This is a genomic window from Paraburkholderia sp. MM5384-R2, from assembly GCF_014201025.1.
GTDB classification, from domain to species: domain Bacteria; phylum Pseudomonadota; class Gammaproteobacteria; order Burkholderiales; family Burkholderiaceae; genus Paraburkholderia; species Paraburkholderia tuberum.
In genome coordinates this window covers 1-56,639 of record NZ_JACHDI010000035.1, presented here as the reverse complement: position 1 = coordinate 56,639, position 56,639 = coordinate 1, and the positions used below count along the sequence as shown (strand labels likewise).

Annotated in this window: 54 protein-coding genes; 32 read left to right on the top strand and 22 right to left on the bottom strand. The window is 62.5% G+C overall.

From position 1 onward, the window contains the following. Window positions 1-24: 24 nt before the first annotated feature. The gene (locus HDG37_RS34240) at window positions 25-438 is read right to left on the bottom strand and encodes a type II secretion system protein N (protein ID WP_184055386.1); all 414 of its coding nucleotides are present in this window, start codon (window positions 436-438) and stop codon (window positions 25-27) included. A gap of 135 nt (window positions 439-573) precedes the next feature. Between HDG37_RS34240 and gspG the strand changes: the two genes are divergently transcribed. The 8 genes from gspG to HDG37_RS34200 all read left to right on the top strand — a co-directional run bounded on the left by gspG (window position 574) and on the right by HDG37_RS34200 (window position 6,715). Continuing rightward, window positions 574-1,038: a type II secretion system major pseudopilin GspG gene (gene gspG, locus HDG37_RS34235; RefSeq protein WP_184055384.1), complete on the top strand. Its 465-nt coding sequence runs from the start codon at window positions 574-576 to the stop codon at window positions 1,036-1,038. Window positions 1,039-1,254: 216 nt separating this feature from the next. Next, on the top strand, window positions 1,255-1,755 hold the full coding sequence (locus HDG37_RS34230) for a GspH/FimT family pseudopilin (protein WP_260335206.1): 501 nt from the start codon (window positions 1,255-1,257) through the stop codon (window positions 1,753-1,755). 1 nt (window position 1,756) lies between these two features. Further along, window positions 1,757-2,200 carry a type II secretion system minor pseudopilin GspI gene (gspI, locus tag HDG37_RS34225; RefSeq protein ID WP_221312240.1) on the top strand — a complete coding sequence of 148 codons (444 nt, stop codon included), beginning with the start codon at window positions 1,757-1,759 and terminating at the stop codon, window positions 2,198-2,200. Then, complete coding sequence (locus HDG37_RS34220; RefSeq protein ID WP_090802328.1) at window positions 2,178-2,852, top strand: type II secretion system protein J; 675 nt, start codon at window positions 2,178-2,180, stop codon at window positions 2,850-2,852. The genes gspI and HDG37_RS34220 overlap by 23 nt, the downstream gene beginning before the upstream one ends. Before the next feature lies 1 nt (window position 2,853). Continuing rightward, window positions 2,854-3,969 (top strand): type II secretion system minor pseudopilin GspK, encoded by a 1,116-nt coding sequence (gene gspK, locus HDG37_RS34215; RefSeq protein ID WP_184055380.1) that lies wholly within the window; start codon window positions 2,854-2,856, stop codon window positions 3,967-3,969. Window positions 3,970-3,997: 28 nt separating this feature from the next. Continuing rightward, complete coding sequence (gene gspL / locus HDG37_RS34210) at window positions 3,998-5,407, top strand: type II secretion system protein GspL (protein WP_184055378.1); 1,410 nt, start codon at window positions 3,998-4,000, stop codon at window positions 5,405-5,407. Next, entirely contained in the window at window positions 5,404-5,907 is a 504-nt protein-coding gene (locus tag HDG37_RS34205; protein WP_184055376.1) for a type II secretion system protein M, read from the top strand. The genes gspL and HDG37_RS34205 overlap by 4 nt, the downstream gene beginning before the upstream one ends. A gap of 28 nt (window positions 5,908-5,935) precedes the next feature. Continuing rightward, window positions 5,936-6,715 carry a type II secretion system protein N gene (locus HDG37_RS34200; RefSeq protein WP_184055374.1) on the top strand — a complete coding sequence of 260 codons (780 nt, stop codon included), beginning with the start codon at window positions 5,936-5,938 and terminating at the stop codon, window positions 6,713-6,715. 138 nt (window positions 6,716-6,853) lie between these two features. On the opposite strand, the gene HDG37_RS34195 is transcribed toward HDG37_RS34200, so the two are convergent. After that, on the bottom strand, window positions 6,854-8,458 hold the full coding sequence (locus HDG37_RS34195; protein ID WP_184055372.1) for an efflux transporter outer membrane subunit: 1,605 nt from the start codon (window positions 8,456-8,458) through the stop codon (window positions 6,854-6,856). A gap of 279 nt (window positions 8,459-8,737) precedes the next feature. Continuing rightward, entirely contained in the window at window positions 8,738-9,136 is a 399-nt protein-coding gene (locus HDG37_RS34190) for a hypothetical protein (protein ID WP_184055370.1), read from the bottom strand. A 258-nt stretch (window positions 9,137-9,394) separates the two neighbouring features. Between HDG37_RS34190 and HDG37_RS34185 the strand changes: the two genes are divergently transcribed. Further along, window positions 9,395-9,901: a MarR family winged helix-turn-helix transcriptional regulator gene (locus HDG37_RS34185; protein ID WP_184055368.1), complete on the top strand. Its 507-nt coding sequence runs from the start codon at window positions 9,395-9,397 to the stop codon at window positions 9,899-9,901. A 211-nt stretch (window positions 9,902-10,112) separates the two neighbouring features. Then, a complete protein-coding gene (locus HDG37_RS34180; protein ID WP_184055366.1) occupies window positions 10,113-11,675 on the top strand; it encodes a DHA2 family efflux MFS transporter permease subunit in 1,563 nt (520 codons plus the stop codon). Window positions 11,676-11,726: 51 nt separating this feature from the next. On the opposite strand, the gene HDG37_RS34175 is transcribed toward HDG37_RS34180, so the two are convergent. From HDG37_RS34175 to ada, 4 genes are all read right to left on the bottom strand, one after another. Further along, window positions 11,727-12,227, bottom strand: coding sequence for a hypothetical protein (locus HDG37_RS34175; protein ID WP_184055364.1), 501 nt, complete (start codon window positions 12,225-12,227; stop codon window positions 11,727-11,729). Between the two features lie 222 nt (window positions 12,228-12,449). Further along, window positions 12,450-14,066 (bottom strand): glutamate--cysteine ligase, encoded by a 1,617-nt coding sequence (gene gshA, locus HDG37_RS34170; RefSeq protein ID WP_184055363.1) that lies wholly within the window; start codon window positions 14,064-14,066, stop codon window positions 12,450-12,452. 212 nt (window positions 14,067-14,278) lie between these two features. Continuing rightward, on the bottom strand, window positions 14,279-15,199 hold the full coding sequence (locus HDG37_RS34165; RefSeq protein WP_184055361.1) for a DNA-3-methyladenine glycosylase: 921 nt from the start codon (window positions 15,197-15,199) through the stop codon (window positions 14,279-14,281). Beyond that, window positions 15,196-16,356 (bottom strand): bifunctional DNA-binding transcriptional regulator/O6-methylguanine-DNA methyltransferase Ada, encoded by a 1,161-nt coding sequence (gene ada / locus HDG37_RS34160; protein ID WP_184055401.1) that lies wholly within the window; start codon window positions 16,354-16,356, stop codon window positions 15,196-15,198. The genes HDG37_RS34165 and ada overlap by 4 nt, the downstream gene beginning before the upstream one ends. Window positions 16,357-16,848: 492 nt before the next feature. Between ada and HDG37_RS34155 the strand changes: the two genes are divergently transcribed. After that, window positions 16,849-17,274, top strand: a complete 426-nt coding sequence (locus HDG37_RS34155) for a VOC family protein (protein ID WP_184055359.1) — start codon at window positions 16,849-16,851, stop codon at window positions 17,272-17,274. Between the two features lie 44 nt (window positions 17,275-17,318). Here HDG37_RS34155 and HDG37_RS34150 read toward each other — a convergent pair whose 3' ends face one another. Next, window positions 17,319-17,873, bottom strand: coding sequence for a YaeQ family protein (locus HDG37_RS34150; RefSeq protein ID WP_184055399.1), 555 nt, complete (start codon window positions 17,871-17,873; stop codon window positions 17,319-17,321). Between the two features lie 142 nt (window positions 17,874-18,015). Continuing rightward, a complete protein-coding gene (locus HDG37_RS34145) occupies window positions 18,016-18,993 on the bottom strand; it encodes a LysR family transcriptional regulator (protein ID WP_018418915.1) in 978 nt (325 codons plus the stop codon). Between the two features lie 172 nt (window positions 18,994-19,165). Between HDG37_RS34145 and HDG37_RS34140 the strand changes: the two genes are divergently transcribed. From HDG37_RS34140 to araH, 4 genes are all read left to right on the top strand, one after another. Next, window positions 19,166-20,614, top strand: coding sequence for an aldehyde dehydrogenase family protein (locus HDG37_RS34140; protein WP_184055357.1), 1,449 nt, complete (start codon window positions 19,166-19,168; stop codon window positions 20,612-20,614). 160 nt (window positions 20,615-20,774) lie between these two features. Further along, the gene (locus HDG37_RS34135; RefSeq protein WP_184055355.1) at window positions 20,775-21,779 is read left to right on the top strand and encodes an arabinose ABC transporter substrate-binding protein; all 1,005 of its coding nucleotides are present in this window, start codon (window positions 20,775-20,777) and stop codon (window positions 21,777-21,779) included. 91 nt (window positions 21,780-21,870) lie between these two features. Beyond that, a complete protein-coding gene (gene araG / locus HDG37_RS34130; RefSeq protein ID WP_184055353.1) occupies window positions 21,871-23,430 on the top strand; it encodes an L-arabinose ABC transporter ATP-binding protein AraG in 1,560 nt (519 codons plus the stop codon). A 74-nt stretch (window positions 23,431-23,504) separates the two neighbouring features. Next, complete coding sequence (gene araH / locus HDG37_RS34125) at window positions 23,505-24,509, top strand: L-arabinose ABC transporter permease AraH (protein ID WP_184055351.1); 1,005 nt, start codon at window positions 23,505-23,507, stop codon at window positions 24,507-24,509. Between the two features lie 251 nt (window positions 24,510-24,760). Here the strand turns inward: araH and sap1 are convergent, their stop codons facing one another. Beyond that, complete coding sequence (gene sap1 / locus HDG37_RS34120; protein ID WP_018418921.1) at window positions 24,761-25,099, bottom strand: surface attachment protein Sap1; 339 nt, start codon at window positions 25,097-25,099, stop codon at window positions 24,761-24,763. Between the two features lie 620 nt (window positions 25,100-25,719). Between sap1 and HDG37_RS34115 the strand changes: the two genes are divergently transcribed. Further along, window positions 25,720-25,899 carry a hypothetical protein gene (locus tag HDG37_RS34115; protein ID WP_090805511.1) on the top strand — a complete coding sequence of 60 codons (180 nt, stop codon included), beginning with the start codon at window positions 25,720-25,722 and terminating at the stop codon, window positions 25,897-25,899. A 204-nt stretch (window positions 25,900-26,103) separates the two neighbouring features. Here the strand turns inward: HDG37_RS34115 and HDG37_RS34110 are convergent, their stop codons facing one another. After that, complete coding sequence (locus HDG37_RS34110) at window positions 26,104-26,529, bottom strand: HIT family protein (protein WP_184055349.1); 426 nt, start codon at window positions 26,527-26,529, stop codon at window positions 26,104-26,106. Between the two features lie 102 nt (window positions 26,530-26,631). Continuing rightward, a complete protein-coding gene (locus HDG37_RS34105; protein ID WP_184055347.1) occupies window positions 26,632-27,567 on the bottom strand; it encodes a GlxA family transcriptional regulator in 936 nt (311 codons plus the stop codon). A 175-nt stretch (window positions 27,568-27,742) separates the two neighbouring features. Between HDG37_RS34105 and HDG37_RS34100 the strand changes: the two genes are divergently transcribed. Then, a complete protein-coding gene (locus tag HDG37_RS34100; protein WP_184055345.1) occupies window positions 27,743-28,582 on the top strand; it encodes an SDR family oxidoreductase in 840 nt (279 codons plus the stop codon). A gap of 29 nt (window positions 28,583-28,611) precedes the next feature. On the opposite strand, the gene HDG37_RS34095 is transcribed toward HDG37_RS34100, so the two are convergent. Beyond that, window positions 28,612-29,727, bottom strand: a complete 1,116-nt coding sequence (locus HDG37_RS34095) for a diguanylate cyclase (RefSeq protein WP_184055343.1) — start codon at window positions 29,725-29,727, stop codon at window positions 28,612-28,614. A 285-nt stretch (window positions 29,728-30,012) separates the two neighbouring features. Here HDG37_RS34095 and HDG37_RS34090 point away from each other — a divergent pair, with 285 nt between their 5' ends. Further along, entirely contained in the window at window positions 30,013-30,342 is a 330-nt protein-coding gene (locus tag HDG37_RS34090) for an ecotin precursor (RefSeq protein WP_184055341.1), read from the top strand. Window positions 30,343-30,441: 99 nt separating this feature from the next. Here the strand turns inward: HDG37_RS34090 and HDG37_RS34085 are convergent, their stop codons facing one another. The 3 genes from HDG37_RS34085 to mnmE all read right to left on the bottom strand — a co-directional run bounded on the left by HDG37_RS34085 (window position 30,442) and on the right by mnmE (window position 33,618). After that, the gene (locus tag HDG37_RS34085; protein WP_184036753.1) at window positions 30,442-30,603 is read right to left on the bottom strand and encodes a hypothetical protein; all 162 of its coding nucleotides are present in this window, start codon (window positions 30,601-30,603) and stop codon (window positions 30,442-30,444) included. Window positions 30,604-30,849: 246 nt separating this feature from the next. After that, window positions 30,850-32,040: an integrase arm-type DNA-binding domain-containing protein gene (locus tag HDG37_RS34080; RefSeq protein WP_184055339.1), complete on the bottom strand. Its 1,191-nt coding sequence runs from the start codon at window positions 32,038-32,040 to the stop codon at window positions 30,850-30,852. 183 nt (window positions 32,041-32,223) lie between these two features. After that, window positions 32,224-33,618, bottom strand: coding sequence for a tRNA uridine-5-carboxymethylaminomethyl(34) synthesis GTPase MnmE (gene mnmE / locus HDG37_RS34075; protein ID WP_184055337.1), 1,395 nt, complete (start codon window positions 33,616-33,618; stop codon window positions 32,224-32,226). Between the two features lie 382 nt (window positions 33,619-34,000). Here mnmE and HDG37_RS34070 point away from each other — a divergent pair, with 382 nt between their 5' ends. After that, window positions 34,001-34,408 (top strand): helix-turn-helix transcriptional regulator, encoded by a 408-nt coding sequence (locus HDG37_RS34070; protein ID WP_018418931.1) that lies wholly within the window; start codon window positions 34,001-34,003, stop codon window positions 34,406-34,408. A 137-nt stretch (window positions 34,409-34,545) separates the two neighbouring features. Here HDG37_RS34070 and yidC read toward each other — a convergent pair whose 3' ends face one another. From yidC to rpmH, 4 genes are all read right to left on the bottom strand, one after another. Then, window positions 34,546-36,204, bottom strand: coding sequence for a membrane protein insertase YidC (yidC, locus tag HDG37_RS34065; RefSeq protein ID WP_184055335.1), 1,659 nt, complete (start codon window positions 36,202-36,204; stop codon window positions 34,546-34,548). Between the two features lie 30 nt (window positions 36,205-36,234). Continuing rightward, window positions 36,235-36,465: a membrane protein insertion efficiency factor YidD gene (yidD, locus tag HDG37_RS34060; protein WP_221312241.1), complete on the bottom strand. Its 231-nt coding sequence runs from the start codon at window positions 36,463-36,465 to the stop codon at window positions 36,235-36,237. Window positions 36,466-36,577: 112 nt separating this feature from the next. Beyond that, the gene (locus HDG37_RS34055) at window positions 36,578-37,057 is read right to left on the bottom strand and encodes a ribonuclease P protein component (RefSeq protein ID WP_409260265.1); all 480 of its coding nucleotides are present in this window, start codon (window positions 37,055-37,057) and stop codon (window positions 36,578-36,580) included. A 19-nt stretch (window positions 37,058-37,076) separates the two neighbouring features. Then, window positions 37,077-37,211 carry a 50S ribosomal protein L34 gene (gene rpmH, locus HDG37_RS34050; RefSeq protein ID WP_004198824.1) on the bottom strand — a complete coding sequence of 45 codons (135 nt, stop codon included), beginning with the start codon at window positions 37,209-37,211 and terminating at the stop codon, window positions 37,077-37,079. A gap of 383 nt (window positions 37,212-37,594) precedes the next feature. Here rpmH and dnaA point away from each other — a divergent pair, with 383 nt between their 5' ends. The 3 genes from dnaA to gyrB all read left to right on the top strand — a co-directional run bounded on the left by dnaA (window position 37,595) and on the right by gyrB (window position 43,413). Then, entirely contained in the window at window positions 37,595-39,193 is a 1,599-nt protein-coding gene (gene dnaA, locus HDG37_RS34045; RefSeq protein WP_221312238.1) for a chromosomal replication initiator protein DnaA, read from the top strand. Window positions 39,194-39,723: 530 nt separating this feature from the next. Further along, window positions 39,724-40,827: a DNA polymerase III subunit beta gene (dnaN, locus tag HDG37_RS34040; protein WP_184055327.1), complete on the top strand. Its 1,104-nt coding sequence runs from the start codon at window positions 39,724-39,726 to the stop codon at window positions 40,825-40,827. 114 nt (window positions 40,828-40,941) lie between these two features. Continuing rightward, window positions 40,942-43,413, top strand: a complete 2,472-nt coding sequence (gyrB, locus tag HDG37_RS34035) for a DNA topoisomerase (ATP-hydrolyzing) subunit B (RefSeq protein WP_184055325.1) — start codon at window positions 40,942-40,944, stop codon at window positions 43,411-43,413. A 181-nt stretch (window positions 43,414-43,594) separates the two neighbouring features. On the opposite strand, the gene HDG37_RS34030 is transcribed toward gyrB, so the two are convergent. Next, window positions 43,595-44,617: an IS30 family transposase gene (locus HDG37_RS34030; protein ID WP_184055323.1), complete on the bottom strand. Its 1,023-nt coding sequence runs from the start codon at window positions 44,615-44,617 to the stop codon at window positions 43,595-43,597. 489 nt (window positions 44,618-45,106) lie between these two features. Between HDG37_RS34030 and HDG37_RS34025 the strand changes: the two genes are divergently transcribed. From HDG37_RS34025 to HDG37_RS33980, 10 genes are all read left to right on the top strand, one after another. Next, the gene (locus HDG37_RS34025) at window positions 45,107-45,805 is read left to right on the top strand and encodes a TnsA endonuclease N-terminal domain-containing protein (RefSeq protein ID WP_184055321.1); all 699 of its coding nucleotides are present in this window, start codon (window positions 45,107-45,109) and stop codon (window positions 45,803-45,805) included. 541 nt (window positions 45,806-46,346) lie between these two features. Beyond that, entirely contained in the window at window positions 46,347-47,762 is a 1,416-nt protein-coding gene (locus HDG37_RS34020) for a Mu transposase C-terminal domain-containing protein (RefSeq protein WP_184055319.1), read from the top strand. A gap of 4 nt (window positions 47,763-47,766) precedes the next feature. Further along, entirely contained in the window at window positions 47,767-48,747 is a 981-nt protein-coding gene (locus HDG37_RS34015) for a TniB family NTP-binding protein (protein ID WP_184055317.1), read from the top strand. A 511-nt stretch (window positions 48,748-49,258) separates the two neighbouring features. Then, window positions 49,259-50,668 carry a hypothetical protein gene (locus tag HDG37_RS34010; protein ID WP_184055315.1) on the top strand — a complete coding sequence of 470 codons (1,410 nt, stop codon included), beginning with the start codon at window positions 49,259-49,261 and terminating at the stop codon, window positions 50,666-50,668. Beyond that, a complete protein-coding gene (locus HDG37_RS34005; protein ID WP_184055313.1) occupies window positions 50,665-51,135 on the top strand; it encodes a 3'-5' exoribonuclease in 471 nt (156 codons plus the stop codon). The genes HDG37_RS34010 and HDG37_RS34005 overlap by 4 nt, the downstream gene beginning before the upstream one ends. A gap of 495 nt (window positions 51,136-51,630) precedes the next feature. Then, window positions 51,631-52,344, top strand: coding sequence for an MEDS domain-containing protein (locus tag HDG37_RS34000; RefSeq protein WP_184055312.1), 714 nt, complete (start codon window positions 51,631-51,633; stop codon window positions 52,342-52,344). After that, window positions 52,293-52,604: a response regulator gene (locus HDG37_RS33995; RefSeq protein WP_184055310.1), complete on the top strand. Its 312-nt coding sequence runs from the start codon at window positions 52,293-52,295 to the stop codon at window positions 52,602-52,604. The genes HDG37_RS34000 and HDG37_RS33995 overlap by 52 nt, the downstream gene beginning before the upstream one ends. Before the next feature lie 117 nt (window positions 52,605-52,721). Then, window positions 52,722-52,919, top strand: coding sequence for a hypothetical protein (locus tag HDG37_RS33990; protein WP_184055308.1), 198 nt, complete (start codon window positions 52,722-52,724; stop codon window positions 52,917-52,919). Window positions 52,920-53,155: 236 nt separating this feature from the next. Beyond that, a complete protein-coding gene (locus HDG37_RS33985; protein WP_184055306.1) occupies window positions 53,156-54,118 on the top strand; it encodes a hypothetical protein in 963 nt (320 codons plus the stop codon). A 130-nt stretch (window positions 54,119-54,248) separates the two neighbouring features. Then, window positions 54,249-54,821 (top strand): hypothetical protein, encoded by a 573-nt coding sequence (locus HDG37_RS33980; RefSeq protein ID WP_184055304.1) that lies wholly within the window; start codon window positions 54,249-54,251, stop codon window positions 54,819-54,821. 670 nt (window positions 54,822-55,491) lie between these two features. Here the strand turns inward: HDG37_RS33980 and HDG37_RS33975 are convergent. Beyond that, window positions 55,492-56,082, bottom strand: a complete 591-nt coding sequence (locus tag HDG37_RS33975) for a hypothetical protein (protein WP_184055302.1) — start codon at window positions 56,080-56,082, stop codon at window positions 55,492-55,494. Window positions 56,083-56,639 lie beyond the last annotated feature (557 nt).

Genomic DNA, 56,639 nt, shown 5'->3' with positions numbered 1-56,639 from the left:
TCAGCCGCGCAACCGCTTCGGCTTTCAGCGCACGTAAATGGTGGGACCGCTGGAGTAGGCGGGGAGGAAGATTTCCGAGTGGGCGCCATTGCGGTCGATGATGATCGAGCGGGCGCGGACTTCGGAGAGCCTGGTGCCTTGCATCAGCGTGCTGCCGAGCGACACCGCGCGCGGCGGCTCGCCACCGACGCTGACGATCGCCGCGGCGCCTTCGCTCAACGCGAGGATGCCGAAAAGATGGATGTCCTGATTGACGTTGCGCGTGAGCTGTCCGCCGAACAGCGTCGCGGCCTGATCGGTCGAGACCTGAGCATGCACTGCCGCAGCCCGCAACGGTGCGCCGGACATCGTGATGAGCGTGATGACCCAGTAGGTCAGCGTCGCGCAGAAAGCGGCGAACAGCGCGAGCGACAGGAGGCGGATTTGGATGGCGTTCATGCGCACATTGTACGGACTATTGTGAAAATTGCGGTGGGTTGAAACCCTTCAACTGCATGACATTAAAATGACGGCCCGGCGTGTTCAATCTGATAAGCCGGGCCGAAAATTTCACCTGAAAAGAGGTAGCAACCTATGCAACTGTCGACCATTCGCCGCGCTGACAACGCGGGTTCGCGCGGCCGTCGTCAACGCGGTTTCACGCTGATCGAAATCATGGTCGTGATCGCCATTCTCGGCATTCTCGCCGCGCTGATCGTGCCGAAGATCATGAGCCGTCCGGACGAAGCGCGGCGCGTTGCCGCGAAGCAGGACATCGGCACCGTGATGCAGGCGTTGAAGCTCTATCGCCTCGACAACGGCCGCTATCCGACCCAGGAGCAAGGCCTGCACGCACTGATCGAAAAGCCGTCCACCGACCCGGTGCCGAGCAACTGGAAGGAAGGCGGCTATCTCGAGCGTCTGCCGAACGATCCGTGGGGCAATGCGTACCAGTACCTGAATCCGGGCGTGCACGGCGAGATCGATGTGTTCAGCTACGGCGCCGATGGCAAACCGGGCGGCGAAGGCAACGACTCCGACGTCGGGTCCTGGCAATGAACAGGCTGAACCTGGCATCCCGGCAGACTCGATGATGTTCATGCACGCGCCCTCCTTGCCACCGGTTCGGCCGCTTGTTTCGCCAGGCGCCCTGCCCGCCACGGCGTTATGTTCGCGGCGCGTGCAAGCGCGCGTGCTTCACCGATGCATTGCTGTATGAATTTCCGTTGATCGTCGATGGCCGGCACTATGCGCACGTCCGCTTGCAAGTCCCGTATGGACACTCCGTGTACGGCTTCGCGGCCGCGCTCCCGCCTGCGCCGCCGCCGCGCGGCAGGTTTCACGCTGCTCGAAATGATGGTCGTGCTCGTGATCGCGGGCCTGCTCGTGTCGCTGACCGCGGTCACGATGACCCGCAATCCGCGCACCGATCTGAACGAGGAAGCGCAGCGTCTCGCGCTGCTGTTCGAATCGGCTGGCGATGAAGCGCAGGTGCGCGCACGGCCGATCGCGTGGCAGCCGTTCGAGGGCGGCTTCCGTTTCGATCAGCGCACCCAGGACGGCTGGCGTCCGCTGCGCGACGATCTGCTCGGACCGCGTCAGTGGGAAGGCGGCGTGACCAGTGTCGCGATCAGTTACCCGGGCTCGGATTCGCACGCCGATCGCATCGTGTTCGGTACCGAGGCAATCGACGTGCCGGTGCAGGTCACGCTGTTTTCGGCGGCCGGCCAGGCGACGATCGTCGGCACCGGCAATGGCCGCTACGAGGTGCGCTGAGATGCGGATGCTTCGCTATGGCAGGTCGGTCCGTGCCCCTTCCCTCTTTACGGTGCGCGATGTCGGGTGCCGCGAGGAGCGTGGCTTCACGATGATCGAGGTGCTGGTCGCGCTCGCCATCATCGCGGTCGCGCTTGCCGCGTCGCTGCGCGCGGTCGGCAGTCTCGCGAGCGGCGAAGCCGAGCTGCACCGGCGTCTGCTCGCCGGCTGGAGCGCGGACAACGCGCTCGCGGACCTTCATCTGAAGCATGCATGGCCCAACATCGGCTCAACGAGCTTCGATTGCTCGCAAGGCAATCTGCAACTGCGCTGTACCGAGCATGTGACGGCGACGCCGAATCCGGTGTTTCGCCGTGTCGAAGTGATGGTGACGATGCCTGGGCAGTCCGGCAATCTCGCGCAGATGGTCACGGTGGTCGCGAATGAAAACAACCGCTCGCTGTGAGCGCCGCCGCCGTTATGGCGCGCGCGGCTTCACGCTGATCGAACTGCTGGTCGCGATCGCGATCCTCGCGGTGATCGCCGTGCTGTCATGGCGCGGGCTCGATCAGATCATCCGCGGCCGCACGACGATCACGAACGCGATGGAAGACGAACGCGTGTTCGCGCAGCTGTTCGACCAGATGCGCATCGACGCACGCCAGGCCGCCAGCGACGACGAATCAGGCCAGGCCGCGGTCTCGGTGTCCGGCAACGCGCTGCAGATCGTGCGGCACATGGTGCTGCCGGCCACCGCGCCGCGTCTGCAGGTGGTGCGCTATCAGATCTCGAACGGCCGCGTGGTGCGCTACGCGTCGCCGCCGCTCGGCAACGTCGGCGAATTGAGGCGCGCGTTGCACGGCAGCGACGAAGGCTGGAGCGCGGTGCCGCTGATGGGTGGCGTCGGCTCGATCTCGGCGCGCATGTACGTGCCGAAGCTCGGCTGGACCATACGGATGAACGACGTACAGACCGCGATGACCGAGGCCGTCAACAACCTGAAGGTGCCGCAGCTCGGCAACGCGCCGATGCCACGCTCGGTGACGGGGCTCGAGGTCAGCATCGGCGCAACATCGCTCGCGCGGCCGGTCACGCGCGTTTTTCTGGTCGGAGAATGACATGACGTTCTCCTCGTCGTCGTCGAAAAAGCCGGCATCCGGTTCGCGCGTGGCCGGCGCGCGCGAGCGCGGTGTGGCCATCATCAGCGCGCTGCTCGTCGTCGCGCTGTCGGCGATCCTCGTGTCCGGCATGTTGTGGCGCCAGCAGGTGCAAATCCGGCGCATCGAGAATCAGCGGCTGTTGTCGCAGGCGCAATGGGTCGCGCGCGGCGCGCTCGACTGGACCCGGCTGATTCTGCGCTCCGAAGGCGATACGTCGGCTGGCATCACGTATCTGGGCGGCGTGTGGGGCGTGCCGATCGCGAAAACCCGGCTGTCGGATTTTCTCGGCCAGATTGGCGAGGTACGCGCTGAGCAAGGCGCGGCCACCTACCTGTCGGGCTCGATCGAGGACGCGCAGTCCCGATTCAATCTGCGCAATCTGGTCGCAAGTCCGGCGCCCGGCGTGACGCAAACCAGCGCCGAGCAGATGGCCGCGTATCAGCGCCTGCTGGTGTCGCTCGGCCTGAGCGGGCAGCTCGCCAAAGCGACCGCGCTGCACGTGCGCGCGGGGCTGTCGCAATCGGCGACGCGCTTTCAGACCGGTACGTCGATCGGCAGCACGCCGCAGGTGGGTGGCGGCGGCGGTATGGCGGGCGGCAACTTCACGAACCAGCCCGGCATCGAGGACGGCGAGGACAACGCGGCGGTCGCGCCGCTGCTGATGACGAGCGTCGATTCGCTGCTCGACATTCCGGGCTACACGCCGGAGATCGTCGCGAAGCTGCGGCCGTTCGTCACAGTGCTGCCTACGACCACCGCGATCAACATGAACACCGCGTCGGCCGAAGTGATCGCGGCGGTGGTGCCGGGCATGACCGTGTCGCAGGCGCAAGCACTCGTCGCGCGGCGCCAGAGCGTGTTTTTCCGCAACGCCGGCGACGTGCAGCTCGCGCTGACCGCAGCCGGCGTGCAATCGGTGTCGATCGATCCGAATCAGTTCGACGTCAATTCGAGCTACTTTTTAGTCCACGGCAGTGTGCAGCACGAGCGCGCCGAAGTGGATCGCACGACGCTCGTCTATCGCGATCCGCTAACTCACACCACGCGTATCGTGCGGGTACAAGACCAACTGTGAACAACGCAATCCATAGAGAGAGTGGCCTTTGAGCACGCTGATCGTCCTATTGCCGCCGCGTGATCCGGCGGTGCCCTCGCAGGAATGGCAACTGCCCGAGCTGCCGTTCGTGCTGCTCGACAAGACGGGGCGCACGCAGCGCGCCGGCCGCTCGGCGCTCGCGCTGCTGCCGCGCGCCGGCACGACGGTGCTGATGCTCGCCGCGCGCGACCTGCTGCTGATGCCCGCGGCGCTGCCGCCGCTGCGTGGCCCGAAGCTGCGCCAGGCGCTGCCCAATATCGTCGAGGATCAACTGATCCAGGACGCGCAGACCTGCCATATCGCGGTCGATCCGCAGGCGCTTGGTGAAGGTCGGCACCTGCTCGCGATCATTGATCGCGGCTGGTTCCGTTTCATCTGTGAGGCGTTCACGGCGGCCGGTCATCGCAGTCTGCGCGCGGTGCCGGTCACGCGTTGCCTGCCGCTGGCGCCGGTGACCGAAGTTGCCGCGAACGTCGATGAAACAGCCGAAGTGCGCGAGCCGGCGATCGCCGGCGCGGCGAGCGTCGCGACGTCGCTACCGGGCATCGCGCCGGTGGTCGCGCCCGAAGCGCCGTCCATCGTGCCGATGGTGGCCGCGGTGCTCGGTGCGGTCGTGCAGACCGCACCCGCGCTGCTCGTCGAAGGCGCGCTCGACAGCGGCGTGCCGCGCGTCGAACTGGCGATTGCACGCGGTGTCCAGGGCGAGGGTTTCGCGGCGCCGGCCGATGCGGTGAACGCGACGCTGTCCGCGCTAGCGGGTGCGGCGCCGGTGTCGCTGTACATGCTGACCGAGGTGCCCGGCAACGAGCCGAACCAATCCACGACGAGTCCCGCGCGGCTCGCCTCGCATATTCACGGCGCGAGTCCGCTGCCGTTCGAGCAGCTCGCGCGACGCGCGCTCGAATGCCGCTTCGACCTGTGCCAGTTCGAATTCGCGTCGCAGCCGTGGCGCCTCGATCGCGCGACGCTGCGGCGTCTGCGTCTGCCGATCGTGCTCGCGCTCGCCGCGCTCGTCGTCGCGATCATCGGCGCGAACGTGCAGTGGCTGATGCTTGCGCGTCAGCGTGACGCGATCAACACGCAGATGACGGAGCTGCTGCTCAATACGTTCCCGAAGACGACCGTCGTACTCGACGCGCCCGATCAGATGGCGCGTCAGGTGCAACAGCTGCGCGTGGCGGCGGGCGAGCTGTCGCCGGAGGATTTCCTGTCGCTCGCCGACGGCCTCGCGCGCTCGCTGTCGCCGCTGCCGGTCAACGGCATTGCCGCGCTCGACTATCACGAGCACCGCCTCGACGTGACCTTCAAACCCGCGGTCAAGGTCGACCCCGACTTCGCCAAGCGCCTTGCGCGCAACGGCCTTACCGGCGCGATCGACAGCAGTACCGGCAAGTGGACCATCAGGAACGGACAATGAAAGCTGAACTCGCTCAAACATGGGCTGGCTTCTGGGACCAGCGCACCGATCGTGAAAAGGCGCTGCTGACGTGGGGCGGCGCCGCGCTCGCCGTGGCGATTGCGTGGTCGGTGCTGTGGGCGCCCGCGCAGGAAGGCCGCGCGCACCTGCGTGAATCGCTGCCCAGCCTGCAGCGGCAGCTTGCGCAAATGACCGCGCAGTCGAACGAGGCGCGCTCGCTGTCGGCGGCCGCGCAAGGTGTCGCGCCGACCGGCGCGGCGCTGAAGGACGCGCTTTCCGCATCGCTCGGCGAACATGGCCTCGCCGCGACGCAGGTGCAGTTCGTCGGCAACGCGGTGCAGGTGCAAATGAAAAACGTGGCGTTTCCGGCCTGGACCGTGTGGGTCGATGACGTGCGCAAGCAGTTCAAGGTGCAGGTCTCCGAGGCGCACATCAGCGCGTTGAAAGACGACGGCCAGGTCGATCTGACGGTCGCGCTGCAACCGTCGACCGCGAAATAACAACGCGCCGCTCGCTACAGGATCTCGCATGAATTACTGGATGTGGCGCCTGCGTGCGGCGCTGCCGTGGCTGGTGGTCGCCGTTTTGTCGGTGGCGGCCGTGACGCTCGCGTTACTGCCGGCCACCTGGATTACGCCGCAGTTCGCGCGGCAAACGCACGGGCACGTCAATCTCGTCGACGCCGAGGGCTCGCTGTGGCACGGCTCGGCGACCCTGATGCTGGCCGCCGGCGCCGATATGAGCGCGGCGACGCTGCTGCCTGGTCGGATCGAATGGCGCACGGCGTTCTGGCCGCTTTTCACCGGACGCGTGCGCATGGTCATGCGCCATAGCGAGGCGATGCCCGACCCGGTCACGGTCGAAGCGACGCCGCGCGGCGCAACCGTCACGCCGGGCGTGCTCGCGGTGCCGGCGTCGCTGCTCGCGGGGCTTGGCGCGCCATTCAACACGCTCGATCTGCAGGGCAACGTGCAGCTGTCGTGGTCCGAGTGGCGCAGTTTCAACGGCGAAGCGTTCGGCCAGCTGACGATGATGCTCGACGACGTCAGCTCCCGGGTGTCGCTCGTGAAGCCGCTCGGGTCGTACCGGGTCAGGTTTCAGGCGCAGGGCACGTCGTCGGCGCTCGATCTGAGCACGATCAAAGGTCCGTTGACGCTGACCGGCAGCGGCACGGTGTCGGCCGCATCGACGTCGTTTCATGGCACGGCGAGCGCCGCGCCGGAACAGCACGATAACCTCGCCGGCCTGCTGAATCTGCTTGGCCGGCCTAGCGGGCCGGATACGGTGGCGCTGACGTTCGTGCGCTGAGTTGGGGCTGACGTGCGCTGATGTGTGCCGAGGCGCGTGTTTCGCGCGCGTGGCGCGATGAAAAAACAGGCATGGCCGCGAGTTGCGACCATGCCTCTTCTGTTTTGTGGCGTTGCTGCGCGGCGAGCGCAGCGCACATTATTTGCTCTGCACCCGCGCTTGCGGCGCGTCTGTGCCCGACGCGGTGCTCTGTGCGATGGACGGCGCGCCGACTGACGTGGCCGCAGCACTCGGCGCCGATGCCGGCAGCGGTGCGGGCGCCGCGACATCGCCGGTCTCGCGATTCATCTGCGACGCGTCCCAGCCGCCGCCGAGCGCCTTCACGAGCCCCACCGACGACACCATCCGCTGCCCGGCGATATTCTCGAGCTTCTGTTCGGCCGTGAAAGCCGTGGTCTGCGCGGTCAGCACATTGACGAAGCCGACCGTACCCGCCTTGTACTCGTTCGTCACGATGGCGAGCGCCTGGCGCGCCGAGTTGACCGCCTGCCGCTGCACCACGATTTCCTGTTCGAGGATGCGCAGCGCCGCGAGGTTGTCCTCGACGTCCTGGAACGCGGCGAGCACCGTCTGCCTATAGGTCGCGACATCCGCGTCATAGGTGGCACGCGCGGCCTCGGTTTGCGCTTTGCGCAGGCCGGCGTCGAAGATCGTCCCGGCCAGTTGCGGGCCGAGCGTCCAGAAGCGCGACGGCAACGTCAACAATTGCGAGAACACCGAGTTCTCGAAGCCGCCGGTCGCCGACAGCGTCAGCGACGGGAAGAAGGCGGCGATCGCCACGCCGATCTGCTCGTTCGCCGCCGCGGCCTTGCGTTCCGCCGATGCGATATCCGGCCTGCGTTCGAGCAGCGCGGAGGGCATCTGCGCAGGGACGGCGGGCGGTGTCGCGGTGAGCGGCATCGGCGGCAGGGAGAACATCGACGCGGGCACGCCGACCAGCACCGCGATCGCGTGCTCGTCCTGCGCGCGCTGGATGCCGTTGTCGATCGCGGCGGCCTGCGCCGATTGCAGCTGCGTTTGCGCCTGGATCACGTCCGAGCGCGCGGCGACGCCGGCCGCGTACTGATTCTGCGTGAGTTGCAGCGAGCGCTGATAGGCGATCACGGTGTCGTCGAGCAGCTTCTGCGTGGAGTCGAGCGCGCGCAGCAGGAAGTAGGTCTGCGCGAGCGTGGCCTGGGCGGACAGGCGCGCGTTCGCGAGGTCGGCGGCCGCGCCCTGCTGGCCGGCTTTCTGCGCGTTGACCGAGCGCGTGACCGAGCCCCACAGGTCGGGCTCCCAGCTCGCCGTCATCTGCACGTTGAAGCTGTTGGTGATGCCCTCGCGACTGGTCGCCGTAGTCGCATTGCCACTGGTTTGCGTGCCGTTGCCCGAGCGCGTCGCGCCCGCCGACGCACCGATCGTCGGGAAGTACGCTGCCCGCGCTTCGCCGACGAGCGCGCGCGCCTGCCGGTAGCTCGCGGCGAATTGCGCGATGGTCTGGTTCGCGGTGTTGAGCTTGGCTTCGAGTTCGTTGAGTTTCGGGTCTTCGTAGATCGCCCACCAGTCGCCGCGGTCGTGTTGATCGGCGGGTTCGGCGACTTTCCAGCCGGGCGCGGCTTCCTTGAACGACGCGGGGATCTCGGTGGCCGGCCGCTGATAGTTCGGACCGACCGCGCAGGCGGCCAGAAGCGTCGCGCAGGCCGCGCTCACGGCAAGGGACAGGACGCGCGGCGCAAGCGCCCGCGACATTCGATCAGACTGCATGCAATGAATTCCTTCTGGACGCCGCAATGCGGCCGGGAATGGCGCCACCGGCCGGGCGAGATCGTGGTCTGCCGGAATGTTAGCGTATGAGCCCGCGCGAGCGCGGGAAACTGAAAGCCGAAAGGTTAATGCGAGGCGGTGCGCAGGTGTGTTACTTGCGGTGACGCGCTGGTTACGCGTTGTTACCGGCGGCGCGAGGGGCTGCGGGTCCGCGGTGGTTCAGATGGCTAGACGAAGCGAAACTGTGTGCCGAAAAGCGCGCTGCGAATCGGTGCACCTTCAGAGCCGCGATTCCGTGGATTGGGTCTGCTGGCGTTGACGCTGACACGCGAGCTTGCCAGCGGAGGCCCGGCACGACGCACCGCCAGGCGCGAGGCAAACGTTACCGCTGTTGGCCGTCGCGGGGACGACGTTTCCCGCCTTTATCACGAAGCTTTCCTTCGGCAGCGCGATCTCGCTGGATTCCGCGCCCACAACGCTGCCTTTCCTCGCCCGCTTCGTCCCCCTTCGATGCTCGGCCCACGCGAGCAACGCGACACCCACCGACCCACCCGGCAGCACGAACAGTCCCGCAAACAGCGCGAGCTTCCACCAGCGGTGCCGGCCCTGGAAGGTATGGAGTGCGGAATCGGTCAGTGAGCGGCTGAGGCCGCCAAGCGTGTTTTTGAGGTACAGCATCGGGGAAATCCTTTGGCGCGCGTCGCGAGGCGGGCGGCGTGCGGTCGATCGGTCAGAACATGGTCTCGAATGGCGCAGGGTGCGCGAAACTCATTGCTTGTCATAATATTGACTATGCAATCAAATTTCAAGATACTGTGCGGCGCAATTGATTCGACTGTTGTATTTCGGTTGGCCTCGTTGCGCACCGCAAAATGCGATTTGACTTGTCTGCTTAGGCAGCTAAACTTCGTGTTGCTTGGATGTTGCGGATACCCCATGACTGATGGCCCCTACAAAGCGGACGAGGTCGAGCTCACGAGCAGTCTCGGCTACTACCTGACGAAAGCGCGCAACGTGCTGGTCGAGCGCACGGACCGTGCGGTCAAGCCGCTCGGGCTTACCGCGCAGCAGATCGGCGTGATTCTGATGCTGTCGTCGCGGCGCGCGAGCACGCCATTCGAGCTGTCGCGCGCGATGTCGTACGACAGCGGCTCGATGACGCGTCTGCTCGACCGGCTGGAAAAGAAGGGCTTCGTCGTGCGCACCCGCAGCAGCGACGACCGACGCATGGTGAAACTTGAGCTGACGCAGCAGGGCCACGAGGCCGCGCGCCAGTTGCCGAACCTCGGCGCAACTGTGCTGAACGACCAGTTGCGCGGCTTTACCGCCGAGGAGCACGCGACGCTGATTCACCTGCTCGCCCGTTTCATCGCAAACGGTCCCGAGGGAGACGCCGGCGTGGGTTGCGGACCGGCGCCACCGCCGGACGAGCCGCCGGGATGAGCCGAAGCATGCGTCAAACAACGGTCGTCGTCGGATGGCGGCGGCGCGTCATCACGAAGTACTAGCAGGACAATCGCGAGGCGCTTTTCCAAGGCGTCATTGTCATCAGATATCTGTCTGGGCAGAGGGTGATGTGGCATGCAAGCATCGTATCTGGAACACCCGATAAGGCTGCCGCGACAAGCTTTCGCCGCCTGAGGAGCACAAACCTATGGATGCCACGGCTTCCAACGCCACGCTGCCCGCAGCAGAACTGGCCCCGCTCCAGGGCGGCACGCTCGCGCTGCTGACCGTCGGCCTTGCGCTCGGCACCTTCATGGAGGTGCTCGACACCTCGATCGCGAACGTCGCGGTGCCGACCATTTCCGGCAGCCTCGGCGTCGCCGCAAGCCAGGGCACCTGGGTGATCTCGTCGTACTCGGTCGCCTCGGCGATCGCCGTGCCGCTGACCGGCTGGCTCGCGCGACGCGTCGGCGAGGTACGACTTTTCACGCTGTCCGTGCTGCTGTTCACGATCGCGTCGGCGGCCTGCGGTTTCGCGCACAACTTCGAATCGCTGATCGCATTCCGGCTCGTGCAAGGGCTCGTGTCCGGGCCGATGGTGCCGCTGTCGCAGACGATCCTGATGCGCTCCTACCCGCCCGCCAAACGTGGACTCGCGCTCGGCTTATGGGCGATGACCGTGATCTGCGCGCCGATCTTCGGCCCGGTGATGGGCGGCTACATCACCGATAACTTCACGTGGCCGTGGATCTTCTACATCAACGTGCCGATCGGCCTGTTCTCGGCGTTCTGTGCGTATCTGCTGCTGCGTGGCCGCGAGACGCAGACGACGCGCCAGCGCATCGACGCGGTGGGCCTCGTGCTGCTCGTGACCGGCGTGTCGTGTCTGCAGATGATGCTCGACCTCGGCAAGGACCGCGACTGGTTCAACTCGGCGTTCATCGTGGCGCTCGCCGTGATCGCGCTCGTGTCGATCGCGTTCCTGCTCGTGTGGGAGTTGACCGAGAAGGAGCCGATCGTCGACCTGTCGCTGTTCAAGGATCGCAACTTCGCGCTCGGCGTCGTGATCGTCTCGTTCGGCTTCATGGCGTTCTTCGGCTCGGTGGTGATCTTCCCGCTATGGCTGCAAACGGTGATGGGCTATACGGCCGGCCTCGCGGGTCTCGCCACGGCACCGGTCGGCTTGCTCGCGCTGTTTCTGTCGCCGATGATCGGCAAGAACATGCATCGGCTCAATCTGCGCATGGTCGCGAGCTTCGCGTTCATCGTGTTCGCGATCGTATCGTTCTGGAACTCGACGTTCACGCTCGACGTGCCGTTCGGCCAGGTGATCCTGCCGCGGCTCGTGCAGGGGATCGGCGTCGCCTGCTTCTTCGTGCCGATGACGACGATCACGCTGTCGAGCGTGTCCGACGAGCGTCTTGCAAGCGCGTCGGGTCTGTCGAACTTTTTCCGCACGTTGTCGGGCGCGATCGGCACCGCGATCAGCACGACGTTCTGGGAAAACGACACGATCTATCACCACGCGATGCTTGCAGATACGGTCAACACGTATTCGGCGAACACCAACGCCTATACGAATGCGCTGGCGGGCGTCGGGCTCTCCGGCGACAGCCTGACCGCGCAGCTGAACCAGGTGGTGACGAGTCAGGCGTACATGATGGCCACCAACGACTTCTTCCGCATCTCGGGCGCGGCGTTTATCGTGCTGGCGGTGCTCGTGTGGATCACGAAGCCGCGCAAAGGCACCGGGCCGTCATTAGGACACTGAAGCAAACGCGCCGCAGCGGCGAACGCATCGCCGCTGCGGCCACCGTTCGATCTATTGCGACATCGCCTCGCCATTCGGCAGCCTGGTCGTGTTACGGGGCGTCGTCTCCGGATGCGTCGCATCGGGCGCGTTCTGCGATGGCGTCGCGCTGGCGGCTGTGCCCGTGGTGTCTCTCACATACTGCTTGAAATCCGCACCGGCTTCCCACGGATTCGGCTTGCAGCCGAGCGAGCTGTCGCAATGCGCCGAAAAGCCGATCGTGGTGGTGCCATCGGGACCTGCGGCGCGCGTGATCTGAAACGCGAGCGCGCGCTTGCCGCCGTCCGGGCCGGCGGTCTGGATCAGCGAGTCGTTAGCGGTCTCGATCTTGTACTTCGAATGGCTCGCGACCCACGTTTGCGCCCGTTGCCACCAGAGGTCGCATTCGGCCTTGTTCGAACACGTCAACGGCCTGGTCGCGATCTGCATGACATCGGGATCGACCTGACCCTGGGTCGAGCATGCCGTCGTCGCCAAGAGACACAGCGCGGCCAACAGAGCTTTGTTCTTCACGTCGATACCTCCCCTGTGGAGCATGTCATAAGATTTTGGACTACCCCAGCGAAGCGGTGTTTCACCGAGATCAGAGAATCGCGACGTCGCGCGGAGTATTTGCCGATTCCACGGACGCCTGAAGAGCGCAATCCGTAGAGGTTACCTGCGCGTTACTCGGGGCAAAGAAAAAGCGGCCACGTGGGCCGCTCGAAGCACTTCCGGGATGCTGTGGTCGAACGCTCAGACGCTGAAGCGATTGAGCGTATAGGCCCGATACGCAGCGACGAACGCATCGAACGAACCAACCTCGTCGCGTTCGAGCTTCGCCTGTTCGTCGAGCGATCGCACCGCGAGGTCGGCAAACGCCTTGGACTGCGCGGCATCGAGCGGACGCGCACGGAAGTACGCGGCGTGCGCTTCGCTTTGCGCGAGGCCGAACGCGAGGAAGCTTTGCTGCTGGTCGCGCATCGTTTGCAGCACGCGCGCCGATGGCGTCAGCGACACGTCCGCGAGCTTCGCGCGTTGCGCGGCGACCGCGCGCGCGTGTTCGTCGCCGCCCTTCAGGCTGTCGAGCACGGCCGCCGCGGCGTCGATTTTCACGAGCAGTTCGTCGGCCCAGTCGATCATCGCGACCGGCTTGCCGTCGCGAACCAGTTCGAGGCCTGGCTTGCGGCCTTCCATCGTCACGCGGCCGAAGTTCTGGTTCGCTTCGGTGTACGCGGGCGGAGGCAGGGGCACGCTGTCGTCGAGCGCGCACACGAGCAGGTACGCGTCGAGAAAGCGCGACGTTTCGAGCGAAATGCCGGCCGGCTCGAACGGATCGATGTCCATGCAACGCACTTCGACGTATTGCACGCCGCGCGCGGCGAGCGCATGCAACGGCCGCTCACCCGGATACGTGACGCGCTTCGGACGAATCGTCGAATAGAACTCGTTTTCGATCTGCAGCACGTTGGTGTTGATCTGCACCCACTCGCCGTCGCGTTGCGTGCCGATCTGCTCGTAGGCGGGATACGGCTGGCTCACGGCTTTCGCGAGCGCGTCGAGATAGCCGGGCAGCGTGTCGTAGTCAACGTGCAGCGCGGCTTGCGCGGCCGTGTTCGAATAGCCGAGGTCGCTCATGCGCAGGCTGGTCGCGTACGGGCGGTACAGCGTGTCGGCGTCGAACGTGTCGAGCGTGTGTTTGCGATCGCGGAGAAAGCGCCGATCGAGCGCCGGCGACGCGCCGAACAGATACATCAGCAGCCAGTTCGTGCGGCGGAAATTGCGGATCAGCGCGAGGTAGCGGTCGGACTGGAAGTCGACGGCGTTCGCGGTGGATTGCTGATCGGCGTGCAGCAGGCGCCACACGTCTTCGCTCAGCGAATAGTTGTAGTGGATGCCCGCGATGCACTGCATCGTGCGGCCATAGCGCAGCGCGAGGCCGACGCGGTACACGTACTTCAGCTTGCCGATGTTCGACGTGCCGTAGTGCGCGATCGGAATGCCATCGTCGGTGGCGGGCAACAGTCCCGGCATCGAGTTGTTCCACAGGATCTCGTCGCCGAGCTCCGCGTAGACGAAACGATGCAGCACGTCGAGTTGCGCGAGGGTTTCGGCGGCGTCCTGCTCAGCCGGCGTGATCAGCTCGAGCAGCGCCTCGGAGTAGTCGGTCGTCAGCGACGGGTGCGTGAGCGCCGAGCCGAGCCCGCGCGGATGCGGCGTCATCGCGAGCTGGCCGTTGCGCGTCACGCGCAGGCTTTCCCTTTCGATGCCGCGCAGGCCGCGTATCAGCACATCGCGCTGCGGGCTCGAGTCGAGCACGGACAGGCGGTGCGAAAGCGCGTCGGTCGTGCAGGAAGGTGTGGTGTTTGGCATTGATGCAAGTCGGGCGTTGCCGGTCGCCGTGTATCGCCAGACGATTCACAGACGGTATAGCGGCTGACAACGTTCGGCGGAATTTTCGTAGCGGGCACTTTAACATCTCGCCAGAACCGCTGCTTGCGGCCGCCTCGGCGGAGTTTCAGCGGGCACGTCGAGGTCGCGCTGAACTACGCCATCGGCATCGGCACGTCGCGACGACGCTCAGCTCATCCCCCGCGAGCAGCGCCCGCCCGATCCGCCACCTCGTTCCACAGATGCATCGCGGCATACGCGCGATACGGCCGCCACGCGTCGGTGCGGCTGCGCTGCTGCGCGGGCCGTACGAGCGAAGGATCGCGCGCACAGATCGATTGCATCAGCACGAGATCCGCCTCGGGCCATGCATCGGGATCGCGCCATGCACGCATCGCGACGTATTCGACGGTCCATGGGCCGATGCCCGCGAGCGCGAGCAATGCGGCGCGCAGGCTCGCGGCGTCGACGGTGTCGCTGCTGTCGAGCGGCACGTCGCCGCTCGCGACCGCACGCGCCAAGCCCTGCAACGCGGCGACGCGTTTGCCCGGCATGCCGATCTGCGCGAGATCGACTTCGGCGAGCGCGGCCGGCGTCGGAAAACGCCACGCGGTGTTTTCGTGCGGATGCCCGTCGATGCGTTCGCCTGCTCGCTGCACGAGCCGTCCGATGATGGTCGTCGCGGCCTTCACGCTGACCTGCTGACCGACGATCGCGCGCACCACCAGTTCGAAGCCGGACCACGCGCCCGGCACGCGCAGGCCGGGCACCGTGGCGACGAGCGGCGCGAGCCACGGGTCCGCCGCGAGTCCGGCGGCGATCTTCTTTGGATCGGCGCACAGGTCGAACATTCTTGCGATTGGCGCGGCCAGTTCATCGGCGTGGCGGCTCGCCGGCCCTTCGATGCTCGCGACGATGCAGCGCTTGCGCGGATGCAGCCGCACGCTGAGTGTGCCGCCGTCGCCGTTCCAGTCGATCGCGCGACGATACGCGCCGTCCTCGACGGCTTCGACGCCAGGCGTCGCGCGGCCGCTGAAAAAGCGCAGCAGCCGCGGCCAGTCGAACGGTGCCTTGAACGGCAATTCGAGAGTTGCAACCTCGTTCAGCGTGCTCAAGCGGCGTGATCCAGTTGGGAGTTGTGGGAGTCGGCATCTGTGCGGCTTGCGTCGCGGCGGGGCGCGTCGCTGGCTGAAACGCCGCCTGCGTGCTGCGCCTCATTGTCGAGCAACGCGGCCTTGCGTGGCAGCCCCCAGCGATAGCCGGCGAGCGCCCCGCCCTTCTGCACGACGCGATGGCAAGGAATCGCGAGCGCGACCGGGTTGGTCGCGCATGCGCTCGCGACGGCGCGCACCGCCCGCGGCGAGCCGACCGCCTCGGCGATCTGCGAATAGCTGCGTGTCTCGCCGTACGGGATTCGCCGCAGCGCATCCCACACGCGCTGCTTGAATGCGGTCGACGCGATATCGAGCGGCAACTCGAAGTCCTGGCGCGTGCCGCGCAGATACGCGTCGATCTGCGCGATGAACGGCGCGAGCCGGCCGGCGTCTTCGCGCAGCTCGGCATTCGCGAACTCGCCGCGCAATTCGTCGATCAGCAGCGCGGCGTCGTCGCCGAAACCGATCTTGCAGATGCCCTTGTCGGTCGCGGCGACCAGCACGAAGCCGAGCGAGGTCGGCGCGCTCGCATAGCGCACCGTCAGGCCCGCGCCCTTGCGGCGATACGCGGACGGCGCCATGCCGAGCTCGGCCGGCGCGCTGTCGTACATTCGCGACGGCGAGCCGAAACCGGCGTCGAGCGTCGCGCGCGTGACGTCGGCGCCGCCCTGCAGCGCATCGCGCAACGCGGCGCCGCGCTGCGCGGCCTGGTATTGACGCGGCGAGACGCCGACCACGCGCTTGAACAGGCGCTGCAAATGGAACGGGCTCACGTGCACGGCATCGCTCAGTTGCGCGAGCGTGAGGCGCTGCTGCGGATCGGCGTCGAGCGCGGCGCACGCCCTGGCGACGATGTCGAGCTCGCGCGGCAGACCACCGGGCTGGCAGCGCTTGCAATCGCGAAAGCCCGCGGCGCGCGCGGCGGCGGCATCGGTGAAGAAAGCAACGTTTTCGCGGCGCGGCTGGCGCGACGCGCACGACGGCCGACAGAACACGCCGGTCGTCCTGACCGCGTAGAAGAATGCGCCGTCGGCATCGCGGTCGCGGTGGGTGACGGCGTCCCAGCGTTCGTCGTCGGTGCGCCACTGGGTGGTGTCGACGTCGGCGGCGGCGCGCATGGGGGCGGAATGGCGAGTGGCGGCGTTCATGATGTCCTGGGGCCCGGATGGGCAGGCAGTGTCGATGCTCATCAATCTAGGCCCGAACGCTACACAGTACGCGCCGGATCTTGCTCTGTCATTCGGACGCGCTTGTCCGTACCCGTAGTGGGGTCAAACCGGCAAATCACAATCCGAAGCGCCTTGGAATGCCCTGCGGCCGGACGTTTTGCCTCAAAGTGCGGCAATTTCGCACGATATCGGGTTTTCCCTTAAAAAGTTATTGCGTCGCACCAAGCCGATGTGTATATTAGTACCTGTCTCCTCCATGTCTCCTCCTGATATGGATTCAGCCCGCTCCACTTGAGCGGGCTTTTTTTTGCCTGCGTTTTCTGTCCGCCCCTGGTCCGCATTTGGTCCGGTTCGCCCACGACTTCCCGCCGATCCACCCCGCCCTTTCCTTTCTCCTACACTTCCTAATCGGTTCTCCGAACTAGCGAAAGGGCGTTCGACATGAAAATCCACATTCGCGAGATCGACCACGTCGTGATCCGGGCGATGCACGTCGAAACCCTCGCGCGCTTTTACTGCGACGTACTCGGTTGCAGCGTTGAAAAGGAGCAGCGCGAACTCGGCCTCACGCAACTGCGCGCGGGCCGATCGCTGATCGATCTGCTGCAGGTCGGCGCGAAGCTCGATCGCGCGGAAAACGGCGCGGCGGGCACGGGGCGCAACATGGACCACCTGTGTCTGCGCGTCGAGTCGTTCGACGCCGACGCGTTGAAGGCGCATCTGAGCGCGCATGGCGCGCGGCTCGGCGAACAGGGAGTGCGTTATGGCGCGGACGGATTCGGGCCGTCGCTGTATCTGTTCGACCCGGAGGGCAATATGGTCGAGCTGAAGGGGCCGCCGGAAGCGGCGCGGCTCACGTCGCTCTGAATGCGAGAACGAAGCGGCGCAAAAACTGGTTCAGACCTGAGCCGTCACGCGTCGGCGGGCGCCTTCAGTACGGTCCAGTCGATCTTTACCGCATCGGCTTCGGCGCTGCCGAGCCATGCTTCGCCGTCCTGCACCGTGCATTGCAGCCGCATCGTGCGTTCGGCAAGCGAGCCGAGCGATGCCGCGACGTCTTCGCCGAGCGTCCAGACCGTCACGTTGCGCAGGCGCTCGACCTTGTTGCGCACGCCCTGCCACCAGATCGCCGAAGTGCGCCCGCCATACGCGATCACGACCACGTGATTCGCCCGCCCGCTCGCCTTGGCGATGCGGCGCTCATCGGGCTGGCCGACCTCGATCCACGTGTCGATCGCGCCGGTCAGATCCTTCGCCCAGAGATCCGGTTCGTCGACATCCGACAAACCTTTGCAGAACTCCAGCCGTTCCTGCGCGAACAGCGCGAACGCGGCGACGCGGACCATCATCCGTTCGTCGGTTTCGGAGGGGTGACGGGCGATCGTCAGCGAATGGTCGGCGTAATAGTGCCGGTCCATGTCAGCGATCTGCAGTTCCGCCTTGTATATCGTCGATTTGAGAGCCATGCCGTTGCTAAACCAGGCGCTCGCTCCACCGGAGCGCAGCGAAAATGAATCGTCGACGGCGCGTTGCCGTTTCTTGTGTTTGCTGTACATCGTATGTTCCTCCCGCGCCGTCAGCCGGTGCCTATGACACAGAAGGAAGCATTTACCGGGCCACCGCGGGTTCCGTGGCCGTGCCGTACACGTCGCGAGCCGCATCTCGCAGCGCGTCGAGCACGACGGCGGCCGCCGGCGACAACAGATGCGACTGGCGCGTGATGATACCGAATGTATCCATCCTGCAAGGCAAATCGATCGGTACGCGCTTCAATACCCCGTACTGTTGGTACTGACGCGCCACTTCATCAGGCAATACCGCCAACATGTCGCTTTGCAGCAGCAGGCTCGAAATCGCGAGAAAGTTGTTGGTATTGACGACGTTCTGCGGCGGATTCAGGCCGATCTGCGAAAACATCAGATCGAAGCGATGGCGCAGCACGCTGCCCGGCGGATGCAGCACCCACGCCGCGTTGACGATACCGCGCAGCGTCAATCCCGTTTCATTTTCGAGCGGATGGCCGGGACGCGCGACCACGCACAGCGGTTCGTCGGCGAGCGGTTCGTAGCGCACGTCGGTCTTGAACTGGTTCTGCCGTTCGAGCACGCGGCCGATCATGATGTCGAGATCGCCTTCGGCGAGCCGAGGCAGCATCACGTCGGAGGTCTCGACCTCGGTCCAGATCTGCAACTGCGGATAACGCTCCTTCACGCTCGCGATCGCGCGCGGCACCATCGTCGCGGCCGCCGCGGCGATCACGCCGATACGCACCTGACCCGCGAGCCCCGAGCGCAGCGCCGAGATTTCGTCGTGCGCCTGGCTCAGGTTCGACAGCACCATGCGCGCGTGGCGGATCATCACCTCGCCGTACAGCGTCGCGTGCATACCGTGCGGCGTGCGGTCGAACAGGCTCACGCCGAGCATGTCCTCGAGCTCTTTCAACAGGCGCGACGCGGCCGGCTGCGTCATGCCGAGCACGTCGGCCGCGCGGCGCACGTTGCCCTCCTCCTCCATCGCGGCAAGCAGCAGCAACTGGCGCGTCTTTAGCCGCGCGCGCACGAACCAGTTTGAATAGCTACGCGTCATCGCAGGGTCTCCTGGGTTTTTACGAGCGATTTTTGTACGTTCTTCCTCTGAAGCTCCATGATGCCATACCGAAACTGATATCGGAGAAGCCTAAAAAGGGATTGGAAAGTTATTGGGCCGGCTCATACCATTCGTGGACTTTTGTGAACTTACGGTGTGCCTTTTTTCGCCGATGAACCGCGATCCGCTCGTCCCCCTCGTTGCCGGCCCGTTTCGCCATTACATCAATGGCGGATGGGAGACTGGCGCGACCACGGGCGTGTCGTTCAATCCGTCGGATCTCGACGAGCCCGTCGGCGAATACGTGCGCGCGGACGTGCGGCAGACCGACAGCGCGATCGAGGCTGCGCACGCGGCGTTTCGCGACTGGTCGCTCGCCTCCGCACAGCGCCGCGCCGACGCGCTCGACGCGATCGGCAGCGAAATGCTCGCGCGCCGCGAGGAGCTGGCCCGGCTGCTCGCGCGTGAAGTCGGCAAGGTGCTGCCCGAGGCGCTCGCCGAAGCGACGCGCGCAGGCCAACTGTTCAAGCTGTTCGCGGCCGAGGCGCTGCGCGCGTTCGTCGAGCCGCTCGCGTCGGCGCGTGCCGGCGTCGAAATCGACGTGACGCGCGAGCCGCTCGGGGTGGTCGGCATCATCGCGCCTTGGAGCGCGCCGCTCGCGATCGCCGCCGCGAAGATCGGCGCCGCGCTCGCGCACGGCAACTGCGTCGTCTACAAGCCGGCCGAATCGGCACCGGCCTGCGCGGCGGCGCTCGCGTCGATCGTCAGTCGCGCGGGCTTGCCGGCCGGCGTGTTCAACCTCGTGATGGGCAGCGGGCGCAAGGTCGGCGCGCGCATCGTCGCGCATCCGCTCGTCGCGGCGATCAGCTTCACCGGTTCGTCCGACACCGGCACGCGCGTGCTGCAGGCCGCCGCGACGCGCCAGGCGCGCGTGCAGCTCGAGATGGGCGGCAAGAATCCGTTCGTCGTGCTGGCCGACGCCGATCTCGACGGCGCGGTCGACGCGACGCTCACCGGTGCCTTCAGCGCGACCGGCCAGCGCAGCACGGCGGCCGCGCGGCTGATCCTCGAACGCGCGGTGTTCGCGCCGTTCGTCGACGCGTTGCAGGCAAAGCTCGCGAAACTCACCGTCGATCACGCGTTGAAGCACGGCACCGATATCGGCCCGGTGGCGAACGCCGCGCAGCTCGAACGCAATCTCGACTACGTGCGCGTCGGCGAGCAGGAAGGCGCGCAGTTGCTGCGCGGCGGGCGGCGACTGGAGCGCGCGACGCGCGGCTATTTTTTCGAGCCGGCGCTGTTTATCGGCGAATCGGAGCATCGCATCGCGCGTGAAGAGATTTTCGGGCCGCTCGCGGTCGTGCTGTGCGCGGACGATTACGAACACGCGCTACATCTCGCGAACGACACCGCCTACGGACTGTGCGCCGGCATCTGTACGCGCTCGCTCGAACGCGCGCGGCATTTTCGCCGCCACGTGCAGAGCGGTCTCGTCACGATCAATCTGCCGACCACGGCCGTCGAGCATCATGGACCCGGCGGCGGGCGCAAGGCGTCGGCCTATGGCGCGAGCGATGCCGCGTTCTGGACCGCCGTGAAAACGGCGTATCTGGCGAGCTAGAAGCAATGAGCCGCGCCACCGTTTTCACCGCGACTTGCACGAACCGCCCGGCGTGCCGCGCGCAGATCCGCCCCGATTCGCGCGACGGCTGAGGCCGCCCGCGTTACCCCGCTGCAACTACACGACATCAATGCAGCTTTTCACCCTCAGGAGACAGTAGATGACCAGCAAGCTTCGCCGTTTGACCCTGACCGCGATGGCCGCCGCCGCCCTCGCCGCCCCGTTCGCCGCACAACTGTCCGCCCACGCGGATGAGCCGCTCAAAGTCGGCTTCCTCGTGAAGATGCCCGAACAGGCGTGGTTCATCAACGAACAGAAAGCCGCGACCGCGCTCGGCAAGAAGGACGGCTTCTCGGTCGTCAACATCGGCACGCCCGACGGCGAAAAGGTGCTGGCCGCGATCGACAACCTCGGCGCGCAAGGCGCGAAGGGCTTCGTGATCTGCGCGCCCGACGTGCGTCTCGGACCGGCGATTCAGGCGCGAGCGAAGCGCTACAACATGAAGTTCGTGACCGTCGACGACCAACTGGTCGATTCGACCGGCAAGCCGCTGGCGAACGTGCCGCACCTCGGGATGTCGGCCTTCAAGATCGGCAACCAGGTGGGCCAGGCGATCGCCGAGGAAATGAAGCGCCGCGGCTGGAAGCCTGAGGAAGTCGGCGCGCTGCGTATCACGGACTATGAGCTGCCGACCGCGAAGCTGCGCACCGACGGCGCGACGCAGTCGCTGCTCGCCGGCGGCTTCAAGAAGGAAAACGTCTTCGACGCGCCGCAGAAAACCACCGACGACGAAGGCGGCTTCAACGCGGTGTCGCCGGTGCTCGCGCAGCATCCGAACATCAAGAAGTGGGTGATCTTCGCGCTCAACGAGGAAAGCGTGCTCGGCGGCGTGCGCGCGACCGAGCAACTGCATATTCCGGCCGCGGACGTGATCGGCGTCGGCATCAACGGCGCGGGCGAGGCGTTCGCCGAGTTCCAGAAAAAGGAACCGACGGGCTTCTACGGCACGATCGCGGTCAGCTCGACGAACCACGGCAAGGAAAGCACCGAGAACCTTATCGAGTGGATCAAGGACGGCAAGCAGCCGCCCGCCGACACGCAGACCACCGGCAAGCTGATGGTGCGCAGCAACTGGCTGGACGTGCGCAAGGAACTGGGTATTTAAGCGAGGTTCTCGCAGCAGACGGCGGGCCGCCTCGTGCCTCGCGTTTAGCGCGAGCGCGGCCCGCTCAGGTTCATCCGTTCGAGGTTTTTCGATGACGTCCTTATTCACCGGGTCTCATGCCAGCGAGGCGGCGCTCGCGCCCGCGCCTGCAACGACGCCCGCATCCGACGCCCCCTATCTCCGGCTCGACGGCATCACCGTGCGCTTTCCGGGCGTGCTCGCGCTCGACCAGGTCTCGCTAGAAGTGCGCCGCGGCGAGGTGCACGGCCTGATGGGCGAAAACGGCGCCGGCAAATCGACGCTGCTGAAGGTGCTGTCCGGCGTCAATCATCCTGTCTCGGGCGCGTTGTCGCTCGACGGCATCGAGCAGCAGTTCGCGACGACCAAGGCGGCGATCGCCGCGGGCATCGCGATCATCTATCAGGAACTGCATCTGGTGCCGGAGCTGACGGTCGCCGAGAATCTGATGCTCGGCGCCCTGCCGAATCGCTTCGGCGTACTGGACGAAAAGGCTTTGGTCGCGCGTGCGATGCGCGAGCTCGAACGGCTCGGCGAAAAGCTCGATCCGTCGCAGCAGGTCAAGCATCTGTCGATCGGTCAGCGGCAGATGATCGAAATCGGCAAGGCGCTGATGCGCGACGCGCGCGTGATCGCGTTCGACGAACCGACCAGCTCGCTGTCGTCGCGCGAAACCACGCAACTGTTCCGCATCATCCGCGCGCTGAAGGCCGAAGGCCGCGCGATCATCTACGTCACGCACCGGATGGATGAAGTCTACGAACTGTGCGATCGCGTCACGGTGTTTCGCGACGGCCGCCGCATCGACACCTTCGAGGCCGGCGCGGGACTCGACCGCGATCGGCTGATCCGCTGCATGGTGGGGCGCTCGATCACCGATGTGTACGGCTATCGCGCGCGCGAGCAAGGCGACGTGCAGCTTCAGGTCGACGGCCTGATGGGACCGGGCCTGCGCGAACCGGCATCGTTTTCGGCGCGCAAGGGTGAGATCGTCGGCTTCTTCGGGCTCGTCGGCGCGGGCCGCTCCGAGCTGATGAAGCTGATCTACGGCGCGGTCAAGCCGAGCGCCGGCGAGGTCGCGCTGAAGGGCAAGCGCGTGCAGTTCGCCACGCCGCGCGACGCGGTGCGCGCCGGTGTCGCGCTGTGTCCCGAGGATCGCAAGCAGGAAGGCATCGTGTCGATCGCGTCGGTGTCGGACAACCTGAACATCAGCTGCCGCCGCCACTTCAGCCGCTTCAGCGTGCTCAACGGCCGCAAGGAAGCGCAGACCACGCGTGAATTCATCGGCAAGCTCGCGATCAAGACGCGCAACGGCGACACGCCGATCGGCACGCTGTCCGGCGGCAATCAGCAGAAGGTGATCCTGTCGCGCTGGCTCGCCGAAGAGATCGACGTGTTCCTGATGGACGAGCCGACGCGCGGCATCGACGTCGGGGCGCGCAGCGAGATCTATGGGCTGCTGTATGGGCTCGCCGAGGCGGGCCGCACGGTCATCGTCGTGTCGAGCGATCTCGCCGAGGTGATCGGCGTGACCGATCGCGTGATCGTGATGAAGGAAGGCCGCATCGTCGGCGATCTGCCGAAGGCGCAGGCCACGCCGGATGCGCTGATCAAGCTGGCATTGCCGCGCTGATCGCCCAACGGATCGCGCCACCAGACCTCTTACCGAATACCGCAACGAAAACGGCATTGAATGGAACAGACATCATGAATACACCTTCCACCGATTCCTCGACCCCCGCCGTCGCCTCCGTGGGCTTGACCGCGCGCGCCGCGCGCACCTGGGACCTGATCAACAAATCCGGCATCGTGATGGTGTTCATCGCCCTGTTCGCGGTGCTGTCGTTCACGGTCCCAGACTTTCTGAGCACGCGCAATATCCAGGGCCTGCTGCTGTCGGTCACGCTGATCGGCTCGATCTCCGTCACGATGATGTTCGTGCTCGCGCTCGGCGAGGTGGACCTGTCGGTAGCGTCGATCGTCGCGTTTTCGGGCGTGGTGGCTTCCGTGCTGATCACCGCGACGCACAGCGTGTTAGTCGGCATCACGGCCGGCGTGCTCGCGGGCGGCGCGGTCGGGCTCGTCAACGGCACGCTGGTCGCGCGCTACAAGATCAACTCGCTGATCGTCACGCTCGCGATGATGGAGGTCGTGCGCGGCCTCGCGTACATCACCTCGAACGGCGACGCGGTGATGATCTCCGAGGAGCGCTTCTTCGACCTCGGCGGCGGCTCGTTCCTCGGCATTTCTTATCCGATCTGGAGCAACATCGTCGGCTTTGTTCTGTTCGGCTTCCTGCTGAAAAAGACCGTGTTCGGCAAGAACGTGCTGGCCGTCGGCGGCAATAGCGAAGCGGCTGTGCTCGCGGGGCTGCCCGTCACGCGGATCAAGATCACCGTGTTCGTGCTGCAAGGCCTCGTGACCGGCTTCGCGGGCGTGATGCTCGCGTCGCGCATGAGCCTCGGCGATCCGAAGACGTCGGTCGGGCTCGAGCTCGGCGTGATTTCCGCGTGCGTGCTCGGAGGTGTGTCGCTGACCGGCGGTGTCGCGACGATCTCCGGCGTGCTGGTCGGCGTGCTGATCATGGGTTCCGTGCAGGACGCCATGAGCCTGCTGAACGTACCGACGTTCTATCAGTATCTGATTCGCGGCGGCATCCTGCTGCTCGCGGTTCTGTTCGACCAGTTCCGCCGCAGCAAGCGCGTGCACTGACGCGCCGTTGCTCGCGGCCGGTTTCCTGCGCTTTGCGAGAAGGCGTACTGCCGATGCGGGTCGATAAAACCCGCATCGGCTTTTTTATTGCAGGTGAAGCCTGGCAAGTATCAAAAGCAATAAAAACGGCTTGGCATCGGAATGCCCAAGCCGTCTCTTTTAGCTCACGCGCTCACGCCTGCGACTTTTAAAGCCGCAGCGGATACGCATGCGACCGTATTCCGGCTTTTGCCGGAATACCGGTGTTGTACTTATTGCTTGATGAATCGGTCGTTCGCCCAGAGTCCCTCGGTATCGCTATTGGCTGAATTCACGAACTCGACGTCGTGGCCGACCACGCGCACCACGCGGAAACTCGAGTCGGTCGGAGTCGACACGCATTGATATCCGGAGAAGAATTCCTGCATCTGCTGCTGTTCACCGGCTTGCGCGTGGTGATCGGCGGCATCGAGCTTGTCCTTCGATACGCAGCCATAGGCATTGGCCTTGAACTGGATCGTTTGCTGCGGCTTGATCACGACGTCTTGCGCCTGAACGCTAGCGGCAGCCAAACCCGCGATGGCGAAAACAACGGCAATTCGAGTTTTCATTCGTTCCTCCGGGGCGGGCCGAAAAATCTCGGTTAGCTATGTATTTAACTTTAACGGTGGACCCGCATCTCGCACTCTAGGAGAACCGAGGAGAACGACAAGCACATCTTGTGTGCGATCGCAACAGTGGCGAATTGTCGCAGCTGCTGTCGAAGCTGATTAAAGCTTGAGCACGCGCCTGACCAAATGGCAATGAAATGAATAACTAAAAATCCACTCTCGCCCACGCCTTAGCTGGTAAAGCTTTGCGCGCGCATTCACGTAAACGCGTAGCGTCAATTAAGCGATTTAATACAATTTAATCAATGGGTTTGTGCGTCGCACACAAAGTCATTCCACAGGCAAAAGCTGCGATGCGCAATAACGAGGCAAGTGCAGAAAACAAACAGTGCCAGCCGTCTTTCACGGGCCTTGGTGAAACGCTTGCAACGCGCCATTGCCGAAAACGCATGAAAAAAAGCCGCGCGGCGCAAAGCCGCGTGGACAGGCGAGGGGGGCGCGACCGCAGTGCGATGTACCCTTCGCGGCGGCCTGAATCCAGGTGGATCTTCGTCGAGCCGGTATGCGGGTACAGGCGGTGCTCTACAATGAAAACGAATCTCCTGCACCCGGAGGCTATCGTGAACGAGCACGTAATACTCGGGATTTTTCTGGTCGTTCCGCTGCTGATCGTCATGTTTCTTTTTTCCGACGAACTGTGGCAGGAGCATCGAGACCTGCACGACGGACGGCCGTTGCGAGCGCGTCGCCGACGCATCGACTGGCGGCATCCGCTACGCCGTTCGCGCGAGCGGCTCTGAGATTGCGAAGCGGGTCCCCAAAGAAAAAAAGCCTGCCGCAGGGGCAGGCTGAAAAAAGAGATCCACACTCAATGCCTTGAACACAAGGCAATAGCAGTCTAGTCGCGACACGCTAATCGGTGGTTTCAACGGCTTTTACAGTTGTTACCGGGCGTGACCGTAATGCGGGGCGCGACGTTGCATCGGCAGGCCTCGCGTCGCGCTTCAGTGGGCGCGCCAGTGCGCGCGAATCCGTTTGGCGAGCGCTTCGAGCGTGTCCGGATCGGCGACCTCGCGCGCATGCAGCTTCAGCGGTTGGCCTTCCCAGCGCGGAATCACGTGGAAATGGACGTGCGGCACTGTCTGTCCCGCCGCCGCGCCGTTGAACTGGCCGATGAACACGCCGTCAGGACGCAGTGCCGCGCGCACCGCGATCGCGAGCTTTTGCGCCATGCGCGCCGACGCGACGAGCGCCGCATCCGACAGATCGAAAATTTCCGCGACCGCTTCCTTCGGCACGACGAGCAGATGGCCGTCGGCCTGCGGCATCAAGTCCATGAAAGCCAGCGCCTGGTCGTTTTCGGCCACCTTGATGCACGGTAGTTCGCCGCGCAAGATTTTGGCGAACGGGTTGCTGTCGTTGTAGCTCATCGCGTTTCCTTTCATTTGGGCTGGGTTCGATTCACGGGTCGAGCGGGATACTGTTTTTTGCGTAGCTTCGCACCGCGGGTTTCCTATTCTCTACCCGAACGCTTACGCCACGCGTGCGGCACGCCGGATCGCTTGAGGTGGCTGGCCGAACGCGCGCAAAAACGCGCGCCGCATCCGCTCGGGGTCGATGAAGCCCGTGTCGGCTGCAACGGTTTCGATCGAATGACGGCCGGTTTCGAGCATCGTGCGAGCCGCTTCGACACGCAGCGCCTCGATCGCGCGGGCCGGCGACTGGCGCGTCTCGTCGCGAAACGCGCGGCTGAACTGGCGCGGGCTCAGATGCGCGACGTCGGCGAGCTGCTCGACGGTCAGCGGCTCGCGCAGATGGCTCTTCGCATACGACAGCGCGTTCTGGATCCGATCGGATTTCGGTTCGAGATCGAGCATCGCGGAGTACTGCGATTGCCCGCCGGTGCGCCGGTGATAGACCACGAGCTTCTTCGCGATCGCGCGCGAAACCGCGACGCCGAGGTCGTTCTCGACGAGCGCGAGGCACAGATCGATACACGCGGTCATGCCGGCCGACGTCCACACCGAGCCGTCGACGATGAAGATGCGGTCCTCGTCGACCCGCGCGCGCGGAAAGCGCCGTTGCAAATCGCGCGCATGCGCCCAGTGCGTAGTCGCGTGGCGGCCGTCGAGGATGCCCGCTTCGGCGAGCACGAACGCGCCGGTGCAGATGCTCGCGGTGCGGCGTGAGGCGGCGAGGGCGTCGTTCAGAAACGCGAGCAGCCCCGGCGACGACGGCGCGATCTCCATCGCGCCGGTGACGATCACCGTGTCGTAGGCGGGATCGCCGAACGGGCGCGTCGCGACCTCGACGCCCGCCGAGCTGCGCACCATGCCGCCGTGCTCGGAGATCACCGCTACGTCGTACGCGGGCTCGCCGGTGTCCTGATTAGCGAGTTCGAAAATCGATACCGCGACCATGTCGAGGATCTGAAAGCCCGGAAAGACCACCACGCCGATGCGTTTCATTTGCGATGTCCGGAAACGAGGGAAATACGACATTTGAGACAAAACAGTACGCGCCTAAACTCAGCTCGTCAACCCCGCCGTATCAGCGCAAAAGCCGCCAGGCGGCGAGTTCACGGATGTTCCCATTTACCGGACAGGGCGGCCGCATCATGCGCGGCCCGCAAGGAGAGCTTCAATGGCAACGCAGGCAGACAAGGGCGTACAAGGCAATTCGAACGAAGGCAAGGGTACGGCGGTGGTCACGGGCGCATCGTCGGGTATCGGGGCGGTCTACGCGGACCGGCTCGCGCGACGCGGCTACGACCTGCTGCTGATCGCGCGCGACGGCGCACGCCTCAGCAGCCTCGCCGACCGGCTGACGAAGGAAACCGGCCGCCGCGTGAGCACCGTCAGCGCCGATCTGACCAACAAGGCCGACGTGCGCCGCATCGAGAACCAGTTGCGCGCCGAGCCAGGCATCACGATGCTGATCAACAACGCGGGCGTCGGCGCGACCAAGACGCTGGTCGACTCCGACATCGATGAACTCGAGCAGATGATCGAGCTGAACGTGACCTCGCTCACGCGCCTGACGGCGGCGGTGTTGCCGGGCTTCATCGCGCGCGGCGCCGGTACGGTGATCAATATTTCGTCGATCGTCGCGCTGGCGCCGGAATTGTTGAACGGCACCTATAGCGGCACCAAGGCCTACGTGTTGAACCTCACGCAGTCGCTGCATCACGAGGTGGGCGGCAAGGGCGTGCGGCTGCAAGCGGTGCTGCCGGGCGCGACGAGCACCGCGTTCTGGGATCGCGCGGGTCTCGCGGTCGAGAACCTGCCTTCGCAGATCGTGATGAGCGCCGAGGACATGGTCGACGCGGCGCTTGCCGGTCTCGACCAGGGCGAACTGGTGACGATCCCGTCGTTGCCCGATGCCGCCGACTGGGAGCGTCTGAACATCGCGCGTTTGCATCTGCAGCCGAATCTGTCGCGCAGCGCGCCGGCCGAGCGCTATACGCGCGCCGTAGCCGCGTAAGCCGAAGGTTGAGGAGGGCGGCGCCAGACTCAGCCGCTCACGGCCACCTGATTCTTGCCGTCGTGTTTCGCGCGATACAGGCCGACGCCGGCGGCCTCGATCAGCGTCGTGACTGGTTCGGCGGCCGAGGGCACCACCATCGCCGCGCCGATGCTGATCGTGACGACGCCCTCTGCCGAGCCCGCATGGGTGATCGCGCGGTCTTCGACTGCGATGCGGATTTTCTCCGCGAGCAGGCGCAAGCCGCCCGCCGACGCGTCCGGCACGACCACCGCGAACTCCTCGCCGCCGAAGCGCGCGGCGAGATCCAGTGAATGGCCGAGGCACGCTTCGATCGTATGCGCGACGCTCTTCAGCACTTCGTCGCCGGCGACGTGCCCATAGGTGTCGTTGTAGGCCTTGAAGTGATCGACGTCGATCATCAGGAGGCCGAGGCCGGTCTTGTCGCGGGTGCCGCGGTGCCATTCTGCCGCCAGATACTGGTCGAGGTAGCGGCGGTTCGACAGGCCGGTCAGACCGTCCGAATGCGTGAGCCGCTGCAACTCCAGATTCGTCGCCAGCAGTTGCCGCTGAGATTGCCGCAGCGCGCGGTACGCCTCGTCGCGTTGCAGCAGGTGTAGATACGAGCGCGAGTGATAGCGGATGCGCGCTATCAGCTCGATGCGGTCGGGCAGCTTCACGAGGTAGTCGCTCGAACCGGCCGCGAACGCCGCGCTTTTGACTAGCGGCTCTTCGTTGGTCGACAGCACGACGATCGGGATGTCGCGAGTGGCGGCATTCAGCCGGTATTGCCGCACCAGCGTCAGACCGTCGGTGCCCGGCATCACGAGATCTTGCAGGATCACCGTCGCGCGCGTTTCCTCGGCGCAGCGCACCGCGACTTCCCATGACGCGCAGTAGCGAAAGTCGATGCCCGGCTCGTCGGCGAGCGCCTCGCGCACCCCCTCGGCGATGACCGCCTGGTCGCCGACCAGCAGCACCATGATCGGGCACTCGGCCGCCGGCGGGTCGGCGAAGATGCGCGCGAGCGCGTCGTCGCTGGCGAGACTGGGCGCATCCTCAGCGACGAGCGCGTGCGCCTGCGCGTTCGCGTCGTCTGCGGGATGCAGCGTTGCGGCGTTCTGGGGCGGTTTAGAAGTGTCCATGTGGTTCGGCCAGGATGAAGTTCAGGGAGGGCACGTCAGCTTGCGGGGAGGCGAGGCGCTCGCTGACCACTGCCCTTGGTCAGATAATAGTCGGCGCCCGCATCGAGGCCAGCGCGGCGATCTTCCCCCCGATGCCTGGATGAAAAGCAGCGCAATGCCTCGCGTGGGTTAACGCGTCCAACGTTATGCACCTGTTACAGAGTTAATCTCCGGTTACCAACTGCAGCATCTATTTCCGCGCGCGCCGGCGACAATTCGTCCATGCCTGAACGGCGGGAGCTCAATATGAAAAAGATCGCAGTGGCGTTGGTGATGGCGGGTAGTTTGACGGTGGCGGGCCAGGCGTCCGCGCACGGACACGGCGGTGATGTGGTGGGTGCGCTGATTGGCGGCGCGGTGCTGGGCGCGGTGGTCACCTCGGCGTTGACGCCGGCGCCGGTGGTCGCGTATCCGCAGCCGGTCTATGCCGAGCCCGCGTACCAGCCCGCGCCGGCTTACGGGGCACCGCCGCCCGGATATTGCTACGACCAGTATCAGCGCGCCTATGTCGCGTGCGGCGCACCGCCGCCCGGACAGTACGGCTATGCGCAACCGCAACCCGAGCCGCAGTGGTGAGCGCGGCAAGGCTCTGATGCGCGGATGATTTAGCCGAACAACGCGCAGACAAAAAGGCCGTCGCCCAATGCGACGGCCTTTTTCCATTTGAGGCACGGCTTAATGCTTGTGATGCAGCCACTCCGCGTAATGCGTGTCGAGCCAGCGCTCGAGCCTGGGCGGCCTGGACGGGTCGCGGTGACGCGACATCATCCAGATGGCAAGGCCGACCACCAGCATGACGGCGGGCCCCATCAGATAAGCGAGCATTGATTCAGGCATCGGAACCTCCGTATCGGCTTGCATCCATCTCTCAGTGTAGGCGAAGGAAGCGGGGAAAGAACGACGATGTCAAACGGTCCAGAGAAGCGAAAAAAGGCGCATTTGCGCCCGGTTTGGAAACCTGTTTTTTTGATGATTTTTCCTTTATTTGCTTAGCGTCTGGGCGAGGTCGCATTAGCCTGTGTACCATCCTGTTACCGGCCTGACGGCAAGCGTCACATGGCGCCAAAACCCATGACAATGCCGTCAAGCCGTCCTGTTCGCCGTCTGCCGCGCGACTTCCATCTGGCTATCGACAAAGTCCGCCCAACTCTGAAGCATGCGACCCTGCGACGCCGCTTCGTCGGTTGCTGCACGCTTCGCGATGTCGCCCGCCGCAGCTGTTTGCTGTTCCATGTCGCGCAGATGCGACGCCGCGGTGCGACGAAAGTCATGCAGCACGAAATGCTCCACGTCGAGCCCCAATGCCTTGACTGCCTGGTTCAGCGTGCTTTTCGCGATCGGCCGATCGTCGCCCCTGATGCTCGGGAACACGAACGTCTCGCTGTTGCGCCCGCGCTGCAGCTCGCGCAGCAGCGCAACCGCCTGACGCGGCAGACGGACGACGCGGTCCTCGCGCGCGTTCAGGCGCGCGGCGGCGATCGTCCACAGCGCGTCGTCGAGATCGAACTCGGCCCATGTCGATTCGACGAGGTCCGCTTTGCGTGCCATCGTCAGCACCAGCAGATGCAGCGCGAGCTTCAGCGGACGGCGGATATTGGATGTGTCGATCGTGCGCAGCATGACACCGATCTCGGCGCCGGACAGCACGCGGGTGCGGCTGTCGAAGGTCGCGATCGAGCGCGCCGGTACGACTTCCGCGGGATTGCTGGTCGCGAGCTGGCGCGCGATCAGATATGCGTACAGGCGCTTCACGACGTTGCGCGTGTGCAGCGCCATTTTCGGCGAGCCGCGGCTTTTGATGCGCTCGCAGATCGCGACGACGTCGTCAGCGGTGACCGCGCCGATCGGCTTGTTGCCGATCGCGGGCAGCACGTCCTTGTCGAGCGCGCGCTGCGTGGTGCGGCGATATTCATCCGACTTGCCGGCCAGCGCCGTCGCGAGATAAAGCTCGGCCGCTTCGCGCAGCACGTCGGCCTTGCTCTCGGCACCGCGATCGCGCCGCGCGGTGGCGACCGGCGAAATGCCCTGCGCGACGAGCGCCGCATACCTCTGCGCCTTCGCGCGCGCGACGCGCAGCGAAATCATCCGGTAATCGCCGATGGTCGCGAGCGGCTGACGCTTGCCGTTCAACGTATAGCGGAAGCGCCAGACCTTGGTGCCGGTCGTCATGACCTCGATCACGAGGCCGTTGCCGTCGGCGACGCAGTAGCGAGTCGCGCGCGGTTCGAGCGCGCGGATCTCGGATTCGGTGAGCGGGGTGGCGAGGCGGGGCATGCTTTGGGGACGCTGTACGTTTAGGCTCGGACAGCTGGATTCTAAACCTTTGCCCGCTTGTGTACCAAAAATTCGATGGGTTTTTGGTCGACGGAGTGCGATTTTCGCGTGTGCGGCAGCGGCGCCGATTCGGCAGCGAGAGCTTATATGACGGCTGGATTGCGGCGACGCACAAGTTCGGCGTTACTTGCCGATACAGAATCGGCTGAAAATCACGCCGAGCAGATCGTCCGAACTGAACTCACCGGTGATCGAGTTCAGTTGATCCTGCGCGAGCCGCAATTCCTCGGCGAACAGATCGAGCGCCTGCGCGTTCTGCTCCGCATGCACGGCGGCGGTCGCCAGATGCTCGTCGGCCGCGCGCAACGCGATCAGGTGCCGCTCGCGCGCGAGATAGACGCTCTCCGCGCCCGCCTGCCAGCCGGCAATCCGCAGCAGTTCGTCGCGCAGCAGCGCGACGCCGTCACCCTGCTTCGCCGACAGCCGCACCTCGCTAAGTTCGAGGTCGGCGTCGAGCGCCTGCGTCGCGGGCGCGAGCCCTGTCAGGTCGGTCTTGTTCAGCACGCGGACGACGGGCACGCCGCGCGGAAAGCGTCCGGCGATCGTTTCGTCGCCGGCCGTCATTCCGGCGCGCGCGTCGAGCAGATGCAGCACCACGTCCGCGCGCTCGATCTCGCCCCACGTGCGCTCGATGCCGATCTTCTCGACCTCGTCCTCGGTCTCGCGCAGGCCGGCCGTGTCGATCACGTGCAGCGGGATGCCTTCGATCTGGATCGTCTGCGCGACCTTGTCGCGCGTCGTGCCGGCGATCGGCGTGACGATCGCGAGTTCGGCGCCGGCGAGCGCGTTCAGCAGCGACGACTTGCCGACGTTCGGCTGCCCCGCCAGCACGACCGACAAACCTTCGCGCAGCAACGCGCCCTGGCGCGCCTCGCTCAGCACGTGCGCGAGACGCTCGCGTATGCGCACGAGCTTGCCGCGCGCGTCGGCGGCTTCGAGGAAGTCGATTTCCTCTTCCGGGAAGTCGAGCGTCGCTTCGACCAGCATCCGCAGCGTGATCACCTCTTCGACCAGCGCGTGGATATCGCGCGAGAACGCGCCGTCGAGCGAGCGGCCGGCAGAACGCGCGGCGGCCTCGGTGCTTGCCTCGATCAGATCGGCGACGGCCTCGGCCTGCGCGAGGTCGAGCTTGTCGTTCAGAAACGCGCGACGCGTGAATTCGCCGGGCTCGGCGAGCCGTAGACCGCACGCGCGGCCGGCGTCGATGCAGCGCTGCAGGACCAATTGCAGCACGACCGGGCCGCCATGGCCTTGCAGTTCAAGCACGTGCTCGCCGGTGTACGAGTGCGGCGCCGGAAAGTACAGCGCGATGCCGCGATCGAGCGGATTGCCGCTCGCGTCGAGAAACGGCACGTAGCTCGCGTGACGCGCCGCGAGCGTCTGGCCGGTGAGGGCCTGCATCAACGGCTGGGCCGCCGCCGCGCCAGCGCGGCCGAACGAAATCCGCACGACGCCGATGCCTCCCCGGCCGGGCGCGGTAGCAATGGCAACGATGGAATCGGAGTCGGTCGTGAGCATGTGAAGTCGGGCGAAACGGGAGAGGAGGAGCAGGGCCGCGTCGGTCGAGCCGGCGCGAGGCATTGTAACGCGCGCGCCTCGCACGGAAGCGCTGGCGACAAGGACGCGAAGCGGATGACGTGTCCGTTCGCCCCTACCGTTTGAACAACTCAGATTTATCTCAATTAAGCTAGGATTATTACCGTGCTACTTAGGAATTATTGAGACTCGGCAGGAACTGCAGTTCGGGCAAAGCCAAGCCTGGCAATCGGGAGATGAAAAAAATCCAATTCGCGCAACGCGTTATGGGGCGCGCGCTGCAAGCTAAAACTATCTCAAATAAGAGAAAACAAAGCTTGATCGGTTGTCAACTGGCTGAACTCCGAATTGCACAATCTGGCCCATGCCGACCGACAAAGAAAAAGCCGCCTTCGCCAAGAGGCTGAAGGATCTGCTCGAGCCGCTGAAAATCCGCGGCGGGACCAAGCTCGCCGAGCAATTCAATCTTCGCTATTACGGCGAGCGGCCCGTGACGCCCCAGACCGCACACAAATGGCTGACGGGCACGACGATCCCGAAGCCGGACAAGTTGCGCACGCTCGCCGAATGGTTGAACGTCAAGGAGCACTGGCTCCATTACGGACCACCGCCCGGCGCCAGCGCACGACCGATGGCACGTGGCGAAAAATATCCGCCGACACCCGAAACGATCGAACTCGCTTCGAAGATCGCATCGTTGACCCCGAAGGACCGGAATCTGGTCGAGGAAATGATCGTGCGTTTTTACGGCGAAGATTCCGACGAAGAGTGAACGACGAAACTCAAGCGCAGCCGCCCGCCGCATTTCCTACAACCGCACCATAAAAAAAGCCGCCCGGTTCGCACCGGGCGGCTTTTCGTTTTCAGCTTGCGTCACGGCGGTCCTGCGGGCCGCCGCCGGACGGAACATCAGGCCGGCTTCGCCTTCGAGCTGCCCATCATCCGCGTGATGTAGTACTGCTGCGCGATCGACAGCACGTTGTTCACGACGTAGTACAACACGAGACCTGCGGGGAAGAAGAAGAACATCACCGAGAACGCGATCGGCATGAACATCATCATCTTCGCCTGGACTGGGTCCGGCGGCGTCGGGTTCAAGCGGGTCTGCAGGAACATCGACACGGCCATCAGGATCGGCAGGATGAAGTACGGGTCCTGCTGTGACAGATCATGGATCCATAGAATCCACGGCGCGCCGCGCATTTCCACCGACGACAGCAACACCCAGTACAGCGAGATGAACACCGGGATCTGGATCACGACCGGCAGACAGCCGCCGAACGGATTGACCTTCTCGGTCTTGTACAGCTCCATCAGCGCCGCGTTCATCTTCTGCGGATCGCCCTTGAAACGCTCGCGCAGCGCCTGCATGCGCGGCGTGATCGCCTTCATGCGCGCCATCGACTTGTAGCTCGCGGCCGACAGAGGGAAGAACACCGCCTTGATCAGCACCGTGAGCAGCACGATCGACCAGCCCCAGTTGCCGACATAGCTGTGGATCTTCGACAGCAGCCAGAACAGCGGCTTCGCGATGATCGTGACCCAGCCGTAGTCCTTCACCAGATCGAGACCCGGCGCGATACCTGCGAGCATCTTTTCTTCTTCCGGACCGGCGAACAGACGCGCGGACACGCTGACGGTCTGACCCGGCTGGATGGTCGGCATCGCCTCCTTCATGCCGACGCGATACAGCGACGGATCGATCTTCTCGGCGTAGAACTCGCGCTTGACGCCTTCCTGCGGAATCCAGGCCGACGCGAAGTAGTGCTGGACCATCGCGACCCAGCCGTCGTTGGCCGACGTCGCGAAGTTTTGCTTGTTCTTGTCGAGATCGCTGAACGTCATCTTCTGGAAGTGATGCTCGTTCGTGTAGACAGCCGGTCCGATGAACGTGTGCGAGAAGCGCGGCGTGTCGACCGGCTGGTCGTCGCGCACGAGTTCCATATAGAGTTGCGGCGTCACCGGGGTGGTGCCGACGTTCTGGACCTTCGTCTCGACGCCGATCACGTAGCTGCCGCGCGTGAACGTATACGTCTTGATGACCCGGAGGCCGCCCTTTTCCGGCGACTCGAAGCTCATCTGGAACGAGTTCTGGCCGTCGGCCAGATGGGTCGGCTGATTCGGCATCAGCGTAAAGATGTCGTTGTGATTCGGGAAGTCACCGCCGAGCAGGCCAGTGCGCGCCAGATACGTGTGATTGTTCGTTTTGTCGAACAGCGTGATCACGAGATCCGGCTGCTTGCCGTCGCCCTGCTTGACGAGCGACAGGCGCGACAATGTGCCACCGCGGGTGTCGATTTCGCCGCTATAGACGTCGGTGCCGAACTTCACGAGCTGCGATTGCTCGGCCGCTGGCGCGTTGCCCGGCGCGGCCGCGTTGGTTGTCGGCAGATCGGACGGCTGGGTGCCCGGTGTCGTGGTGCCCGGCGCGGCGCTGCCGGCGGTCTGGGTCGGCGTCGTGCTCGGGAAGAACATCGACGGGCGTCCGTGGTCGCGTTGCCAGTTGTCGAACAGCATGACAGCTGACATGAAAAAGATGACCCATAGGACGGTGCGTTTGATATCCATGCGTTGTCTCAGTGTCGATGGAACGGCGCGTCAGCGCTTTTCGGAAGTGGGTGGCGGGACGAGATCGATGCCGCCCGCGGAAAACGGGTGGCAGCGGCAAACACGCCTCACGGCGAGATAAGTCCCGCGCGCGGCGCCATGATACTGGATTGCCTCGCGCGCGTAATCAGAGCAGGAAGGGTAAAAACGGCACCGGTCGCCGAGCATGGGGCTCACGGCAAGCTTGTAAAAGCGCAATAAAGCGAAGAGTACCGTTTGCATGGCAGGTGCGGCCGTACGGCGCCGCGCAACGTGAAGTACAGGACGACGCCCGCGCTCTGAAGCTGTCGGCGCAACGCCCGTTGCGCCGACGGTGGTGCGGGCGGTCATTGCGTCATTCCGTCCTGGGCGCCTCCGCGGGCGGCGCCTGACGACGGGTAATTTCGCGCGCTGCCTTGTCGAGCAGCGCCTCGATTTCGCTGCGGCACAGCGCCTTCAACGGCGGCGACGACGCGCTCGGCAAAGCTTTTTTGTCGAAACGGGTGTGTAGACGCAGCAGCACATCCCAACCGCCGAATTCCGCGCGACGCAGCCGGAAGGCTTCGCGCGCGATCCGGCGCACCAGATTCCGCGTCGCCGCGCGCGGCGCATACTTCTTACCGATCACGAGGCCAAGACGCGCCTCGTTGCCGGTGGGCCGGCCGTACACGACGAAGTGTGCGGTACGGCGCCACGGCCGCAAACGAAAAACGGATGAAAATTCATCCGTTTTTAGCAGCCTTGCGGCTTTGGGGAAGGCGGCTTGCGCTCGCAACGGAACCGAGCCCGGTTGCTGCGCCCCGGCCGCTCCCGCTTCGCCGCGGGTTTCGGTCACAGCGCGCAATCCGCTTGCCTTAGATCGCGAGGCGCTTGCGGCCCTTCGCGCGACGTGCGTTGATGACCTTGCGGCCGCCAGCGGTCTTCATGCGAACGCGGAAGCCATGGGTGCGCTTGCGACGGGTAACGGAAGGTTGGTAGGTACGTTTCATGTTGCTCTCACTTGATCGAAAAAAACCGCGCGATCATCGCTGAAAGCGCAATGGCCGGTGGTTTACTGAAATTGGTTTTCGCGGAACCCGCTATTTAAACTGGTTTTCCGTTGGCCGTCAATAGTTTAGCCGTCGTCTGGCGCAGCCGGGGGTTGCCGGACCAAGCGATCGGTCCCTGTGGATAACTCACTTTCGGGTTCGTTTTGGCGTTAGAATCTCGCCTTACTTCCCAAAAATGTTGCACGCCGCTCCGGCACGCTTGTCCCGCACACCCTTGTGGCACAGGCGCCTGGGGCTGTTACGCCTGGCTGCTCAGGGCCTTGTTGCGCGTGCGCGACAGGGGCAGCGGCGACCGCCGTGCACACCATAACGATAGCAACTTGATGAACGAATTCTGGCAACACTGTTCCGCATTGCTGGAGCGTGAGCTTACGCCCCAGCAGTACGTGACGTGGATCAAACCCTTGGCCCCGGTCGCCTTCGACGCCGATGCGAACACGTTGAGCATTGCCGCGCCGAACCGCTTCAAGCTCGACTGGGTCAAGAGCCAGTTCTCCGGCCGCATCGCGGATATGGCCCGCGATTTCTGGCATGCGCCGGTGGACGTGCAATTCGTATTGGATCCGAAGGCAGGCATGCGTAGCCCAACGGCCGCGGCGCCGGCTCCGTCGTCGGCACGCCCGGCTTCGGCCGCGCCGCAGGGCGGTAATGCCGGCGGCGTCGCGGCCGTCGATGCGGCTGTCGGCGCCGTGCACGCCGCGCATGCCGCGCGCGCGAATCCCGCAGCCGCGGCTGCGGCGCTCGCAGCGCAAAACGCGAATTCGCGCAACGCCGCCGAAGACGTTGCAGATCTCGATCTGCCGAGCCTGGACGCGAACGAAGCCGCCGCCGGACGTCGCACGTGGCGCCCAGGCCAAGGCGTGGGCGCCACGGCATCCAGCGAGAGCGACTCGATGTACGAGCGCTCGAAGCTGAACCCCGTGCTGACCTTCGACAACTTCGTGACAGGTAAGGCGAATCAGCTCGCGCGCGCCGCGGCGATCCAGGTCGCCGACAACCCCGGCATTTCGTATAACCCGCTGTTCCTGTACGGTGGCGTGGGCCTCGGCAAGACACACCTGATCCACGCTATCGGAAATCAGTTGCTGATGGACAAACCCGGCGCGCGGATTCGCTACATCCACGCGGAACAGTACGTGTCCGATGTCGTGAAGGCGTACCAGCGCAAGGCGTTCGACGACTTCAAGCGCTACTACCACTCGCTCGACCTGCTGCTGATCGACGATATTCAGTTCTTCTCGGGCAAGTCGCGCACGCAGGAGGAATTCTTCTACGCTTTTGAGGCGCTGGTCGCCAACAAGGCGCAAGTGATCATCACGAGCGATACCTATCCGAAGGAAATCTCGGGTATCGACGATCGCCTGATCTCGCGCTTCGACTCCGGCCTGACGGTGGCGATCGAGCCGCCCGAACTCGAAATGCGCGTCGCGATTCTGATGCGCAAGGCGCAATCCGAGTTCGTGAGCCTGAATGAGGACGTCGCGTTCTTCGTCGCGAAGCATCTCCGCTCGAACGTGCGCGAGCTCGAGGGCGCGCTGCGCAAGATCCTCGCGTATTCGAAGTTCCACGGCCGCGAAATCACGATCGAACTGACCAAGGAAGCGCTGAAAGACCTGCTGACGGTGCAGAACCGGCAGATTTCGGTGGAAAACATCCAGAAAACGGTCGCCGACTTCTACAGCATCAAGGTCGCGGACATGTATTCGAAGAAGCGTCCGGCGAACATCGCGCGGCCGCGGCAGATCGCGATGTACCTGGCGAAGGAATTGACGCAGAAGAGTCTGCCGGAAATCGGCGAGCTTTTCGGCGGGCGCGACCACACGACGGTGCTGCACGCGGTGCGTAAGATCGCCGACGAGCGCAGCAAGGACGCGCAGCTGAATCACGAACTGCACGTGCTGGAGCAGACGCTGAAGGGCTAAACGGGCTGGCCCCACGCGACCGTGAAACGGACGTCGGCGGCAGGAAACGCTGAAAGCGGCTACGCAGTGGTTTGAATGAGGCCGCGAAAACGCTGTAAATCGAGAAACGGGCAGGGGACTCACAACCCGGCGGCGCTGTCGGGTCCGAACGGGAAATGACAGGGAACGCGACGGTAAGCAGGCAGAAGCGACGCAAAAAGCGCGGCAAACCCGTGACGAATTTGCGGCGCAACCGGCCAGAAGTGGCGGAGAAACGAGCCTGCGAACCGGTAGCGCCGCGCAGCGGCGCGACAAGTCGGCGGCAGCCCGGACCACGCCCTACAAAATCGACCTGTTTATTCCCGAACTCGCCCCCATTTTAGTGAGGCGGTCCCGTTTTCAGGCACAATACAGGTTTAACCGCCCGGCGGCGACGGGCGGATTTCACGCCGTGTCGGGCGCTTTTCAGGGCGCCGGCGGGGAGCCGTGGCTGCGCGCTGAAAAGCTTGTCCCGTAAGGCGTGCAGGCCGTTATACCAACGAAGGAACCCTATGCAACTGGTCAAGACCGAACGCGACAACCTCCTCAGGCCGCTGCAAACCGTGAGCGGCATCGTCGAACGCCGCCATACGTTGCCGATCCTCGCCAATTTGCTGATCACCAAGAACGGTCCTGACGTATCGTTCCTGTCGACCGACCTGGAGTTGCAGATCACCACGCGCGCCGATTTCGGCGTGGGCGGCGATTCGGTCGCGACCACGGTGGCGGCGCGCAAGCTCCTCGACATTCTGCGCGCGATGCCTGACGGCCAGGTCACGCTGACGCTGAACGACAAGCGTCTGACCGTGCAATCCGGCAAGAGCCGCTTTGCGCTGCAGACGCTCGCCGCGGACGAATTCCCGACCGTCGCTCAGGCCAAAGACTACGGCGCGAGCCTGGTGGTTCCTCAAAAGACGTTCCGCCAGCTGCTCGGCATGGTCCATTTCTCGATGGCCCAGCAGGACATCCGCTACTACCTGAACGGCATGCTGCTGGTGGTGGACGGCGATCAGCTGATGGCGGTCGCGACCGACGGTCACCGTCTCGCGTTCTCGTCGATGAAGATCGAGGGCTCCTTCGCGCGCCACGAAGTGATCATTCCGCGCAAGACGATTCTCGAACTGCAGCGCCTGCTCGAAGACATCGACGACACGCTGAAGATTGACATCGCGCAGACGCAGGTCAAGTTCACGTTCGGTCAGGTTGAACTCGTGTCGAAGCTCGTGGAAGGCAAGTTCCCCGACTTCCAGCGCGTAATTCCGAAGTCGCACAAGAACAAATTCCAGATTGGCCGCGAAGAACTGCAGCGTTCGCTGCAACGCGCGGCGATTCTGACGTCGGATAAGTTCAAGGGCGTGCGCTGCATCGTCGAGCCGGGCCAGTTGAAGATCATGTCGACCAACGCCGATCAGGAAGAGGCGCAGGAAGAACTGGAAATCGCATACGACGGCGACAGCGTCGATATCGGGTTCAACGTCACGTACCTGCTCGACGTGCTCGCGAATCTGAAGGTCGACATGCTGGAGGTGAGCCTGGGTGATGCCAGTTCCAGCGCGTTGATCACGATTCCCGAGAACGACGAATTCAAGTACGTGGTGATGCCGATGCGCATCTGACGCGTCCAACATCAAGAAGAACACCAAGGGGCGCAGCGCCCCTTTGGCGTTTTTATGGCGTTTTGAAAAGTCCAGAGCAGCAACCTTGCAGTAACGCAGAACCGGAAAAAATCCATGACTGAAACGAACAATACGCAGCCCGATAACAGCTACGGCGCCTCGTCCATCCAGATCCTCGAAGGTCTGGAAGCCGTGCGCAAGCGGCCTGGGATGTACATCGGGGATACATCGGATGGCACCGGTTTGCACCACCTCGTGTTCGAAGTGCTCGACAACTCGATCGACGAAGCGCTCGCCGGGCATTGCAACGACATCCAGGTGATCATCCACGCGGACAACTCGATCTCGATCACCGACAACGGCCGCGGCGTGCCGACCGGCCTGAAGATGGACGACAAGCACGATCCGAAGCGCAGCGCCGCCGAAATCGTGATGACCGAGCTGCACGCCGGCGGCAAGTTCGACCAGAACAGCTACAAGGTGTCGGGCGGCCTGCACGGCGTGGGCGTGTCGTGCGTGAACGCGCTGTCGGCGTGGTTGCGCCTCACCGTGCGCCGCGACGGCAAGAAGCACTTCATGGAATTCCACCGTGGTGTGCCGCAGAACCGCGTGCTCGAAGAGATCGACGGCGTGACCACGTCGCCGATACAGGTGATCGGCGACACCGAAAACCGCGGCACCGAAGTGCATTTCATGGCCGATGAAAAGATTTTCGGCAATGTTGAATACCACTACGACATTCTCGCGAAGCGGATTCGTGAGCTTTCGTTCCTCAATAACGGCGTGCGGATTCGATTGGTGGATCAGCGCTCGGGTAAGGAAGAGGATTTCGCGTTCGTCGGCGGCGTGAAGGGTTTTGTCGAGTACATCAACAAGAACAAGTCCGTGCTGCACCCGAACATCTTCCACATCATGGGCGAGAAGGAAGGTGTGGGCGTCGAAGTGGCGATGCAGTGGAACGACAGCTACAACGAAAATGTGCTGTGCTTCACGAACAACATTCCGCAGCGCGATGGCGGCACGCACCTTACCGGTCTGCGTGCGGCGATGACGCGCGTGCTGAACAAGTACATTGCCGATCACGAAGTCGCGAAGAAGGCGAAGGTCGAAACGTCGGGCGATGACATGCGTGAAGGGCTGTCGTGCGTGCTGTCGGTGAAGGTGCCGGAGCCGAAGTTCAGCTCGCAGACGAAGGACAAGCTGGTGTCGTCGGAAGTGCGCGCGCCGGTGGAAGAAGTGGTCGCAAAGGCGCTCGAGGAATTTCTGCTCGAGACGCCGGGCGACGCGAAGATCATCTGCGGCAAGATCGTCGATGCGGCGCGTGCGCGCGACGCGGCGCGCAAGGCGCGTGAGATGACGCGCCGTAAGGGCGTGCTCGATGGCGTCGGTTTGCCCGGCAAGCTCGCCGATTGCCAGGAGAAGGATCCGGCGAAGTCGGAGATTTATATCGTCGAGGGTGACTCGGCGGGTGGGTCGGCGAAGCAGGGGCGTGATCGGAAGTTTCAGGCTATCTTGCCGCTGCGCGGCAAGGTGCTGAACGTCGAGAAGGCACGCTACGACAAGCTGCTTTCTTCCGAGCAGATCGTTACGCTGATTACCGCGCTTGGCTGCGGGATCGGCAAGGAAGATTACAACCTCGACAAGCTGCGCTATCACCGCATCATCATCATGACCGATGCTGACGTCGATGGCGCGCACATCCGGACGCTGTTGTTGACGTTCTTCTATCGGCAGATGCCGGAGATGATCGAGCGCGGGTATATCTATATCGCGCAGCCGCCGCTATACAAGATCAAGGCGGGGAAGGATGAGCGGTATCTGAAGGATGAGTCGGAAGTCAACGCTCATATTCTTCGGCTCGCGTTGCAGGGGTCGGAGTTGGTGGCTTCTGAAGGTGCGACTCCGATTACCGGGGATGCGTTGGGTGAGTTGGCTCGGGCTTATCTGTTGGCGCAGGCAGTGGTTGATCGGTTGAGTCGGCTGTATGACGCTGGTGCGCTCGAGGCGGTGATGGATGGCGTCGTTATCGACCTCTCCAGCGAGCAGGCGGCCGAAGCTTCGGCTCGCGCGCTTGAGGCGAAGCTGCGGGATGATGCGCTGAAGCCGGAAGTGCGCGTTACGACGATGTATGACCCGGTGCGGGAGCTGCGCTCGCTGCGCGTCGCGCGGACGCATCATGGGAATCAGAAGATTTCTGTGATCGATGAAGAGTTTCAGTTGACTGCGGATTATCAGCAGCTTGTGACGACCGCAAATACGTTCAAGGGGTTGATTGGCTCTGGCGCTGTGATCAAGCGTGGGGAGCGGAGTATGGCTGTCACCGACTTTAAGAGTGCGATGAAGTGGCTGCTGGCTGATGCTGAGAGGAATATGTCCAAGCAGCGCTATAAAGGCCTCGGGGAGATGAATCCGGAGCAACTTTGGGAGACGACTATGGATCCCGCGGTGCGGCGTCTTCTTCGGGTGCAGATTGAGGATGCTATTGCTGCTGATGGCATCTTTACTACGCTCATGGGGGATGATGTGGAGCCGCGCAGGGCTTTTATTGAGTCGAATGCGTTGAGGGCGGGGAATATCGACGTTTGAGGGTGTAGGTTGTCAGAGATAGTGAAAAAATTCTCACTGAGATGAAAATTACTTCTCAGTGTTTGTGAAAATTTAGAGCAATGCTATAGCCCGGTCGACGACCTACGTCTTCCGGGCTATTTTATTTTTTCGAGGCCAAAAACCTTACCCCGACACAACCGGGGAACGGCAGTCTCAAGAGTCAAGTGCAACGTTTAGCTAATCCGGCCTTCTCTAACTCTTTAGCCATTGCTTCCTCGGGGGAGTCCCAGCCGAGCGTCTGGCGAGGCCGCCCGTTGAGCAATTTGGCGATGTCATTGAGTTGGGTCTGCGAGAGCGTCGAAAGGTCTGTGCCCTTTGGCAGAAACTGACGCAGCAAGCCGTTGGTGTTCTCATTGCTGCCGCGCTGCCAAGGCGCATGCGGATCAGCAAACCAGATATCGATATTGAGCCGCCTGGAGAGCTCGACATGGCAGGCCATTTCCGTTCCCCGATCGTAGGTCAGGCTCTCGCGAAGAAAGGCCGGCAACTTCTTCATTTGCCGCGAGAAGCCTTCCAGCGCATCCTTGGCCGTACAGCCATCCATGCGGCACAGAATCACGAAGCGCGTCTTGCGTTCGACCAGCGTGCCCACGGCGGAACGATTAAACGCACCCTTGATGAAGTCGCCCTCCCAGTGCCCTGGCAACAACCGTTGCTCGATCTGCTCGGGGCGATATTGGATGCGCAAATCCTCGGGAACATAGCTGCCGCCCGCAAGCGTCGTGCGCCGATTCCCGCGCGCCGGTTTTTCCTGGCGCAAGGCTGCGATCATGGCCGGTTTCAGCGAGCCACGTGCATAGGTGTAAATGGCAGCGTAGAGCGTCTCGTGGCTGACGTGCTGACTTGGGTCGTCTGGATACATGGCCCGCAGTTTGGCAGCGATTTGCTGCGGCGACCAGCGCCAGTAGACCAGGTGATCATGCACATGCCGATAAAGCGCGCTGCCTTCGATCAACTTGCGCGGCCGTACGCAGCGCCGACGACGCAGCCGATAGGCCGAGGCGGCCTGCGTCGCACAGTAGCGTGGCGTGTCCGCGCTGCGATTACGCTCCAGTTCACGCGACACGGTCGAAGCGCTGCGCCCCAGCAGCCCCGCAATAGTTCTTATGCTGCCGCCTTTTCGATGTTCGATCATGATCGCCGCGCGTTCTTCCGCACTCAAATGCTTGTAGTTCTTCTTCATCGCAACACCCTACCTCATTCAAGGTGTTGCACTTGGAACTAGAGACTAAGAACTGTAATTCAATAAATGTTGTACATTGCGCTGGTGAAAATGATTGCGCGATAAAAAATGAAATTTTCCTGGAATTGCAAAGCGTTGCGAATTAAACTCAAGGCGACCGGTTCGCAGCAGAAAATACTGCAATAGTTATTAATCGCAGGCCGGTAATCAATAAATAACGTCTTCATTGCAAAAAGATGCTAATTTTAAGCAGCACTGCGCTCGCCCATCGATTTTGACGGGCGCGAATAAAAGGAGGTCTGAATGTAAAAACGGAGCAAACCCCCTATTGGAAGCTTGCCCCGCTGGTGGGAGCTGACGCTACCCGATCTGGACAATCGAAGTATCGTCAATCCCCCGCCTGCGGTCAAGTTTTTGCGCCCAATTTTTTCTGATCTCGCAAGTTGAGAGGGTTTAATGCGCCCTTTTAATTTGCAAGCGGAGCGAATCATGCAAAACAAACCGCATGCCGCCGTCAGGCCGACGGCTAGCCAGGGGAGTCATCACATCCCCGCACGACAAGTCGTCCGGCCTACCGGTGGGACTTTCCGCGGCCGTTTTCCTTCCCGAAAATCAGGCAGAACCGTCGCGTTCGAGTCATTGATCGAGCGTGATGCATTGTTTCTTTTCGAATTTTCTCGCGGAGTAGTCAGTTATCGCGAACAACCATACTCGATTTATTACGCGTTCGAAGAAAAAACGCGGAAGTACACGCCAGACTTTGAGCTTACTCTGGCCAGCGGCGCTTTGCTCCTCATTGAGATCAAACCAGAAGAAAAGGCGCTTGCGCCAGACGAAGAAAGCCGGCTGCGCCGCATTGGGGAACATTTTTCCGAACTCGGCGTGCCGTTTCGCGTTCTGACGGACACTCAGATTCGTAGCGGCACACTCCTGTCTAATCTGAACACGTTATTCCCCTACCTAAGCAAACCGTTGTCCCGCTTGCAACGAAGGCTGGCTGTCGCACCACTCTTCGATGAGCAATTGCTGACGGTTGGACGTGCGAGCGCTCGTCTCGGTTCCACCGCAGCCGTTTGGCAGTTCCTTGCTCAAGATCTGCTGACCTGCGATCTGCGTCAGCCGTTGAGTGAATCGACTGCCTTGTCCATTCAAACCCGCGAGCCGAACGATGAAGAACTATATTTTTAAAGTTGGGGTGTCCATCGAAGTGGATGACCAAGATCATAGGATCGTGTATCTCACGGCCGAAGGCCTAGTGCACCTGACAGCGGCGGCCACCGGCGCACTAACCGTGACGTCGACAACAGAGCTGCAGAGGCAATATCAATCTGGTCGGCTGCGCTTTCTGGACGAGGCAACGAACGTCGGCGATCCAGCGTCCTCACGACCGGGGCGCCCGCTATCAACCTTCCCTGACCTCGTCCAAGGGAAGGCTCTTCGGAAAAGAAAGTACTTGGACATGTTGCTCGCTCGGGGTCCGATAGTCTCGACGCCAACTGTACTGGCTCCGCTCATTAGGGAATGTGCGAGGGAACTGAACGACCCGCATCCGCCAAGTCCTATTAGCGTCTACAGGTGGGCTCGCAGCGTCTCACGGGCAGGTGGCGACAACCGGGCATTGATCGATCGGTTCGATCGCAGAGGGGGTGGGAGCAGGTTACCCCTTCCCAGCCTGAGCTTGCTGCAACAATCGATCGACTCGATATACATGGCGCGGGAACGAGGCTCCGTGACTGATGTGTATGCTGACCTGCGTTACCGGGTAGACCGCGAAAACGAATTTCGCAGCGAGAGCGAGAAGGTTCCGATGCCGAGTCTTGCCACGGTATATCGGGCGATCTGTTCCCTCGATTCGTTTGACGTAACGGCGGCCCGCCGTGGTAAGCGCATCGCGAAGATCAAGTTTCGTACAAGTGGCCTCGGGGTCCATGTTGAACAGATCCTTGAGCGTGTTGAGATCGATCACTCGCCTCTGGACCTCTTTGTGATCGATGAGAGGACAAATTTACCCTTGGGCCGCCCGACAGTGACCATCGCACTTGATCGGTATTCAAGGATGCCGGTCGGTATGCACGTTGGATTTCAGGGCCCGTCCGTCCATGCTGTCCTGCGGTGCTTGAGGCACGCCATAGTGCCAAAGGCCGATCTTCGAGATCGCTATCCGGATCTTCAAAACGACTGGCCGTGTCACGGCAAGATCCGTGAACTTGTCTGTGACAATGGGCAGGAATTTCACAGCGACGAACTCAAGAAGGTTGCGTTCGAACTCGGCATGATCGTGACGTTTTGCCCAAAACGTCAACCATGGTTCAAAGGCGCAGTTGAGCGCTTCCTGAAGACGTTGAACTTTCAGTTTGCACACGCGCTGCCTGGAACCAGTTTCGCTCGATGGTTTCATCGAGAAGACTACGATCCGCAGGAACAGGCGCTGATTACCTACGACCAGCTGTTGCATGTCCTGACTCGCTGGATTGTCGACATCTATGCACGCTCGCTCCATCGAGGAATCAATACCACGCCACACGAAAAATGGCTTGCTGGAGCGGCTCGTTTTCCGCCTGTGCTACCGTCGAGCATTGAAGACATCGACATCACGATCGGCGAAACGCATATCCGAACGCTGTCTCATCAAGGTATTGAACTCGATAACCTGCGTTACAACGATCTCGCTCTTCTGCAAATCCGCAGCAAACACGGGCCTCGGGTCAAGGTCGACATCATCTCGTACTTCGATGATGTTTCACGCATTGCAGTCATTGATCCAGACACCAAAATCCCTATCATTGTGTCGGCGCTTGATCAGGAATACGCAAGCGGTCTAACACGAGAGCAACACCGATTGCTTTGTGCACGAGCGCGTGAGACCGGTAAAGGGATCGTCGACCAGAGTGCCCTTGCACGTGCGAAAGCCGAAATCAGAACCCTGGTCTCAGAGTTTGCCTTGAGCAAATCACAACGAAAACGGCAGAAAAGCGCGGCATGGCGCGGTATCGGGACGGAAGCAGTGGACATATTCGCTACGTCGGCCAGCAAGACAACCCGTACAAAACCAGAGTCCCGTATTGAGCAGCCCTCTGCCATGCCTGTGTCCGAGCTGCCAAAGCTTGCCGGCTTGTTACTGAATGGTCCTGCGGACGGAAGGTGACACCATGATTGATCGATCCTTTGTCGATGACGACTATGCGCGGGTGAGGGAGGTGGAGCGAATTCTCATCCCTCATCCGCAATTCAAGGCGGTGGTTGAACGCTTACAGCACGTTCTCGATCTGTCGCGACATGGTGCTGAACCACGCCATACCCTTCTTGTAGGTGAGTCTGGCACCGGTAAGACGTGGATTGCTCGTTATATTCGGTCGATACTTCCCGAATCAGAAATTGATGGTATCCAAACCAAGCCAATCCTTGTCGTCGAAACGCCAACGTCACCGACGTTAAAGAGCCTAGCGCAGGCGATACTCGTCGCACTCGGGGATCCATTGGCAAGCCTGGGTAACGCTGAAGTCAAGCGATTACGGGCGCTCGTGCTCATTCGCCAGTGTGAGGTCCAGATGCTCATTGTTGATGAGCTTCAACATTTCCTTGATCACGGTGCGCACAATTCGCCACAATCTGTGGCTGACTGGCTCAAAAACTTCGTGGAAGATGCGCGAATACCTTGCCTGCTAATGGGCCTGCCAAGATCAACTGCAATTCTTACACTCAACGAGCAATTGCGGCGCCGATTTTCGGCTCGAATAGAACTGCTGCCGTTCTCAATTGAGCGCGAAGACGAAGAGATTGAGTTCCGAACAGTCCTGAACGCTCTGGATGAAATGCTTCCCTGTCGAAGGAGTTCGGGTCTCGCCGAGCGTGAAACTGCGCGCCGAATATACATGGCGACGAACGGCCTCATCGGATACGTGAGACGGCTCACGACAGGGGCCTTCGAGCTAATGGCGGCTGCGAACCGGCCAAGTATCGATCGAGCTTTGTTGCAAGAAGCCTTCGTTCAAGAGATCTGGCGCGGTGGACAGGACGAGCTAAATCCCTTCCACCCGAAGTTTTCGTTTCGCCGTCTGGATCAGCCAGGGGAGCCGTTTGCGCCAACAAGTCGTCAAGGGCAAACCCGTGGAACGCGACGCCGTTATTGAAGGAGCGTTCGTGAAAGCGCCGTTGATCAACCTTCCACCGGCTCGTCCCTTTGAGAGCGTGCAGGGGCTTCTTCTGCGAGTTGCGGAATCTAATGCCTATCCTGCTGTCGAGTGGTTACAGCATCTGGATGATCTCCACCCGCGTCTTGGTGAACTCGTAGGTACTGCCATTTTTGGATTCGTACCCAAATGGCTCCACGAATCAGATGCACCGACGGTAGTTCCACGGGGGTTTGATGAAAAGTTTTGTCTTGGCCGGCGAGCAAGATGCTGTGTAGCATGCTTGCTGGCGACGCCTTACTGGCGAGCGATATGGGAACATCGACTATACGTTGCCTGCCACATACACGGCTTAGAGCTGATAGATACGTGCTCTGCATGCGGAAGCAAACTCTACTGGAGGCGGGCGTCAACAATGCAATGCCGCTGCGGGAGTGAGATTACCTCATGGAAACAGGTCGAAGCGAGTCGCGCTAGTGTCGACGCTGCTCAACATATCTGGCATGCGTTTGTGAGAGCGACTGATGTCGAGCAGGGCGCCAACAGGCCACAAGTTAGTGCAATCGATGATCTGAGTTTACCTTCCGTTGCGTCGTTGATTTCCCATCTTGGCGCGACGACGAATTCGACCGAGTACATGCTATCACCCAAAGCGTGGCGCAACCTTACATTGTCGGAAACTTCCCGGCTTGTATCAGTTGCCTATTCACGTTTGACCGACTGGCCGCTGAAGTTTCACGACTTCCTGCGCGAGGAAGAGCGATCAATTAGAGGTATCGCTGTAACGTCACCTCGCCTGCACCGACTGAAGAAATTCCTATTTCACGACCTCCCTCCGGACTTGAACTTCCTTCTCGACGGATTCCGTGGATACATGCGTGACGAGTCCATGGACATTCTGGACCGACGTCGCGGTTGGGCAACAGATAGCGACATTCAATCCCAGGCATATGTAACGGCAACTGCTGCCGCTCGTCAGCTTGGCATCCGGGCTGCGACGCTTCACGCGTTGGCCACGCGTGTCGGTGTCATGGAGATCAAAAAGTCTGGCGGCGTCCGACGGCACTTCACCTTAATCCAACGGACCGCTCTGTCGTCACTTAAGCAGGAACTGTCGGACGAAATCGGTCTTCGGAGCATGAGCCTGCTTCTTGGAATGTCGATATCGCGGGTAGAACAACTCGCTGACGTTGGTCTGCTGGAACGAAGGACCGTGACGCATGGGCTGGTCTCGACGTCGCTTTTTCGGCGTAGCGAGGCGGTGGAGTTGATCGATAGCCTCAAGGGCGGCGGCCGCGTTGTAGCGCATCCAGATCGCGAGATCTCGTTTGCCGAAGTCAGCAAATACTTTTTGTCGCAACGAGCGGAATTCGTATCTCTCATTTACGCGGTACAAGAGCGACGTATCAACTTGCGGCGGTGGGATGAGAGTGCTCGAGGTATCGCAGGTGCGATTTTTGGGCGTGGAGAGTTCCTCAATTGGCATCGACAACAATGTTGCGTTGGAGGTATGACCATTCCAGAAGCGTCTGCGCACCTTCATGTCAAGCAGGAAGTCGCGTACCATTTGGTAAAGTCGGGTTTATTGAAAGGACGTGCTGCCGTTCGTGGTCGACGATCGGTCACTTTGATCACGTCGGGCGCCCTATCGGACTTCGAGCAGCACTATGCTTTCGCGGTCGAGCTTGCTGCGGCTATGTGTCTGTCAGTTGGAAAGGTTGTAGCAGTTCTTTCTGATCTCGGGGTGTCGCCGATTTGTGGGCCGCGAATTGATGGTAGCCGTCAAAACATTTTTCGTCGTAAAGATATCGACCTCGTTTCAGAAGCGCTTAAGGCTTTTACTGACGGCCGGTCGGAAAACATTAATCGAGAGTATTCGCTCGGACCTACGGACCCACAGACTGCAGGAGGGGGAGCGTGAGCACTTTGCACCCATGGGAACGCCGGGTCTTCATCGATACGGAGTTTACCGATATTGAAGCGCCGTGCTTGATAAGCTTAGCCATGGTCGCTGAGGACGGGCCTGAGTTCTATGCAGAGCAAGCGCACATAGATAGGAACTCCTGCAGCGCGTTTGTTCAGGCCAGTGTGTTGCCCCAACTGGGCGCGGATCCGGCGCGAGTCTTGGAACAAGGAGCGATGCGCGAAGCGGTACGAGCCTGGATGTCGATGTTCACCGGAAAAAAGCAGCGACCGGTGATTTGTTATGACCATCCTATCGACCTCCAACTGTTGTGGGAGCTGCTCAGTGAGCGAACGGCTGGCTGGAAAGTAAAGCTTATCAGTTCAAGAATTGATCCCGTCACGAAGGAAGAATATTTCCGAGTGCATGGTGGCCGTCACCACGCTCTTCATGATGCGCGCGCAAACAGAGCTGCATATCGCTAGTAAATGAGTATAGACATACAAACCTAGACAGAGTCGCGCGCCATCGCCACGTGCGTCGTGGCGGCTGCGCATGGATTCGGCTGCACCAGCATCGTTCAGCTGTAGAAGCTTGGACTTGATTGGACAGATGATGTCAGATCGCGTCCGGCTCAGTTCGGCCAGCTGCAGCCTTTCGCCGCAGATACCAGTCTGCCACTCACGTGACCGTTATTGCGTCGTCATCGGTCAGACGGCCGTGGAGACCTCAATGTGCTCACTCGAGGCTTCTACCGGGATGTGTCAGGCTTATCGGCACTCTGGTCGCTGGACCCTTCGGATTGTAAGTGACGTCGGTGTCGTCCCGCTTCCCACCGCAACGCGTTTGCCCGCCTCATCGAACGCGGATGCGGCGCCGGGTATGATTCGTGCAGGCTCATAGCGATGCGCGCGAGTTTTTCCCCTATGTTCGACCGCGAGTCTCGCGGCTCGCAGCGGAAGCTTTCATACGGTTTAACGATGACGACCAGCATAGAGCCGGCTGCGGCTCGGCACACCGAACACGATTCCAACCATTTCGTCCAGTTCTACGAGTCCGACGTCGAATTGATCGAGGACGTCGGCGCGTTTCTGCACCGCGCGCTGGGCGCGGGGGGGAGTGCCATTGCGATCGCCACCGCCGATCACGTTGCCTCGCTGACGTCATGGCTCGATTCGGCCGATACTGCCAGGCGTCGCGCGCACGACGCCGTTTTCGTTGACGCGCACGCCGCGCTCGACGGCTTCATGGTCGACGGGTGGCCGGACGACGCGCGCTTCATGTCGACGGTCGGTGCGCTCGTCGCGCGGACCGTGCGAGCGGGGCAGCCGGTGCACGCGTTCGGCGAGATGGTCGCGATCCTGCACGCGCAGGGTCTCGGCGACGCAGCGCTGCATCTGGAAGACTTGTGGAACGGACTCGCCCGCGAGCACCGGTTCTCGCTTTTCTGCGCGTATCCGGACCGGGCGTTCATCGGCGCCGAGCATACGCCGTTATTCCGTCACATTTGCGACGCACACCAGCATGTATTGCTTACCCGTGCGTTGCGAGACGCGGGCGAGCAGGACGTGCATCCGAGGCTCGCGCTCGCGCAGCAGCGCGCGACGGCGCTCGAAGACGAGATGCGTCGCCGAAGGAGGAGATGGGTTTCCACGTGGCGACGGCGACCGATCCTGCGACCGCGCTCGAGGTAGCGGCGGCGTTCTCGCCGGCGTTCGCGATACTCGACATTGGCTTGCCCGGAATGGACGGATATCAGCTCGCCCGCGCGCTGCGCGCACAGCAGACGGCGACGCCCGTGAGGGTGTTCGCGCTGACCGGCTACGGGCAGGCTGAGGACTACAGGCGTTCGAACGAAGCAGGATTCGAGCGGCACTTCGTCAAGCCGGTTGCGCTTGCGCAACTGGTCGAAGCGCTGACCGGAGCATTTCCAGGGGAGCGGCCTTCGGTGTAATGGATCTTTTCAAAGCAGATTGCTGTTTTAATGTTTGCACAAAACGCAGCCTTATCCCGAATAACGGTGCCTTTTGTTGGTCGTGACACCGACCGCAGCGACGAATGGAGGCCCCCTATGACTGAAGTTCGCCGTTACGAGACGCTGACGATGGTAAGCGTCGAGTGGCTGCGTTGGGTCGCGTGCTGCCGACCAGCGACGGCACCGACGTGCAAGCTGTGTATGACGAAGCGAAAGGCGCTGGTCGGCCATTTCCTGCCGTTCGCCAATGCGCACGCAGAGTCACTGGAGCGGCGGCTTCACACAGATAACTGACCTTCGCTCATCAACGGTGTGGGTCGCGCTGTCGGCCGGAGGGGTCATTCACGTTGTCCTCCGGTTGACCTCTTCCGAATGGCTGCTTGCGCACGAACCGTATCCCCAGATTTGTCGAAATCTGCCCAAGATGGGCGAGCATTCAATCAACTCAACATCAAGCCACCTGACAAACACGCTTCGGCCGTGGGATCATCTTGCCGGACCTTCTTATAATTAAATGGACGTTACTTGGCATGACTCCCTTCGCTGTTGATCCCGCTGTTACCGCTTTCCGCCGTGCGGTTTCTGGACGATGGCGCGACGTATCGGGTAAGGCCGCGATTGGCACCGCACTTGCGATCTTTAACGAAAATCGGCCGCTCCAAGCGGAGCTTGTCGGCGCGGAAGCGGCTGAATATCTCCAGCAATTCATTGCAGCCACGCAGGAGCATATCGAGCGCGCGCATTCAGGGTATGGCGGTGTGCGCTGGCTATGGTATTTGCGAAGAGCGCCCGACGATTTTTTCTCCGGTAGTTATGGCACGACCATTGGATACGACAAACTTCTTGCGGAAGTCGTATCGTCTTCATTCGCTCAGGAGAATCAGAGCGAGTTAGTCACCAGAATCGCCTTCAAGGTCGACGACGCTGCAATCCGTCACTTCGCTTCGTTCGTTGGTCGCGTGAAGCTGCTTTCTCAGCTACACATTCTCTATCGACGCGTTGGCAAGGGCGCAACGCTTGATGCGCGTCGGCCGATCCTCGTCGCGAGAACTCCAGCCAATATTGAGAGTGCACTCGCGATATATGATGAAAGGCACGACCGCTCACATGAATTCTTCGGTTCGGGTCTTGGATTGGCCACTGTCGAGCCAAGTTATTCGGATTTTGTGGAATCGGCTGAACGCTTCGGTCTGGCTGCCTTCTTGTCCTTTGGGTGCCACCCGAGCTACTATCCCTCGATCCAATACCCGGACGCTAATGGCACTCAAGTCGAAGTAACTGTTGAGGCGCGCCATATGCTCAAGACATTGGATTTGCGCAATGTTCTGCAGCCTTTTGATGGGGAAGCGGGGTCGCCCGAGTACTTGCGCGATGTCGCGCCGCTAATCCAGCTACTCGTTATGTTGCCCTGCTTTGATCGCACAGGTTCCATGGGCGTTCGGATCCGTTCTCCAACAGGGCTATTTCTTCTGTGGTGCGAGGCGGCTCAATGACCTATTCGACGCTTACCTCCCTGAGGTCGCAGCCATCCTCTCAAAAGAAATACGGGAATTCCGATGGTCGACTACGGCTGCAGAATGGCTGGCAGGAGTCAACCAAGTCAACGCGTCCCCTTGGCCCTTGATGGCTGGCAACGTTTGTCGGCAATACGCCGATCAGTACCTGCTCGACATTACTGGCTGCTCCCACGCGTTTTTGCAAAGGCTCGAAATGTCCAGGGCGCCAGCGCTGGGCAACGTGCGCGGTGCAGCGTTTGAATTGCAGTGTCAAGAGATTGTTGATCAGTCACCTTGGGCGCCCGCGCCAGCCATTAGGGAGCTTCGCGGACGACCGCTTCGACGTTCCGGCCAAAGACTCACAGACATCGATGCTTTGGCAACAAGGGACGGCGTACTGCTGATCGTTTCTAGCAAGAGCAGGATCTACGACCGTGAGTACGACCGCGGCACGTACCGCGTCGTCGAGAATGAACGAGCTAGGCTTGATGAAGCTGTGACCCACTGGACTTCGATTGTGGAAGGCCTCAATCGCGAGCCTGTGGGGGACAACTTCGATTTTTCAGCATTCAAAGAGATTGTCGGCGTCGTTTGCACACCTTTCCCGGTTTATACCAGCAATGAGCAGAGCTTGCGATTTGTCAGGGAAGGTCTGCGCGTGAGTTGCTCTGCACATGAGTTGCGAGACTGGCTGCAATAGCAGTCAACCGCTATAGAGAATATGACACGGCGGGTGGTATCGAGGACAACCTGGCCGTTGTACCTCGAAAGGCGCCGTTAAGGCTACACCAACTCAAATGGCCAACGTGGGTTGCGGCTACGGTCTTGCAAGATGTGCCGCCGGGGAGTCCGGGCTTGCCGCCTCATCGGGCTCTGTCCGGCCAGTTTCGGTCGGTCGACCGCGCACACCTATGCGGACGTTAGAAGGTCCGCTTCATTCAGTTAAGGGGCCTTCAATCTAAGGTCCTGTTCGCCGCGACAAGCGTCCCTTGCACAGACAGGACGCGGCTCCTGTGGAGCGTGGCGGGAGGCCGCCCAACGGTATTCAAGGGTTCGTTGGACGGTGCACACCCGCGCCCACTGGGAATGGATGCCTTGTGCCCAAGTCTTCGCTCGAGAAATTTGCTATACGTCCAATATTTGGCGTTCGCAAAACAATCGATGGGCTTCGCGATATCAGTAACGCGTGCTCTGCGGCGCGCCGGGAGTCGCAACTTGGGCAGTACGTGGTCGAGCGTAGCAGAGCGAAAGCTCTGAAGAAAAGTCGGTTTTCAATCCCCAATGGGGCCGGCGGCGAATGAACATTAAGCGGGCTAGAATCCCTTCGCGGCGCCTTCCGGGCCGGATTTTTAATCGCCGTGTGGACGCCGCTAGCCGTGCGTCGCTAGCGTGTTCCGAAAATAATTGAGCAGCATCGCTATCGAAGTCTCGAGCGGCGGGCTGTGGTCCTCATGCTCGACGCCTGGGCCGAACGCCTGTAGCCGACGGATGATGTCTTCGCGCTGCGCAGCCGACAGCGCGACCCCGGCGAACCGTTTGTTATTGTTGTCATAATTGAAAGCGGCGAGGCTGGATGCGGCCACGCCCAAATACAGCCCCTGCCACCCATCGTTAAGCAGCACGACCGCGTTGGCAGTCTGCTGCGCCTGGGTGCCTTGCGCAACGTTGGTACCGTTAATCGCTGCGGTAAGGCCTCGCTCCGTGAGGTGTCCGGCTGACTGCAGTGATTGCAGCGCGGTCGATAGTCTTTGCGCCGAGTCCCGGATGCCCTTGTTTTTCGATTGCGTGTAGCCCTCGATGTACCGCCGGGCGCAGGCGAAGCCAGCCTGAGACATTTTCGTAGCCGCCAAAAATTCGACGGCTGGCACCGAGTCGCCGTGGAAAGAGGTCTCGTCCCTGGCCTCCTTCGCCTGCTCCAATGCATCCGTTAGCGCAACGTAATAGCCGTAAGAGTTGTCCACTGATTCAGGTGCGGTCGCCGTGCACAATGCCGACGCCTGCGTGGTCACTACGAGAAGCCCGGCCGCTATAAGCGCTCTTATTGACATTTTCTTTCCCGATGTCGGTGTCGTATCGGCGCACACTATCATAGTCGGCATCGCCGTTAAGTTAGCTAGGACGCGTTTTGCGGCGTGGTTTGGTGAAGCGCGCGCCGACACCTGGCTGGGTCTGCACCAGCGTACCAGCGCGGGCGTCGAGTTTCACGCCGCGTCGTCGTAGGCCGAGGCCCGGAGTTTCCAATTATCTGCAACCGGTCGCAACTTGGCCGCAATCGACGAGATGACGTCCATTGCGATCCACGTTCGCGCTGATCCTCAAACGCCAAACGCATCTCGTATTCTGCGGAATAAGACGGAAGAATGCAGCAATCCGGTCGCCATCGATCAGGCTAAGGTAGATGCAACTTTCGCGCATGTGATCGCACTTGTTACGTCCCGGTCTAAATTAGGTTTGTCATCGCGAGCTATGTGGCGTGAGATTGCGAGGGGCGTCGCGCACTAAACGAGGAATGGAATGG

Excerpts from the sequence above, each read along its gene's own strand:
- HDG37_RS34190 (WP_184055370.1), bottom strand. The coding sequence starts at position 9,136 with ATGCTGTACCTCAAAAACACGCTTGGCGGCCTCAGCCGCTCACTGACC.
- HDG37_RS34085 (WP_184036753.1), bottom strand. The coding sequence starts at position 30,603 with ATGCCTGAATCAATGCTCGCTTATCTGATGGGGCCCGCCGTCATGCTG.
- yidC (WP_184055335.1), bottom strand. The coding sequence starts at position 36,204 with ATGGATATCAAACGCACCGTCCTATGGGTCATCTTTTTCATGTCAGCT.
- HDG37_RS34200 (WP_184055374.1), top strand. The coding sequence starts at position 5,936 with ATGAATTACTGGATGTGGCGCCTGCGTGCGGCGCTGCCGTGGCTGGTG.
- HDG37_RS34030 (WP_184055323.1), bottom strand. The coding sequence starts at position 44,617 with ATGAAGAAGAACTACAAGCATTTGAGTGCGGAAGAACGCGCGGCGATC.
- HDG37_RS33980 (WP_184055304.1), top strand. The coding sequence starts at position 54,249 with ATGGCTGGCAACGTTTGTCGGCAATACGCCGATCAGTACCTGCTCGAC.
- gspG (WP_184055384.1), top strand. The coding sequence starts at position 574 with ATGCAACTGTCGACCATTCGCCGCGCTGACAACGCGGGTTCGCGCGGC.
- yidD (WP_221312241.1), bottom strand. The coding sequence starts at position 36,465 with ATGCAAACGGTACTCTTCGCTTTATTGCGCTTTTACAAGCTTGCCGTG.
- HDG37_RS34240 (WP_184055386.1), bottom strand. The coding sequence starts at position 438 with ATGAACGCCATCCAAATCCGCCTCCTGTCGCTCGCGCTGTTCGCCGCT.
- HDG37_RS34155 (WP_184055359.1), top strand. The coding sequence starts at position 16,849 with ATGAAAATCCACATTCGCGAGATCGACCACGTCGTGATCCGGGCGATG.
- HDG37_RS34185 (WP_184055368.1), top strand. The coding sequence starts at position 9,395 with ATGACTGATGGCCCCTACAAAGCGGACGAGGTCGAGCTCACGAGCAGT.
- HDG37_RS34105 (WP_184055347.1), bottom strand. The coding sequence starts at position 27,567 with ATGAAACGCATCGGCGTGGTGGTCTTTCCGGGCTTTCAGATCCTCGAC.
- gyrB (WP_184055325.1), top strand. The coding sequence starts at position 40,942 with ATGACTGAAACGAACAATACGCAGCCCGATAACAGCTACGGCGCCTCG.
- gspI (WP_221312240.1), top strand. The coding sequence starts at position 1,757 with ATGCGGATGCTTCGCTATGGCAGGTCGGTCCGTGCCCCTTCCCTCTTT.
- HDG37_RS33985 (WP_184055306.1), top strand. The coding sequence starts at position 53,156 with ATGACTCCCTTCGCTGTTGATCCCGCTGTTACCGCTTTCCGCCGTGCG.
- gshA (WP_184055363.1), bottom strand. The coding sequence starts at position 14,066 with ATGCCAAACACCACACCTTCCTGCACGACCGACGCGCTTTCGCACCGC.
- HDG37_RS34095 (WP_184055343.1), bottom strand. The coding sequence starts at position 29,727 with ATGGACACTTCTAAACCGCCCCAGAACGCCGCAACGCTGCATCCCGCA.
- HDG37_RS34140 (WP_184055357.1), top strand. The coding sequence starts at position 19,166 with ATGAACCGCGATCCGCTCGTCCCCCTCGTTGCCGGCCCGTTTCGCCAT.
- HDG37_RS34195 (WP_184055372.1), bottom strand. The coding sequence starts at position 8,458 with ATGCAGTCTGATCGAATGTCGCGGGCGCTTGCGCCGCGCGTCCTGTCC.
- rpmH (WP_004198824.1), bottom strand. The coding sequence starts at position 37,211 with ATGAAACGTACCTACCAACCTTCCGTTACCCGTCGCAAGCGCACCCAT.
- HDG37_RS34220 (WP_090802328.1), top strand. The coding sequence starts at position 2,178 with ATGAAAACAACCGCTCGCTGTGAGCGCCGCCGCCGTTATGGCGCGCGC.
- dnaA (WP_221312238.1), top strand. The coding sequence starts at position 37,595 with ATGAACGAATTCTGGCAACACTGTTCCGCATTGCTGGAGCGTGAGCTT.
- HDG37_RS33990 (WP_184055308.1), top strand. The coding sequence starts at position 52,722 with ATGACTGAAGTTCGCCGTTACGAGACGCTGACGATGGTAAGCGTCGAG.
- HDG37_RS34110 (WP_184055349.1), bottom strand. The coding sequence starts at position 26,529 with ATGAGCTACAACGACAGCAACCCGTTCGCCAAAATCTTGCGCGGCGAA.
- HDG37_RS34100 (WP_184055345.1), top strand. The coding sequence starts at position 27,743 with ATGGCAACGCAGGCAGACAAGGGCGTACAAGGCAATTCGAACGAAGGC.
- HDG37_RS34230 (WP_260335206.1), top strand. The coding sequence starts at position 1,255 with ATGGACACTCCGTGTACGGCTTCGCGGCCGCGCTCCCGCCTGCGCCGC.
- sap1 (WP_018418921.1), bottom strand. The coding sequence starts at position 25,099 with ATGAAAACTCGAATTGCCGTTGTTTTCGCCATCGCGGGTTTGGCTGCC.
- HDG37_RS34150 (WP_184055399.1), bottom strand. The coding sequence starts at position 17,873 with ATGGCTCTCAAATCGACGATATACAAGGCGGAACTGCAGATCGCTGAC.
- HDG37_RS34145 (WP_018418915.1), bottom strand. The coding sequence starts at position 18,993 with ATGACGCGTAGCTATTCAAACTGGTTCGTGCGCGCGCGGCTAAAGACG.
- HDG37_RS34025 (WP_184055321.1), top strand. The coding sequence starts at position 45,107 with ATGCAAAACAAACCGCATGCCGCCGTCAGGCCGACGGCTAGCCAGGGG.
- HDG37_RS34080 (WP_184055339.1), bottom strand. The coding sequence starts at position 32,040 with ATGCCCCGCCTCGCCACCCCGCTCACCGAATCCGAGATCCGCGCGCTC.
- gspK (WP_184055380.1), top strand. The coding sequence starts at position 2,854 with ATGACGTTCTCCTCGTCGTCGTCGAAAAAGCCGGCATCCGGTTCGCGC.
- dnaN (WP_184055327.1), top strand. The coding sequence starts at position 39,724 with ATGCAACTGGTCAAGACCGAACGCGACAACCTCCTCAGGCCGCTGCAA.
- HDG37_RS34205 (WP_184055376.1), top strand. The coding sequence starts at position 5,404 with ATGAAAGCTGAACTCGCTCAAACATGGGCTGGCTTCTGGGACCAGCGC.
- araH (WP_184055351.1), top strand. The coding sequence starts at position 23,505 with ATGAATACACCTTCCACCGATTCCTCGACCCCCGCCGTCGCCTCCGTG.
- ada (WP_184055401.1), bottom strand. The coding sequence starts at position 16,356 with ATGCGCGCCGCCGCCGACGTCGACACCACCCAGTGGCGCACCGACGAC.
- HDG37_RS34180 (WP_184055366.1), top strand. The coding sequence starts at position 10,113 with ATGGATGCCACGGCTTCCAACGCCACGCTGCCCGCAGCAGAACTGGCC.
- mnmE (WP_184055337.1), bottom strand. The coding sequence starts at position 33,618 with ATGCTCACGACCGACTCCGATTCCATCGTTGCCATTGCTACCGCGCCC.
- araG (WP_184055353.1), top strand. The coding sequence starts at position 21,871 with ATGACGTCCTTATTCACCGGGTCTCATGCCAGCGAGGCGGCGCTCGCG.
- HDG37_RS34015 (WP_184055317.1), top strand. The coding sequence starts at position 47,767 with ATGATTGATCGATCCTTTGTCGATGACGACTATGCGCGGGTGAGGGAG.
- HDG37_RS33995 (WP_184055310.1), top strand. The coding sequence starts at position 52,293 with ATGGGTTTCCACGTGGCGACGGCGACCGATCCTGCGACCGCGCTCGAG.
- HDG37_RS34135 (WP_184055355.1), top strand. The coding sequence starts at position 20,775 with ATGACCAGCAAGCTTCGCCGTTTGACCCTGACCGCGATGGCCGCCGCC.
- HDG37_RS34090 (WP_184055341.1), top strand. The coding sequence starts at position 30,013 with ATGAAAAAGATCGCAGTGGCGTTGGTGATGGCGGGTAGTTTGACGGTG.
- HDG37_RS34070 (WP_018418931.1), top strand. The coding sequence starts at position 34,001 with ATGCCGACCGACAAAGAAAAAGCCGCCTTCGCCAAGAGGCTGAAGGAT.
- HDG37_RS34000 (WP_184055312.1), top strand. The coding sequence starts at position 51,631 with ATGACGACCAGCATAGAGCCGGCTGCGGCTCGGCACACCGAACACGAT.